At 65.8% G+C, this 57,671-nt stretch carries 48 protein-coding genes and 2 pseudogenes (1 of these 50 running past the window's edge); 28 read left to right on the top strand and 22 right to left on the bottom strand.

The features are described from left to right. The 6 genes from MC375_RS13325 to MC375_RS13300 form a co-directional block, all read left to right on the top strand. Positions 1-400, top strand: the final stretch of a protein-coding gene (locus MC375_RS13325) for a copper resistance protein B (protein ID WP_242103889.1). The gene continues 620 nt to the left of window position 1, outside the view; only the last 400 of its 1,020 coding nucleotides appear in the window; the start codon falls outside the window, past its left edge; it ends in the stop codon at positions 398-400. Between the two features lie 14 nt (positions 401-414). After that, on the top strand, positions 415-1,269 hold the full coding sequence (locus MC375_RS13320) for a cytochrome c (protein WP_242103888.1): 855 nt from the start codon (positions 415-417) through the stop codon (positions 1,267-1,269). Between the two features lie 16 nt (positions 1,270-1,285). Beyond that, positions 1,286-1,792, top strand: a complete 507-nt coding sequence (locus MC375_RS13315) for a nuclear transport factor 2 family protein (RefSeq protein ID WP_242103887.1) — start codon at positions 1,286-1,288, stop codon at positions 1,790-1,792. Between the two features lie 11 nt (positions 1,793-1,803). Continuing rightward, positions 1,804-2,334, top strand: coding sequence for a DUF411 domain-containing protein (locus MC375_RS13310; protein WP_242103886.1), 531 nt, complete (start codon positions 1,804-1,806; stop codon positions 2,332-2,334). Positions 2,335-2,428: 94 nt separating this feature from the next. Next, a complete protein-coding gene (locus MC375_RS13305; protein WP_242103885.1) occupies positions 2,429-2,827 on the top strand; it encodes a heavy metal-responsive transcriptional regulator in 399 nt (132 codons plus the stop codon). Continuing rightward, positions 2,824-5,235, top strand: coding sequence for a heavy metal translocating P-type ATPase (locus MC375_RS13300; protein ID WP_277929490.1), 2,412 nt, complete (start codon positions 2,824-2,826; stop codon positions 5,233-5,235). Before MC375_RS13305 ends, MC375_RS13300 begins: the two co-directional genes overlap by 4 nt. 134 nt (positions 5,236-5,369) lie before the next feature. Here the strand turns inward: MC375_RS13300 and MC375_RS13295 are convergent, their stop codons facing one another. Both MC375_RS13295 and MC375_RS13290 read right to left on the bottom strand, forming a co-directional pair. Next, entirely contained in the window at positions 5,370-5,942 is a 573-nt protein-coding gene (locus MC375_RS13295) for a GNAT family N-acetyltransferase (protein WP_242103884.1), read from the bottom strand. Between the two features lie 118 nt (positions 5,943-6,060). Beyond that, positions 6,061-7,035 (bottom strand): L,D-transpeptidase family protein, encoded by a 975-nt coding sequence (locus tag MC375_RS13290; protein WP_277929489.1) that lies wholly within the window; start codon positions 7,033-7,035, stop codon positions 6,061-6,063. Between the two features lie 316 nt (positions 7,036-7,351). Here MC375_RS13290 and MC375_RS13285 point away from each other — a divergent pair, with 316 nt between their 5' ends. Together MC375_RS13285 and MC375_RS13280 are read left to right on the top strand one after the other, a co-directional pair. Beyond that, entirely contained in the window at positions 7,352-8,191 is an 840-nt protein-coding gene (locus tag MC375_RS13285; RefSeq protein ID WP_242103883.1) for a universal stress protein, read from the top strand. Positions 8,192-8,198: 7 nt separating this feature from the next. Beyond that, complete coding sequence (locus tag MC375_RS13280; protein ID WP_242103882.1) at positions 8,199-8,579, top strand: hypothetical protein; 381 nt, start codon at positions 8,199-8,201, stop codon at positions 8,577-8,579. A gap of 142 nt (positions 8,580-8,721) precedes the next feature. On the opposite strand, the gene MC375_RS13275 is transcribed toward MC375_RS13280, so the two are convergent. After that, a complete protein-coding gene (locus MC375_RS13275; protein ID WP_242103881.1) occupies positions 8,722-9,276 on the bottom strand; it encodes a GNAT family N-acetyltransferase in 555 nt (184 codons plus the stop codon). Positions 9,277-9,440: 164 nt separating this feature from the next. Between MC375_RS13275 and MC375_RS17825 the strand changes: the two genes are divergently transcribed. Further along, positions 9,441-10,271, top strand: coding sequence for a universal stress protein (locus tag MC375_RS17825; protein ID WP_242103880.1), 831 nt, complete (start codon positions 9,441-9,443; stop codon positions 10,269-10,271). A 52-nt stretch (positions 10,272-10,323) separates the two neighbouring features. Here MC375_RS17825 and MC375_RS13265 read toward each other — a convergent pair whose 3' ends face one another. Further along, a complete protein-coding gene (locus tag MC375_RS13265; protein WP_242103879.1) occupies positions 10,324-11,097 on the bottom strand; it encodes a glucose 1-dehydrogenase in 774 nt (257 codons plus the stop codon). Between the two features lie 177 nt (positions 11,098-11,274). On the opposite strand from MC375_RS13265, the gene MC375_RS13260 reads away from it, so the two are divergent. Further along, the gene (locus tag MC375_RS13260) at positions 11,275-11,973 is read left to right on the top strand and encodes a cyclic nucleotide-binding domain-containing protein (RefSeq protein WP_242103878.1); all 699 of its coding nucleotides are present in this window, start codon (positions 11,275-11,277) and stop codon (positions 11,971-11,973) included. A 1-nt stretch (position 11,974) separates the two neighbouring features. On the opposite strand, the gene MC375_RS13255 is transcribed toward MC375_RS13260, so the two are convergent. Continuing rightward, positions 11,975-13,975, bottom strand: coding sequence for a PAS domain S-box protein (locus MC375_RS13255; RefSeq protein WP_242103877.1), 2,001 nt, complete (start codon positions 13,973-13,975; stop codon positions 11,975-11,977). 1 nt (position 13,976) lies between these two features. After that, positions 13,977-14,723, bottom strand: coding sequence for a response regulator transcription factor (locus MC375_RS13250; RefSeq protein ID WP_242103876.1), 747 nt, complete (start codon positions 14,721-14,723; stop codon positions 13,977-13,979). Between the two features lie 258 nt (positions 14,724-14,981). Here MC375_RS13250 and MC375_RS13245 point away from each other — a divergent pair, with 258 nt between their 5' ends. Then, positions 14,982-16,829, top strand: coding sequence for a sensor domain-containing diguanylate cyclase (locus tag MC375_RS13245; protein ID WP_242103875.1), 1,848 nt, complete (start codon positions 14,982-14,984; stop codon positions 16,827-16,829). Here MC375_RS13245 and MC375_RS13240 read toward each other — a convergent pair. From MC375_RS13240 to MC375_RS13230, 3 genes are read right to left on the bottom strand one after another with little or no spacing between them, the layout of a single operon-like run. After that, positions 16,826-17,782 carry a ribose-phosphate diphosphokinase gene (locus MC375_RS13240; protein ID WP_242103874.1) on the bottom strand — a complete coding sequence of 319 codons (957 nt, stop codon included), beginning with the start codon at positions 17,780-17,782 and terminating at the stop codon, positions 16,826-16,828. The genes MC375_RS13245 and MC375_RS13240 overlap by 4 nt on opposite strands. Next, the gene (locus MC375_RS13235; RefSeq protein WP_242103873.1) at positions 17,779-19,299 is read right to left on the bottom strand and encodes a thymidine phosphorylase family protein; all 1,521 of its coding nucleotides are present in this window, start codon (positions 19,297-19,299) and stop codon (positions 17,779-17,781) included. Before MC375_RS13235 ends, MC375_RS13240 begins: the two co-directional genes overlap by 4 nt. Further along, complete coding sequence (locus MC375_RS13230) at positions 19,296-20,714, bottom strand: MBL fold metallo-hydrolase (RefSeq protein WP_242103872.1); 1,419 nt, start codon at positions 20,712-20,714, stop codon at positions 19,296-19,298. Before MC375_RS13230 ends, MC375_RS13235 begins: the two co-directional genes overlap by 4 nt. A 274-nt stretch (positions 20,715-20,988) precedes the next feature. Here MC375_RS13230 and MC375_RS13225 point away from each other — a divergent pair, with 274 nt between their 5' ends. Next, positions 20,989-22,668: an AarF/UbiB family protein gene (locus MC375_RS13225; protein WP_242103871.1), complete on the top strand. Its 1,680-nt coding sequence runs from the start codon at positions 20,989-20,991 to the stop codon at positions 22,666-22,668. Positions 22,669-22,812: 144 nt separating this feature from the next. Continuing rightward, a complete protein-coding gene (locus MC375_RS13220; protein ID WP_242103870.1) occupies positions 22,813-23,331 on the top strand; it encodes a hypothetical protein in 519 nt (172 codons plus the stop codon). Positions 23,332-23,354: 23 nt separating this feature from the next. On the opposite strand, the gene MC375_RS13215 is transcribed toward MC375_RS13220, so the two are convergent. The 3 genes from MC375_RS13215 to MC375_RS13205 all read right to left on the bottom strand — a co-directional run bounded on the left by MC375_RS13215 (position 23,355) and on the right by MC375_RS13205 (position 27,619). Next, positions 23,355-24,398: a LacI family DNA-binding transcriptional regulator gene (locus tag MC375_RS13215; protein ID WP_242104050.1), complete on the bottom strand. Its 1,044-nt coding sequence runs from the start codon at positions 24,396-24,398 to the stop codon at positions 23,355-23,357. A gap of 299 nt (positions 24,399-24,697) precedes the next feature. Next, on the bottom strand, positions 24,698-27,280 hold the full coding sequence (locus MC375_RS13210) for a TonB-dependent receptor (RefSeq protein ID WP_242103869.1): 2,583 nt from the start codon (positions 27,278-27,280) through the stop codon (positions 24,698-24,700). 135 nt (positions 27,281-27,415) lie between these two features. Then, positions 27,416-27,619: a hypothetical protein gene (locus MC375_RS13205; protein WP_242103868.1), complete on the bottom strand. Its 204-nt coding sequence runs from the start codon at positions 27,617-27,619 to the stop codon at positions 27,416-27,418. Positions 27,620-29,139: 1,520 nt separating this feature from the next. Here MC375_RS13205 and MC375_RS13200 point away from each other — a divergent pair. The 9 genes and pseudogenes from MC375_RS13200 to MC375_RS13160 all read left to right on the top strand — a co-directional run bounded on the left by MC375_RS13200 (position 29,140) and on the right by MC375_RS13160 (position 41,404). Then, complete coding sequence (locus MC375_RS13200) at positions 29,140-31,860, top strand: TonB-dependent receptor (RefSeq protein ID WP_242103867.1); 2,721 nt, start codon at positions 29,140-29,142, stop codon at positions 31,858-31,860. Between the two features lie 77 nt (positions 31,861-31,937). Beyond that, the gene (locus tag MC375_RS13195; RefSeq protein ID WP_242103866.1) at positions 31,938-32,630 is read left to right on the top strand and encodes a PepSY domain-containing protein; all 693 of its coding nucleotides are present in this window, start codon (positions 31,938-31,940) and stop codon (positions 32,628-32,630) included. After that, positions 32,627-34,462: a 2Fe-2S iron-sulfur cluster-binding protein gene (locus MC375_RS13190; RefSeq protein ID WP_242103865.1), complete on the top strand. Its 1,836-nt coding sequence runs from the start codon at positions 32,627-32,629 to the stop codon at positions 34,460-34,462. Before MC375_RS13195 ends, MC375_RS13190 begins: the two co-directional genes overlap by 4 nt. 227 nt (positions 34,463-34,689) lie before the next feature. Beyond that, positions 34,690-34,965: a DUF5676 family membrane protein gene (locus MC375_RS13185; protein WP_242103864.1), complete on the top strand. Its 276-nt coding sequence runs from the start codon at positions 34,690-34,692 to the stop codon at positions 34,963-34,965. A 27-nt stretch (positions 34,966-34,992) separates the two neighbouring features. Continuing rightward, positions 34,993-35,373 carry a hypothetical protein gene (locus MC375_RS13180; protein ID WP_242103863.1) on the top strand — a complete coding sequence of 127 codons (381 nt, stop codon included), beginning with the start codon at positions 34,993-34,995 and terminating at the stop codon, positions 35,371-35,373. Between the two features lie 75 nt (positions 35,374-35,448). Next, positions 35,449-36,735, top strand: coding sequence for a TolC family protein (locus MC375_RS13175; RefSeq protein ID WP_242103862.1), 1,287 nt, complete (start codon positions 35,449-35,451; stop codon positions 36,733-36,735). Further along, positions 36,690-37,886: pseudogene (locus MC375_RS13170) on the top strand (efflux RND transporter periplasmic adaptor subunit); the annotation flags it as partial. The gene MC375_RS13175 and the pseudogene MC375_RS13170, both read left to right, overlap by 46 nt. A 129-nt stretch (positions 37,887-38,015) precedes the next feature. Then, positions 38,016-38,192: pseudogene (locus MC375_RS17820) on the top strand (heavy metal-binding domain-containing protein); the annotation flags it as partial. Between the two features lie 32 nt (positions 38,193-38,224). Beyond that, positions 38,225-41,404, top strand: a complete 3,180-nt coding sequence (locus tag MC375_RS13160) for an efflux RND transporter permease subunit (protein ID WP_242103861.1) — start codon at positions 38,225-38,227, stop codon at positions 41,402-41,404. Between the two features lie 193 nt (positions 41,405-41,597). On the opposite strand, the gene yjfF is transcribed toward MC375_RS13160, so the two are convergent. From yjfF to araD1, 5 genes are all read right to left on the bottom strand, one after another. Further along, positions 41,598-42,611: a galactofuranose ABC transporter, permease protein YjfF gene (gene yjfF, locus MC375_RS13155; RefSeq protein ID WP_277929487.1), complete on the bottom strand. Its 1,014-nt coding sequence runs from the start codon at positions 42,609-42,611 to the stop codon at positions 41,598-41,600. Then, positions 42,608-43,666, bottom strand: a complete 1,059-nt coding sequence (locus MC375_RS13150; protein WP_242103860.1) for an ABC transporter permease — start codon at positions 43,664-43,666, stop codon at positions 42,608-42,610. The genes yjfF and MC375_RS13150 overlap by 4 nt, the downstream gene beginning before the upstream one ends. Next, on the bottom strand, positions 43,663-45,180 hold the full coding sequence (locus tag MC375_RS13145; protein ID WP_242103859.1) for a sugar ABC transporter ATP-binding protein: 1,518 nt from the start codon (positions 45,178-45,180) through the stop codon (positions 43,663-43,665). Before MC375_RS13145 ends, MC375_RS13150 begins: the two co-directional genes overlap by 4 nt. Positions 45,181-45,184: 4 nt before the next feature. Next, the gene (locus tag MC375_RS13140; protein WP_242103858.1) at positions 45,185-46,153 is read right to left on the bottom strand and encodes an ABC transporter substrate-binding protein; all 969 of its coding nucleotides are present in this window, start codon (positions 46,151-46,153) and stop codon (positions 45,185-45,187) included. A gap of 270 nt (positions 46,154-46,423) precedes the next feature. After that, positions 46,424-47,431, bottom strand: coding sequence for an AraD1 family protein (gene araD1 / locus MC375_RS13135; RefSeq protein WP_242103857.1), 1,008 nt, complete (start codon positions 47,429-47,431; stop codon positions 46,424-46,426). Positions 47,432-47,582: 151 nt separating this feature from the next. Between araD1 and MC375_RS13130 the strand changes: the two genes are divergently transcribed. Further along, positions 47,583-48,554: a LysR family transcriptional regulator gene (locus MC375_RS13130; RefSeq protein ID WP_242103856.1), complete on the top strand. Its 972-nt coding sequence runs from the start codon at positions 47,583-47,585 to the stop codon at positions 48,552-48,554. Between the two features lie 39 nt (positions 48,555-48,593). Here the strand turns inward: MC375_RS13130 and MC375_RS13125 are convergent, their stop codons facing one another. Continuing rightward, positions 48,594-49,406 carry an SDR family oxidoreductase gene (locus MC375_RS13125; protein ID WP_242103855.1) on the bottom strand — a complete coding sequence of 271 codons (813 nt, stop codon included), beginning with the start codon at positions 49,404-49,406 and terminating at the stop codon, positions 48,594-48,596. A 183-nt stretch (positions 49,407-49,589) separates the two neighbouring features. Here MC375_RS13125 and MC375_RS13120 point away from each other — a divergent pair, with 183 nt between their 5' ends. The 3 genes from MC375_RS13120 (at position 49,590) to MC375_RS13110 (ending at position 53,672) form a co-directional block, all read left to right on the top strand. After that, positions 49,590-51,314 carry an IlvD/Edd family dehydratase gene (locus MC375_RS13120; RefSeq protein WP_242103854.1) on the top strand — a complete coding sequence of 575 codons (1,725 nt, stop codon included), beginning with the start codon at positions 49,590-49,592 and terminating at the stop codon, positions 51,312-51,314. 2 nt (positions 51,315-51,316) lie between these two features. Further along, the gene (locus MC375_RS13115) at positions 51,317-52,933 is read left to right on the top strand and encodes a family 43 glycosylhydrolase (RefSeq protein ID WP_242103853.1); all 1,617 of its coding nucleotides are present in this window, start codon (positions 51,317-51,319) and stop codon (positions 52,931-52,933) included. 214 nt (positions 52,934-53,147) lie between these two features. Continuing rightward, positions 53,148-53,672, top strand: a complete 525-nt coding sequence (locus MC375_RS13110) for a hypothetical protein (RefSeq protein WP_242103852.1) — start codon at positions 53,148-53,150, stop codon at positions 53,670-53,672. A 67-nt stretch (positions 53,673-53,739) separates the two neighbouring features. Here MC375_RS13110 and MC375_RS13105 read toward each other — a convergent pair whose 3' ends face one another. From MC375_RS13105 to MC375_RS13090, 4 genes are all read right to left on the bottom strand, one after another. Beyond that, entirely contained in the window at positions 53,740-54,054 is a 315-nt protein-coding gene (locus tag MC375_RS13105) for a hypothetical protein (RefSeq protein ID WP_242103851.1), read from the bottom strand. Between the two features lie 27 nt (positions 54,055-54,081). Continuing rightward, entirely contained in the window at positions 54,082-54,612 is a 531-nt protein-coding gene (locus MC375_RS13100; protein ID WP_242103850.1) for a hypothetical protein, read from the bottom strand. A gap of 62 nt (positions 54,613-54,674) precedes the next feature. Continuing rightward, entirely contained in the window at positions 54,675-55,118 is a 444-nt protein-coding gene (locus tag MC375_RS13095) for an Hsp20/alpha crystallin family protein (protein ID WP_242103849.1), read from the bottom strand. Positions 55,119-55,144: 26 nt separating this feature from the next. Beyond that, complete coding sequence (locus tag MC375_RS13090; protein WP_242103848.1) at positions 55,145-55,636, bottom strand: hypothetical protein; 492 nt, start codon at positions 55,634-55,636, stop codon at positions 55,145-55,147. A 74-nt stretch (positions 55,637-55,710) separates the two neighbouring features. On the opposite strand from MC375_RS13090, the gene MC375_RS13085 reads away from it, so the two are divergent. Together MC375_RS13085 and MC375_RS13080 are read left to right on the top strand one after the other, a co-directional pair. Beyond that, positions 55,711-56,466 (top strand): ABC transporter ATP-binding protein, encoded by a 756-nt coding sequence (locus MC375_RS13085; RefSeq protein WP_242103847.1) that lies wholly within the window; start codon positions 55,711-55,713, stop codon positions 56,464-56,466. Then, positions 56,463-57,671 (top strand): ABC transporter permease (locus MC375_RS13080; RefSeq protein ID WP_242103846.1); only part of this gene is annotated, 1,209 nt, incomplete at its 3' end. The genes MC375_RS13085 and MC375_RS13080, both read left to right, overlap by 4 nt.

The raw sequence follows: 57,671 nt of genomic DNA, 5'->3' as shown, positions 1-57,671 counted from the left end.
CTTCAAGCCGGGCGATTCCCAGGATTTTCTGGCGATCGGCGTGATGGGTCTTGCGCCGTACAAGTTCGAGGTGGAAGCCACCGCCTACCTGGGTGAACGCGGCCAGACTGCGGCGCGTTTCGAGGTCGAGTACGAAACCCTGCTGACGAACCGGTTGATCCTGCAACCGCAGATCGAGGTGAACCTTTACGGAAAAGACGATCTGCGGCGCGGAATCGGCTCGGGACTGAGTACGGCAGAAGCCGGGCTTCGCCTGCGCTACGAGTTCACCCGGCAGTTCGCGCCTTACATCGGCATCGTCCATGAACGTGCCTTCGGTCGGACGGCGGATTTCCGCCGCGACGAGGGCGAAGACGCCGACGACACACGCCTCGTCGCCGGCGTGCGCATCTGGTTCTGACAGGAAAATCGCCCATGCCTTTCGTGACACGCAAAACACTGCTCGCCCTGAGCGCCCTGGCTGGTCTCGGCGCGGTGGCCGCTGCCGGCTTCGTCTGGTCCGGGGTCTACAACGTCGCTGCCGATGACCCTCACACCCGGCCGGTCTACGCGCTGACCGAGGCCTTGCGAAAACGTTCGATCAAAGCCCGGGCGAGCAAGCTGCAGGTACCGGCGCTGAACGACCCTGCGCGCATCGCGCAGGGTGCAGGCAACTACGAAGCCATGTGCACCGGATGCCATCTCAAGCCGGGTACGGCCGGGACCGAACTGAGCAAGGGCCTGTATCCCGCGCCTCCCGACCTGACCCGGCAGACCGTGGATGCCGCCGAGGCCTTCTGGGTGATCAAGCATGGGATCAAGGCCTCGGGCATGCCGGCCTGGGGCAAGAGCATGGGCGACGAATACATCTGGAACATGGTCGCGTTCGTGCAGGAGTTGCCCAAGCTGGACGCCGCGCAATACCAGGCGCTGGTAGCCCGAAGCGGCGGGCACTCCCATGGCGGTGGCGAAACCGGTGACCATCCGCATGCGGAGGGCATGACCGATCACGATGAGGCTGCTGGTGCGGCTCATCCGCATCCGGCAGGCGAGGGCGACGACCACGACGCGCCCCCATCGACGGCCGCAAAGGCTGCGCCTGAAGCCTCGCCGGGGACAACGCATGTCCATGCCGATGGCAAGCGCCACGTCCATGCTCCGGAGCCTGCCGCGGCGAAAGCGGCACCGACCCTGGCAGCACCATCGCCTCAGTCCGCAAACGAGACCAAGCCGGCTGCCGACCCCGAGCCTGCCGAAGCGATGCAGCACGACCATGATCACCCGCACTGACCTTAGGGACCGCCCCATGAAACCTGCCATTCAGGCCCTTGCACTGGCCGGCTCGCTCCTGCTGTCCACTCCTGGCTGGGCGCACGATCCGAAGGACCACGCGCATGCCGTTCCTGCGACCGGAGTCGACGCACAGGCGCAACCTGCTGTCGCCGTGGTCGAACGGTTCTCCAAGGCCCTGCAGGCCGGCGACCTGGACGGAGTACGCACGCTGCTTGCCGATGACGTGCTGGTGCTGGAAAGCGGCGGCGCCGAACGCTCGCGCGAGGAGTATCTCGGCCACCATGCCCGCGCAGATGCCGCGTTCCTGCGTGAGGCACATGTGCAGGTGAAGCAGCGCGTGGCCAGGGCGGAAGGATCATTGGCCTGGGTCGGCACCGAGAGCGAGCTGCACACCACCAAGGATGACAAGCCACTGACCCTGCTCAGTACCGAAACCATGGTCCTCAGGAAAGTCGGCGCCGACTGGCGCATCGTGCACATCCACTGGTCGTCGCGGCCGAAGAAGCAGGTGTCGAAATGAACAGCAAATGCATGCTCGCGCTCCTCGCCACGCTGGCGCCATTGACGCTGGCAACCGCCTGCGCCAAGAGCCCGGAACCCGTGTCCAATCGATCCGTGGCGGCAATCACGGCTCACTCGCCTTCGCCCGCCGCTGCGGCGTTACCGGCTATTGCCGCACCGGCCAAAGTGCAGCAGATGGTCGTCCACAAGAGTCCGACCTGTGGCTGTTGCGGTGCCTGGGTCGACCATATGCGTGCCGCCGGCTTCCAGGTCGAGGTACGCGAGACCGACAATCTTCATCCCATCAAGGAGCGAGTCGGCGTGCCGCTCGGCAAGGGGTCCTGCCATACGGCCGAAATCGGCGGCTATTTCATCGAAGGACACGTCCCGGCGGAAGACGTGAAGCGGTTGCTGGCGCACAAACCCGACGCCAAGGGCCTGGTCGTGCCGGGCATGCCGGCAGGCTCGCCGGGCATGGAACTGCCGGATGGGCGCACGGAGCCGTACACGGTCGAACTGGTGCACCGGGATGGCTCGACCGGGGTCTTCGCCACGCATTGAACGCAGCCGATACCGGGTCAGGCGTACAAGGGGCTTGACTCTGGACCTTGGTCAAGGGTGCAGACTTGCTCCATCCCGCATCCGAGAGGTTTCGATGAAGATCGGTGAACTCGCGCAACAGACCGGCGTCCCCATCGACACCGTGCGCTACTACGAACGCCAGGGCCTGCTTCCGGCCCCGGCGCGCCGCCCATCGGGCTACCGCAGCTATGAGGCTGGCGACGTCACCAGGCTGCGTTTCGTGCGGCGCGCAAAAAGCCTCGGGTTCACCCTGGAGGAAATACGGGAACTGCTTGCACTGTCCGGGCGCAGGGAGGACGACATGGGCAGCCTGAAAGCGGCAGCGGAACACAAGCTGGCCGATGTCGAGGCCAAGCTGTCGGAACTCACCCGCATCCGCGACGGCTTGCGGACCCTTGTGGAGGCCTGCCCAGGGCATGGCGCACTGGAAGCGTGCCCGATCCTGCACGCGCTGGACGAGGACGCGTCATGAACACGCACGAACACCACAATCACGGCGCGCATGGGCAGGGCGGCGGCGCAGGCGCGGGAGCAGCGGCGGACAAGTCGGCCATCGATCCGGTCTGCGGCATGCGGGTCGATCCTGCCAGCACGGCGCACCACGCTACGCACGCAGGCCACGAATACCACTTCTGTTCGGCACGCTGCCTGGACAAGTTCGTTGCCGATCCTGCGCACTACCTCTCTCCGAAGACCGAGACTGCGCCTCCGGCGCCACCAGGCACGATCTATACCTGTCCCATGCATCCGCAGATCCGGCTGCAAGGGCCGGGCACGTGTCCGATCTGCGGGATGGCGCTCGAGCCGGAGATGCCCAGCCTGGAGGACGAGGACAACCCCGAACTGCGGGATTTCTCGCATCGCTTCTGGTGGACGTTACCGCTGACGGCGGTGGTGTTGCTGCTGGCGATGCTGGGCGACCGCCTGACGTTCGTGAGCACAGGTGCGCGCACCTGGCTGGAGCTGGTGCTGAGCGCGCCGGTGGTGCTGTGGGCTGGCTGGCCGTTCTTCGAACGTTGCGTGCAATCGATCCGCAACCGCAGCCCGAACATGTGGACGCTGATCGGAATCGGCGTGGCTGCCGCGTTTGGGTACAGCGTGGTCGCCACGGTCGCGCCGGGCCTGTTTCCGGCGTCGTTCCGCGAGCACGGGCGGGTTGGCGTCTATTTCGAGGCGGCCGCGGTCATCGTGTCGTTGACCCTGCTGGGCCAGCTGCTCGAGCTCCGGGCGCGGTCCAGGACCTCCGCCGCAATCAAGGCGCTGCTGGGTCTTGCGCCGAAGACGGCGAGGCGGATCGGCGACAACGGGATCGAAGAGGACATTCCGCTCGCGCACGTGCACGTCGGCGACCGGCTGCGGGTGCGACCGGGCGAAAAGGTGCCGGTCGACGGCACGGTACTGGACGGCCGTTCGAGCATCGACGAATCGATGCTCACCGGCGAGTCCATCCCGGTCGAGAAAGGGGAGGGCGCGAAGGTGATCGGCGCGACCCTCAATGGCACCGGCAGCCTGGTGATCCGCGCGGACCAGGTCGGGTCGGGAACGGTGCTGTCGCAGATCGTGCAATTGGTGGCGCAGGCGCAGCGTTCGCGCGCGCCCATGCAGCGCATGGCCGACAAGGTCGCGTTCTGGTTCGTGCTGGCCGTGTTCGGCGTCGCCGTGCTGACCTTCTTCGCGTGGGGCCTGTTCGGACCCGATCCGTCCTGGACCTACGCCGTACTCAATGCGGTATCGGTCCTGATCATCGCCTGTCCGTGCGCGCTTGGGCTGGCGACGCCCATGTCGATCATGGTCGCCACCGGCCGCGCCGCGCAGACCGGCGTACTGTTCCGCGATGCGGAGGCGATCGAGCGCCTGCGTGCCATCGACACGCTGGTGGTCGACAAGACGGGCACCCTCACGCAGGGGCGTCCTGCGTTCCGCGACGTGATTGCAGTCGAGGCGTTTTCCGAAAGCGAAGTGTTGCGCCTCGCGGCAAGCCTGGAGCAGGGCAGCGAGCATCCACTGGCCGAGGCGATCCTGGCCGAGGCCAAGCATCGCTCCCTGGCGATCGCGCAGGTGCAGGACTTCGATTCCCTGACCGGGCGCGGCGTTCGCGGCGTGCTGGACGGACGCGCCGTGGTCCTGGGCAATCGTGCGTTGATGGAAGAGGTCGGTGCGCGGATCGATGCCGTCGGCGCCGCAGCCGATGCCCTGCGGGCGGAAGGCGCGACGGTGATGTTCCTGGCCGTGGATGGCCAGCTCGCCGGCGCGGTGGCCGTGGCCGATCCGATCAAGCCAACGACCCGCGCCGCGCTCGACGCATTGCGCGCCGCCGGGCTGCGCATCGTGATGGCCTCCGGCGACGCCCAGGCGACGGCAGCCGCAGTCGGCAACTCCCTGGGAATCACGGAAGTGCGCGGCGAGGTCCGGCCCGCGGACAAGGTCCTGCTCATCCGGCAGCTGAAGGCCGAAGGCCGCAGCGTGGCGATGGCCGGCGACGGCGTCAACGATGCGCCCGCGCTGGCCGCGGCCGACGTCGGCATCGCGATGGGCACCGGAACCGACGTAGCCATGTCCAGCGCGCAGGTGACGCTGGTGAAGGGCGATCTCCGGCGAATCGTGGAGGCGCGCGCGATATCGAACCAGACCGTGGCGAACATGAAGCAGAACCTCGGCTTCGCCTTCCTCTACAACGCCCTCGGCGTGCCGATCGCGGCCGGGGTGCTGTATCCGGTGTTCGGCCTGCTGCTCAGCCCGATGATCGCGGCCCTGGCGATGAGCCTGAGTTCGGTCTCGGTCGTCACCAATGCGCTGCGTCTGGGGCGACGCCCGCATACAGACGAACCTGCGGCGATCCAGTCCCGCCACGAATCAGTGACGGGAGTGCCGTCTCCCTAGCCGCATCGGTACATCGGCGAGCGCGCTGCGCTTCGGCAGCGCGTGGGATGGACGCGTTGCGACGACGGTATCGCACGTTTCAAGCAACTGCCGGCGTTCACCCAGCCATCACGTCCGGATGACCGCCGGACGGCTCAGGACACGCGAGACGGGCCTGGCAAAGGCAATCCATAGATCACCTGGTGTGCGTCCTCGGGATCGACCCGGCAATGGAAGCCGAGGTCGCGTGCGAGTTCGCGCATCTCGCTGTTCTCGCTCATGTCGGTGGATTCGAGCAGGCGCAGCCCGCGGTCCTGCGCGATCCCGATCAGGTGACGCATCAGCGCAGTGCCCAGCCCCTTGTGTTGCCATTCGTCCGCGACCACCACCGCGCATTCGCCGCGTTCGCGCGTGCTATCGGCCGCATAGCGGCTGACGCCCACGATCCTTTCGCCGCCATCGTCCTGGACGACGGCAGCCAGGGCGACGTCGTTGGCGTAGTCGATGTCGGTCAGTTGCTCGATGAATTCGTCGCTGGGATGCGGAACCTGGCCGAGGAAGCGGTAGCGCCGGGATTGGTCCGAGAGGCCTTCGATGAAGCTGCGCTCTGCAGCGGCGTCGCGCCGGCTGAGCGGCCGGATCACTATCTGGCGGCCATCGGACAGAGTCTGGGTCCACCTCGGATAATCGGGGCCGACATAGGCCGGACCGGATGTGGGCTCATTCATCACGCGCTCCTGACGTACGGACGATGCAGCCAGAATTGCAGAAGCGCCGCGGCAGGTATTGATGCAGGTCAAACGAACGTCGAGCGTTGCCACTGCGTGCTTGCCCAGGCAAACGCGCTCATTCGGCTGGCCGCTCCGCGTCCAGTAAGGCTTCGGCAGAGACCGGGCGGGTCCCGACCGGCTCGTCGGTCACCAGCACGGTGGCGCCGGGAACGAGCACGTCGTAGATCCGGGCAGCGAAGCCCGGATCGAACCGCATCAGACCCGCGTCGATCGCCTGGGCCGGATCGGATGCAGTCTCGGACACCGGCCCGAGCGGGATCTCCAACCAGCGAAGCGCGGGTCGCCCGGGCACGACGCGGCTGGTTCCCGGGCCTGAGCCTTGCAACAGCAGATAGGCACGCGTGCCGTGCCAGGTGCCGGCGGCAATATTGACCGGCGCGCGACCGATCTCGACGGCGTTGCGCAACACCACGATTTCCTGCTCGACCGCGCCCACGACCACCGTGACCGGCCCGGTTTCCGAACGTTGCGGTTCCCAGTGGTAGCCACTTTCCTGTGCGGTGCGCGGCGCAGGGGTGTCCATGCGCGCCGCTAGCGGTTCCGACTGAACGATCGCGGCGACATCGCGCGAAGCGCTGACGATCACCGTCATTCCGGTCGTTGTCGCGTCGAACAGGTGTTCGGCAAAGGCATAGGGCAGGCGGATGCAGCCGTGCGATGCCGGATAGTCCGGCACCTGTCCGGCATGCAGCGCGACGCCGTCCCAGGTCAGGCGCTGCATCAGCGGCATCGGCGCGTCATCGTAGAGGTTGGAATAGTGCTCGCGATGCTTCTGGAGGATGGTGAATACGCCCGTTGGCGTTTCGTAGCCGGTTTTTCCCGTGCTGACCCTGGACACGCCGATTCGGATCCCGTTGCGGAACACATAGGCCCGTTGCAACGGCAGGCTGACGACGATCGTCATCGGCCCTGCGGGCGCCAGTTGTGGCAGCCAGAGGAAGCCGGAGTCTGGAAGCGTCCCCGATGTGGTAGTTGGCAACGTCTGTGGCCGGGACGGCAGCGCAACCAGCATCAGGCACGCGATGAGCATCCATTTGCTTGTGCGCGCAGCGGACAAAGTACGCACCTCGATATGGGACGACCGCGACAGGCGTGGGATTTCGAAGTCGCACTCCAGCATCGAGTCGACATTGAATCCGGGGAACCGTGGCGGGTACACCTTCCCGCAGCCCGGGCTCCGGCTCATTGATCGGGATCAACTTGGCCTGACATCGAGGCGACAGGCGCACGAGGATCCACACCGCCCGATGACGTCGCCGCCACGGCGTGCAGGAGAGTTGACCCAGATCAACGGCCGCGTCCGCGCGGGATGCAACCGTACGCCCATTCCAGACGAGTGAGCCGCCATGTTCCGGGATCTGATGTTTCCTGCCAGCGGCACCGCCGGGGACGAGAACGCCTTGGCGGCTGCGATTGAACTTGCCTCGCAACTGGACGCGCACCTTTCCCTCGTCCAGACCATCAACCTGCCATTGCCGCTTCCCAGTCCGTGGGGGATGCAGCCCGACGTGCTGATCGCGGACGCCGATCGTGATCTGCGTAAGGCCGGCGAGACCCGGGCCGCACGGCTCCGGGACCGCATGAAGGGCGAGACGATCCCGTGGGAGGTGCGCATCGCCGAATCGCGACTGGGCGACCCTGGGCGAATGCTGTCCCTGCATGCGCGCTATTCGGACCTGGTCATCATGGCCGGCCCCTCTTCGGCACCCGATGATGCGGTCGTCCGCGAACTGTTCGGCGATCTGCTGCTGGAATCGGGGCGGCCGCTGCTGGTGATTCCGTCCGGCCATCAGGCACGCCTGCCGGCGACGCACGTGGTCGTGGCGTGGCAACCCACGCGTGAAGCCACCCGCGCCCTGCATGACGCGCTTCCGTTCCTGCTGCTCGCGTCGTCGGTCGACGTGGTGACGGTCGATCCGGTCGTGAGCGAATCCGGGCATGGGCAGGATCCTGGCGTCGACATCGGCACCCATCTCGCCCGTCATGGGCTCGAGGTCAACGTGGTCGCTATCCCACGCCGCGGCGAGGGCGTCGCCCAGGCGTTGCTGCGCCACGCGACCGAGTCAGGCGCACAACTGCTCGTCGCCGGCGGCTATGGGCACAACCGGTTGCGGGCATGGATGCTCGGCGGCACCACGCGCGAGTTGTTGCAGGCCGCACACATCCCGGTTCTCTACTCACATTGAGCGGCAGATGCAGGTCACCGTCGATCTACTGAAGCACGCGAGAACCGCGCTGGAACGCTCGGCGAGCGTCCTGTCCGAGTTGTCGTTGATGTTGAAGAGAAGCGCGACCGGCACGGGCCGCGCGCATCGCATCATGGTGGAAGAAACCGTTGCCGAACTGGACAGATTGCACGCCGTGCTGGCGGGCTGTTACAGCGACATGGTCTTGGCGCCGAGGGAGGAGCTGCCGGCCCTGTGGCGGCGCTTCTACGTGTGCTACGACCAATATCTGGAGGCTGCGCGTCTGGCCAGAACCGGACTGGCCCGGGAAGATCGCCAGCACGGGCAAGCCGCCGCATCGATCGGCGCCGGGCCGCCAACGGAGAGCGTGGGTTCGAAGGAAGGGTGAGATCTGCCCGCCAATCTTCCGCATCACCGAACCCGAGATTGCAGGAGTGCCGCTGCTCAAATTCCGGTCGACCCGCAACCAAGTTCAGTTCGCCCAAGAGGCGGCCTTCCGCGACGTATAACACTCGCGCTCGCAGCCGCCTCTACAAGCTCAATGCATAAATCACCCGGCTGGGATCCTGCGGATCGACCCGCGCCTGGAATCCCAGGTGCTCCGCCAGATCATGCATCTGGACGTTCTCGGCCGAAGCAGTGGATGTCATCCTGCGGATGCCACGGATGCGGGCCACCTCGATCAGGTGCCTCATCAACACGGTTCCTAATCCCTTGCCCTGCCACTCCTCGTCGACCGTAACGGTGCACTCGCAGTGCTGGCTGGAATCGTCCGTGCTGTAGCGGGCAACCCCGACCATGCGCTCGCGGCTGTCATCCATGGTGAAGGCTGCGAAGGCGACATCGTGCCCACGGCCTTCTTCGACACATGTTTCGCCCGTCGGCTCCCCCGGCCCTTCTGCCTCGCCGAGGAATCCGAAACGCCGCGCCCGATCCGACAGGCCCTGCATGAACGCACGCTCGGCAGCTTCGTCTTTGGTGGTGATCGGGCGGATCAGGACGTGACTGCGATCGCGCAGCGATTGCGACCAGCGCGGGTATTCCGGGCCGATGGACGGGCGCTGGACGAGCGGCGTGCTGGTCACGGGGCGGACTCCCGGTCGAGGTGCCGCACCAGGCTAGCCGGTGAAAGGCGGATGGACCTTGATGCAGGTCAACGGTTCGCCCGGCTTGCCGGACTTGACATGGATCAATGCCGGCGCGCCCGACTAGAAGATGATTTGTCCGTGATCGTCACGGAGTCGCCGTCGTGTTCAAGGACATCCTGGTTCCAGTGGTACAGGGCGACATCAGTGATGCGGCGCTGCTGACGGCCAGCAAGCTCGCCGAGGCGAATCGCGGGCACGTAGTCGCCCTTGTTGGCGTCAGCATGATCACGCCGAACGCCGGTTGGGACTATTACCCGGAAGGCGTGTTCACGACCCTCAAGGAATCCGCGGACGCCGCGATTTCCGCCCTGACCGCGAAGCTGGAGGCGCGTCTGGTCGGCGGTACCGCTCCGTACGAGATCCGCCGCTGCGCCAGCCCCTGGCTGACGGCGACGGAAATGGCCCTGGTCGCGGCGCGCTATTCCGACCTGGTCGTGATGGAGCGTGGCGAGCGGGTCGACGATGCCGCCCGGCAACTGTTCGCAGGCCTGCTCACCGGCAGTGGGCGGCCACTGCTGCTGGTGCCGGAGGCAGCGCCGGTGCCCGATGCGTTCGAGCGCATCCTGATCGCCTGGAAGCCGACCCGTGAGGCGACTCGGGCGGTGCACGATGCCATGCCGCTGCTGCGGGCAGGGCGGGCCATCGACATGCTGATGGTCGACGACGACCAGGCTCGCTGGCCGAAGGACGAAGCGATAGGGCAGGCCTTGCTGCGTCACCTGCGGCGACACGAGGTCGCCATCCGTCTGCAGCTGCACGAATCCGGAGACCGTTCGAGTGGGCAGCGGATCCTGGACTATGCGGCGGAATCCAGTGCCCAGCTGATCGTCGCGGGCGGCTACAGCCGCTCGCGCGCGATGGAACAGGTGTTCGGCGGCGTGACCCGGACATTGTTCGAGCACGCACGGTTGCCGGTGCTGTTCTCGCACTGAGTGGTCAGAAGAAGTCGCGACGCCAGACCCGTAGCGGATCGGGGCTGCGCTCTCATCGTGCGGTATAGCCGCCGTCGATCACCAGTGCGGCGCCGGTCATGAACTTCGATTCGTCCGAGGCCAGGTACACCACGCCCCAGGCGATATCGTCCGGCTCCCCGACATGGCCGAGCGGGTGCAGCTGGCCCAGTTCCTCACGCGCCGCGGCCAGGTCGGTCGCGCCACCCGAGCTCACGTGGCCGATGACCATCGGCGTCCAGATGTATCCCGGGTGGACCGAGTTCACACGGATGCGGTCGGGCGCATAGAACATGGCATCGGTCCTGGTCATCAGCGACACCGCCCCCTTGGATGCATGATAGGGCGGCACGTCCGGAGCCCCGACCAGCCCGTAGATCGACGACAGGTTGACGATACTGCCGCCGCCTGCACGCCGCAGGTGCGCAATCGCATGCTTGGTGCAGAAGAACACGCCCTTGACGTTCACCGCCTGCACGCGATCCCACTCATCCTCGGTAACCTCGTGGGTGGGCTTGTCGACGCCCGCGATACCGGCGTTGTTGACCAGGACGTTGATCGATCCATAGTGATTCGCGACCCCGTCGATCGCCGCCTGCACGGATCGCTCGCTGGCGACGTCGACATGCCAGTAGCGTGCGGGCATGCCCTGGTCCTGCAGGGCGTCGGCCAGACCGCGTCCTTCATCGTCGATCACGTCGAACAGCGCCAGGTTTGCCCCTTCCTCCGCCAGTCTTTGCGCGCAGGCGCGGCCGATGCCCAGCGCAGCCCCGGTGACGATGCAGGTCTTGCCTTTGACGCGATTCATGGCGGGGACTCGCAAAGCGGGCTCGAGCCAAGTTGACCCCAGGGAGCCGGCCAGGGGCTTGATCGCGATCAACCCGGACGCCCCGCGTGACCGGCCGTTACCGTCCGTTACAGAAGCGACATCGTCCGATGACCGAGCCGGCCTAACGTGCCGGCTGTCCTTCAGGAGAGCTCCGCCATGCTGATCGAGAGCCATGTGATGTCCTGCGAGCCGACCCCTGTGACGTCTGCCGACCAGGAGACGACGCGACCTGGCCTTGAGGCGCTGCTACGGGGCATGCCCTTGCTGCGTCGCCGCCTGCAGCCCAAGCAAACGCTGTTTCGCGAAGGCCAGCCCTGCAAGGCGCTGTACCTGGTCCATGCCGGCTGCTTCAAGACCTGCGTCCTCAGCGAGGATGGACGCGAGAAGATCACCGGCTTCCATCTGCGCGGGGATCTGCTGGCGATCGATTCCTACGACACGCCCACGCACGCCTGCTCGGCGGTGGCCCTGGACACCTCCGAGGTCTGGGAATTGCCCCTGGACCTGCTGAAATCCCAGTTGCCCGAGGCGCTGCCCCTGGTGACCGCGATGCTCGCGAACGAGCTGCGGCGCGACTGGCGCTGGATGCTGACGGTCGGCACGCTCAACGCCGAGCAGCGCGTCGTGGCATTTCTGCTGGATCTGGCGACGCGGCTCGAGGCGCTGGGGTTCAGTGCCCGGCAGCTGTTCCTGCGCATGACCCGGGCCGAGCTGGGCAACTTCCTGTCGCTGCAGCTGGAAACGGTTACCCGGGCGCTGTCGCGCCTGGCGGCGGCGGGCATGATCCAGGTGGAAGGGCGCGAAATCCGCATCGAGAATGCACCCGCGCTGCGGGCCATGCTCGGCACGCATTGAGTCAGGGCTGCGGTGGCGCCTGAATATTGCGGCGTATCGCCGTGGCCAACGCCTCACGGCGATACGGCTTGCGCAGCAGTTCGAAGCGTTGGGGCGACTCGATCTGGATCGATGGATCGTCGTATCCGGATGTGAGCAGCACCCCGATGTGCGGCCGCAACGCCTGCGCGGCCTGCGCCAGCTCCATGCCGTTCATGCCTCCGCCGAGCATGACGTCGCTGAAGATCAACGCGAAATCCTCGCGCGAAGCCAGTCGTTCGAGTGCGTCGGCCGCACTGCCCACTTCCACGACGTCGTAGCCCAGCGACCGCAGGAAGGCTCCACCGATGGCGCGCACATCCGCTTCGTCCTCCACCAGCAGGATCGCTTCCGATCCACGTACGTTCACGTCCGGCGCGGGCGCTTCACGCATCGCTGCATCTGCGGAGGCCACCGGGAGGAACAGTTCGACCCGCGTGCCCTGACGTGGTTCGCTGTGGATATGCATGTAGCCGCCGCTCTGCGAAACGAAGCCGTACACCATGCTCAGTCCCAGCCCGCTGCCGCGGCCGATGGCCTTGGTGGTGAAGAACGGCTCGAACGCTCGCGCCACGACCGCCGGTGACATGCCGTGACCGGTATCGGCCACCGTGAAGGCGATGTAATGCCCGGGGCGCTGCCCGGGCGTCGAGGGCTCCGCGGTCACCCAGCGCTCCCGCGCCGTGATCGTGATTTCTCCCCCTCCGGGCATGGCGTCGCGGGCGTTGAGCGCCAGGTTGAGCAGCGCGCTGTCCAACTGCGAAGCATCGGCGTAGAGCGGCGAGAGGCCGGGTTCGCAGTCGATCCGCAATACGACCGTTTCGCCCAGCGTTCGGCGCAGCATCCGTTCCAGATCGGCCAGCAGCGCCCCGGCGTCGATGACGCGGGGAGACAGGTGTTGCCGCCGCGCGAAGGCGAGCAGCTTCGAAGTCAGCTCGGTTCCGCGCTCGACCGAACGCAACGCGCTGCTGATGATCTCGGATGCATCGTGTTGGCCCTCGCATTCGATTTCCAGCAGCTGCAGGCTCCCCGACAATACGGTCAACAGATTGTTGAAATCGTGGGCGACGCCGCCGGTGAGCTGGCCGACGGCTTCCAGTCGTTGGGCGTGGGCAAGCTGCTCTTCGGTGCGCCGGCGCTGCATGAGCGCGGACACCAGGTTTCCGGTCTGCTGCAGGAGCTGGAGCGCGTCGTGATCGAAGCGGGCCGGCTGGGGCGACAGCGCGACGAGGGCGCCCATCGGACGCGAGCGATCCAGCAGCGGAATCAGCGCCGCACTGGCCGTCTCGACCGGCCATGGAGGAGGCGGCCCAGGCAGCTCTGGGGACTGGACCAGCACGGGCTGTCCGCTCTGCAACACGCGCTGCAGAGGCCCCTGTTCGAGCGACAGCCATTGCGGGTCGACCAGGTCTGCGGCCTCCAGGCCAGTCTGCGCGCTGACCATGGCCTCTTCGCCGCGCACGACCACGACCGCGACGACCGGCACGTCCATTACCTCCGCCAGCAGGCCCGGCAGGCGCCCGATGACGCTTTCTTCGTCGGTGGACGCGAGCGCCAACTGGCCGATCCGGGCGAGCACCGTGTCGTAACGCGCCCGCGCCAGCGCCTGGCGGGCGCGCTGGGTCTCGGAGATATCGCGGATCGAGGCCAGATAACGCGGTGCCTCATCGCTGGCATCCAGCGGGCTGAGCGCGATTTCGACCGGGAATTGCTGGCCGTCGCGCCGCTGTCCCACCAGCGTCATGTTGGCCCCGCCCATCGGCCGCACGCGTGGCTGGTGCATGTAGCGTTCCCGGTGACCCCGATGCCGCTCGCGCGCGCCGGCCGGAACCAGCTCTTCGACGCTCAACCCACTGAGCTGGCCGGACGCGTAGCCGAACAGGCGCTCGGCGTTCTCGTTGGCCAGCTCGATCCGGCCGTCGCGGCCGACCACGAGCAGGGCATCCGGGACCGATTCGAACAGCTGGGAAAACACCGGGGTCATGTCAGTTGCGCACAACCGCGACAGCGAACAGGTAGCCTGCGCCGCGAACCGCCTTGATCAGCTGCGGGTTGGCCGGATCGGCTTCGATCTTTCGGCGCAACCGGCCGACCTGCATATCGATGGCCCGATCGAATGGGCCAGCCGTCCGTCCGTGCATGGCGCTCATGAGCTGGTCCCGGCTAAGCACCACGTTCGGCCGTTCGAGCAGGGTCCGCAAGAGCTCGAACTCGCCGCTGGTCAGGCTGATGGGTTCGCCGTCGCGCCCGATCAGGCGACGCGCATCGAGCTCGAGCCGCATCCCTTCGAAACAGAGCGCGCGCGTGTTCCCGGTCGACGGAGAAGGCGGTTGCGCGCGGCGCAAGACCGAGCGGATGCGCGCCAGCAGTTCGCGCAGGTCGAACGGCTTGGTGACGTAGTCGTCCGCGCCCAGTTCCAGGCCGACCACCCGTTCGACGGAGTCCCCGCGTCCGCTGACGATGATCACCGGGCCCTGCCAGTGCGTGCGGAGTTCGCGGATCAGGCCCAACCCTTCCTCATCCGGCAGGCCCAGATCCAGCAACACCACGTCGAACTCGGGCGAGCGCATCGCAGCACGAAACCGGGCACCGTCCATCACTACGGTCACGTGCAGGCCCTGGCCCCCCAGGTAGCGCGTCAGCAGGGCGCCAATCTCGGGTTCGTCGTCCACCACCAGCACGCGCGGTGCCTGCGCTCTGGATTCTGGCGAAGTTGGAGATGGGGCGCGCATGCCGCCGGTTCCAGGGAATTCCTGTCCATGGTAATGCGGGCGCGGCCACTTGTCCGGCGCAGGACGCGGAGCGATGGCTTGATTCAATGCCGATAGTGATTGACTTGCAGTCGCGATGACGTAGGCAATGCCCATGCGGAGCGCGCAGGACGGCTGGCGGCTGTGTCGCGGATGCTGCGGTGAAGCAAATGCAGGGCGCGGGCGCAACAATATTTGTGGGCTACTATCGGGCCAAGTCATCCAGGATCGGTTGCCGCCATGGACAGACCTTCAACGATGTCGCATCGCCAGTGGAAGGATCTCGCGGTCCTGATTCTGCTGATCGGTGCGACCGACTGGCTCTCGTTGATGCTGGCGCTCGGGCCGGGGGAGTTGACAGCGGTCTGGATCGGCAATGGGATCCTGGGTGGCTGGCTGTTGTCCAGGTCTACGTCCTTGTGGCCCGGCTACATCGCAGGTGGACTTGCCGCGGATTTCCTGGCGCACCTGCTGACGGGCTATTCGGTGGGGTACGGGTTGGCGCTCGCCGCCAGCAATATCGTCGAGGTCCTGATCGTTGCTGGCGGTATCCGGCGCATCGTCGGCGATGTCGGCGATCCCAAGCGATGGATCACCCTGGGCGTCGTCGCGACAGGCAGCACGTTGATCGCCTGCGCGGTGTCCGGCGTCCTTGCCGCAATGGCCATCACTGTCACATCAGGTGGTTCGTTCCTGACTCACCTGCTGACCTGGTACGCCGCGCACGTCGTCGGCATGGTGATCGTCGGAACCTTTACCCTGGTTGCCCTGCGCGAAGGGCTTGGCTTGGTGATCGCCTCGGGCAAGCGCGGGAGCTTCGTTGGCACGATGCTGTTGCTGGTGCTGGTGGCCCTGGCGGCGTTCTCTTCCCCCTATCCAGTCCTGTTCCTGCCCTATCTGCCCTTGCTTTTCGGCGCGTTCCGGCATGGTTTCGCAGGCGTGACCGTCGGCGTAGTCCTGCTGGCCCTGATCGGCAGCATCGCCACGGCGATGGGGCAGGGGCCGCTGGCGGCGATCGCGAACATCGCACCCTCGAGCCGCATCGCGCTGCTGCAGCTCTATATTGCGGCCGGTTGCCTGATGACCATACCGGTGGCGCTGGCCATGGCCGAGCACAAACGTTTGACGCAGCGCCTGCGCGACAGCCAGCAGCGGTACAAGATGCTCGCCGACTATTCGCACGATGTCGTGGTGCGGATGCGCGCGAACGGCGAGCGCCTCTACGTTTCGCCCTCGGCCAAGGACATGCTGGGCTGGGAGGCGGATGAAATGCTGGGCACGCGCTGGAGCCTGGTGCACCCCGAGGACCGCGACCGGCAAGCCGACTCCATGGCGCAGGTGATTGCCTCGGGCGAACCGAAGACGGAGGTCTACCGGGTCCGCCACAAGGACGGCCATTACGTCTGGGTCGAGGCGGTGACGCGACCGATTCCCAGCGCGGACAGGGAGGGCGAGTGGGACATCATCTACGCCGGCCGCAACGTCACCCGGCGCATCGCCACCGAGCACGCCCTGGAAGAGAGCAGGCGCGAACTCGAGCGTCTGGCCCGCACCGACACCCTGACCGGCCTGGCCAACCGGCGGCAGTTCGACGAACGCCTGTCGCTGGCGATATTGCGCCTGCGCCGGCATGAATTCCCGATCGCGCTGCTCTACCTGGATATCGATCATTTCAAGACCATCAACGACAAGCATGGCCACGCGATCGGTGACGGCATCCTGTGCGCATTCGCGCAGCGCCTGCTGGACAACGTGCGTGCCACGGATCTCGTCGCCCGCCTGGGCGGCGATGAATTCGTCGTGATCGTCGACGACGCCGCGCTGCCGGACGCGGCGGAAACGATTGCGCGCAAGCTCATCGAGACGATGACCCAGCCGATGCGCGTGGAGGGCAGAGAATTGAAGGTGACGACCAGCATCGGGATCGCATACACCCACGCGCCGGTCGACGCCAGGACATTGATGTCGTGCGCGGACGCGGCGCTGTACGCCGCCAAGGAGGCGGGTCGCAACACGTATTGCATGAAGTCGCTGCATGCCGGCGCAGCCAACCAGGACACGGCCGAAGCGGGTTCGCGGCCGGCCTAGATGACCGGGCTGCGGCCTTCGCTCGCCGGTTGAGCAGGTTTCCCGGGCGCGCCGCGCAACAGCTCCGCCGCCGCCTGGGCGAGCAGGGGTGCGAGTCCGATGGCATTGGATGGATGCGGAATGGTGTCCGTGCTGACAATGCGCCCGGCGCCTGCGGCGAGCAGATTTTCGTACGCGCCAGCGGCGAAGACGGCGTGGATCGTCACGCAGGTCGCCGGTCGCAGCCCTGCCGCGATCAGATGCCGCAGCGCCTCGACTATCGTCTGCCCGGTCGAAATGATGTCATCGACGATCACAGGTGTCCGATCCCGCAGCAGGCCGGGATCCGGCAAACTCACGATGACGTCACGATCGCCCCTGCGCCGCTTGCTCAGGATCTGGTACGGTAACGCCGCACGCTTGGCGATGTCGGCGACCCACTGTTCGCTTTCCCCGTCCGGGCCGATCAGGACCGCATCGGGCACCGTTGTGCGGATCCATTCGGCCACGGCCGGCGCCGCGGCGACGCAGCGCGTAGGCATGCGGAACACCGCGTCCAGCGTCGGAATGCGATGCAGATGCGGATCGACCGTGGCCAGCCAATCGAAGCTGTTTTCCAGGAAGCCTGCGAACAGCGGCGCCGTGATGGCTTCGCCGGGGTGGAAGCGCGCATCCTGGCGCATATAGGCGAGATAGGGCGCAACCAGGCCCATCGAGCGCGCGCCGAACTCGCGCGCCGTGGCGGCCGCGTAGCGGAGCGCCAATGCCATCGCGTCGGGGTCGCGCAGGCTCGCCACGACGACGACGTCGGCGCCGTCGACGGCTTCATCGATCGCGACCAGGGATTCGCCGTCCGGAAAGCGGCGCCAGTCGAGCCGGCCGACACGGGCGTCGAATCCGTGAGGCTCGAGCAGGACCCCGAGGTCTGAGGCCAGTGCTTCCTGTGCAGGGAAGGGCAGGATCACGACCGTCATGGCGCCTCCCGTGCCACGCTGATGATCTGCGGATGCGCGCGGGCATAGGCCAGGGCGTACTTGAGCTCGCCACGCGTCTGCGCATGCACCGTGTAGAGCAGGTCGCCGCGCCGGACCGCGTCACCGATCCTTATCGCGGTGGTGAGACCGGCGGCGGCGGCGGCAGGTGCGCCGGCCAGCTTCGCCACTTTGGCAAGATGCCGGTTGTCGATGGTGGCGACCCGCCCTGCGTGCAGCGCCAGGATCTCGGCGCGATGGCCGGCCAGCGTCGGCTCGGTGAATCCACCCTGCGCCTCACAGATCGCATAGAACTTGGCCAGCGCCCGTCCCGAGGCGAGCGTCTCGCGGGCCCGTTCGCGGCCCTGCCCGAGCACGCTTCCAGGCACCAGGTCGAGCAGTTCGCCGGTCAGGTCGAGGGCACGCTCGCGCAGGTCCGCCGGTGCATCCGCATCGCCGCGCAACACCTGCAGTACATCCCGTGCTTCCAGCGCCGGACCGATTCCGAAGCCCACCGGCTGACGGCCATCGGACCGATGCACCGCCAGGCGCAGCCCCAGTGCCGCCGCGGTGCTGCCGAGCCGGCCGGTCAGTGCTTCGGCCGCGGCGTTCGAGCGCACCTTGGCGGTGGGGCCGACGGGCATGTCGATCAGTACATGGCTGGAACCCGCCGCCGCCTTCTTCGACAGTACGCTCGCCACCAGCTGGCCATCGCTGTCGAAGTCCAGCGGTCGCTCCACCCGGATCAGCACGTCGTCCGCCGGGCTGAGCCGCACGTTGCCGCCCCAGACCACGCAACCGCCCTCACGCGCCACGACCCGGCGCATCGCGGCCAGGTTCAGCTCCACTGGAGTCATCACTTCCATCGTGTCTGCGGTGCCGGCGGGCGAGGTGATCGCGCGCGACGAGGTCTTGGGAATGCGATGGCCCAACGCCGCCACGATCGCGACCACGATCGGCGTGGTGCGATTGCCGGGCAGGCCGCCCACGCAATGCTTGTCCAGGGTCGGGCCTTCGCCCCAATCGAGGGTCTGGCCCACTGCGATCATCGCGCGGGTGAGCGAGGTGGTTTCCGCGTGGTCCAGGCGCTCGCCGGCACAGGCGGTGACGAACGCGGCAAGCTCGATGTCGGACAGGCGGCTGGCGACCGTATCCTGCATCAGTGCCAGGTAGTCGGCGTCCTCCAGTCGCTGCCCGAACACCTTGGCCCGCAAGGCCGCGGATGAGCGGGGCGGTTCGGCGTGGTGGAACAGCGCATAAGCGCCAGGCTCGGGCTGGATCGCCGTCCACGCCGCTTCCGACAACGCCACCACATCGGCGCCGAGATGATCGTCCACCACCACGTTCAACGTGGCGATCAACTCCTTGTCGCCCACGCTCATCTGCACCCGGGTGAGCGCCGCAAATCCTTCGGAGCGGCACACCTCGCAGTCCTTGTGCATGTAGACCACGGGCTGCTGATAGGTGTCGATGCCCGCACGTACGACCCGCAGGCTGACCGGATTGGGCCGACCGTTCACGTCTGCGCCCGCAGACCGCCTCGAATCGCGTGCAGGTCCACCGTGTCGCGGAAATCGGGCACGGTAACCTCCCACCCCAGCTGCCGCTCGATGCGCTGGCGCAGCGCATCGGCCGCCGCGGGTTCGCCATGGGTGATGAACACGCGTTTGGGCGGCACCGGGATTGCGCCCATCCAGGCGAGGAGTTCATCGGCATCGGCATGCGCCGAAGAGCCGGACAACTGCACGACTTCGGCACGGACCGGTATGTTCTCGCCGAAGATCCGGATGCTCGAGGCACCCGCCGCCAGGGATGCACCGCGGGTACCGCCGGCCTGGTATCCGGCCAGCACGATCGCATTGCGCGAGTCCGGGGCGAATGCCTTGAGGTGATGGACCACCCGCCCGCCGGTGGCCATGCCGCTGGCGGAAATGATCACCATCGGTCCCCCGCGGCGATTGAGCGCCTTCGATTCTTCAGCCGTGTTGATCACGGTGGTGGAGGTATGCAGCGCATCGCACTCGGCCGTGCTCAGGCGATGATCGCCGCGAAACTGGTGATAGAGCGCCGTTGCATCGGTCGCCATCGGACTGTTGAGATAGACGGGAAGCGCCTTGGGGATCGCGCCGTTGGCTTTGAGCTGGGCAACCAGGTGGATCAGGGCCTGCGCGCGGCCCACGGCAAAAGCCGGGATCACCACCACGCCACCGCGCGCGGCCACGCGGCTGAGGATCGGCCCGAGTTCTTCCTGCGGGTCCGTTGTCGGGTGCAGGCGATCGCCATAGGTCGATTCGATCACCAGGATATCGGTTGCCGCCAGCGGAGCAGGCGCGCGCATCACCGGATCGTGGGGCCGACCCACATCGCCGCTGAAGGTGATGCGGGTACCGTCGCATTCCAGCGTCACCGACGCCGCACCGAGGATGTGGCCGGCATGGCGGAAGGCGGCGGTGACCGACGTTCCCCCCAGCGCGAACGGCGCGTCGAACGGGTGCGGGGCGAACTGCCGCAAGCAGGCCTGCGCGTCCTCCTGGGTGTACAGCGGCAGGGCAGGGTGATGCTTGGACGAGCCCTTCTTGTTGGCGTAACGCGCCTCCTCCTCCAGCAGATGGCCGCTGTCGGGCAGCAGGATCCGGCTCAGCGCGGCGGTTGCGGGCGTGCAGTGCACCGGGCCGCGATAGCCGTTGCGTGCAAGCAATGGCAGGTAGCCGGCATGGTCCAGGTGCGCATGGGTGAGAAGGACGGCATCGAGGCTGGCAGGGGCCACAGGAAACGGTGCCCAATTGCGCAGGCGCAGCTGCTTGTAGCCCTGGAACAGCCCGCAGTCCACCAGCACCTGCTTGCCATCGGCCTCCACCAGATACCGGGAGCCGGTCACCGTTCCGGTGGCGCCGAGGAAACTCAGGCGGAAGTCGTTGCGCTTGGCTGCGGCCATCGAACTGCTCCATGCGGATTGTCTGGGACGAAGCGCCTGGCGATGGCGTCGCTGCGCTCGGGGAGGGCGGCCGCGTTCGAGCATGGAATCACGACCCGACAGATCGCCACGGATGCCCGCACCTCAGGCTCCAGCATCATCCGGATGGGCGGAGATGCCCTTGATCTCGATCAATGCCGCTGACCGGGCCGATGCGCATGCTGCGCAGATCGAGCGCTGCGGGTGTCGGGGTGCGCGACGCCCGATCCACCTTGCGCTGTGAGGGCTGATCGTCATGTGGGACACGCTGATCGCGACTCATGATGCAGGCCGGGTCCAGGCCATCGCGGCCATCCTCGTGCGTCATGGCTTTGGCGACCTGGTACAGCGGCTCGGCCTGACCCGCGCGCTGGCGCGGGCGGGCACCTTTCTGCCGCTGGAGCGCATCGAGGAGCTGGCCGCCCTGCCGAGCCGCGTGCGCGTGCGCCGTGCGCTGGAGGAAATGGGTCCGTGCTTCGTCAAACTGGGCCAGGTGCTGGCCACGCGGGTCGACCTGTTCCCGCCGGACTGGATCGCCGAGTTCAGCCGCCTCCAGAATGCGGTTCCGCCGGTGCCGTTCGATGCCATCTGCTCCGAAATGTGCGCAGCACTGGGCGTCGCTCCCGAAGCCGCATTCGGTTCCATCGACCCGGTCCCCCTGGCGGCCGCGTCGATCGCACAGGTGCACCGCGCCCGCCTGCACGATGGGCGTGAAGTCGTAGCCAAGGTGCGCCGTCCTGGCATCCGCCCGGTCATCGAAGCCGACCTGCGCCTGCTGCAGTACGTGGCCAGGAAGATCGAGTCCCGCCTTCCCGATCTGCGCCGGTTCCATCCGGTCGGCATCGTGAGCCAGTTCAGGACCTCGCTGATGCGCGAGCTGGACCTCGCCGCCGAATGCCGTCACGCCGAGCGAATCGCCGCCAGCTTCGTCGGCGAGCCCCGCCTCGTCGTTCCGGCCGTCTACTGGCCGTACACGAGCGAACGCATGAACGTGCAGGACTTCGTCGACGGCATTCCCGTCGCCGATCTCCAGGCGCTGGCGGCCGCCGGCATCGACCGGGTGCAGGTCGCGCGCTCAGGGGCGCAGCTGGTCCTGAAGATGGTGCTTTCGGATGGCTTCTTTCATGCCGATCCGCATCCCGGCAACGTGTTCGTGCTTGGCGACGGGCGCATCGCCCTGATCGACTACGGAATGATCGGCCGGCTGTCGCCGACGCGCCGCGCCGAAGTGGTGAATCTGATGTTCGGACTGGTCGAACGCGACCCGGGCCGCGTCACCGAGATCCTGCTCGACTGGACCGAGCGACCGGATGTCGACGAAACCCAGCTGGCAGTCGATATCGATGCGTTCGTCGACCGCTACCACGGGATACCGCTCGGCGAACTGGATCTGGCTGGGATGCTGCTGGAGGTCACGACACTGCTGCGCTCCCATCGGCTTGCCCTTCCGGCCGACCTTGCGTTGCTGATCAAGACCTGCCTCACGCTCGATGGCCTGGGCCGCAGCCTCGATCCGGGCTTCGACATGGCGCGGCAGGCCCGGCCATTCCTGCGCCGCGCCATCGCGGCCCAGTACAGTCCGCGCGCGGTGGCCATGCGGAGTGCGCGCGCCATGACCGATACCGTGCGCCTGATGGCGGCGTTGCCGGGCGAACTGCGGCGGTTGCTGCGGGCGGTGCGGGGTGGAGGAGCGCGCCTGCACGTGCAGGTGGAGGAACTGGACGATTTCAGCCGCCAGGTCAGCCACTCCGCGAACCGGCTGGCGGGCAGCATGGTGATCGCGGCGCTGATCGTGGGCTCGTCGATCGTGATCACGGTGTCGGGTGGACCGACCCTGCTGGGCTTGCCGTTCTTCGGGCTGCTGGGCTTCGTCGGGGCTTCATTACTCGGGCTCTGGCTGCTGTGGTCGATATTCCGCAGCGGCGGTGGACGTTAACGAACGCGCCTTCCACAGGACTGGTCGACCCGACACTCCCGGACCGTGGGCGCCGGCGCGATGCCATGCCCTTGATCCTGGTCAATATGCCCAGCCGACTCGATGCATAGGCTGTGCCGGCCTTCCCTCGAAGAGGAGCCTCGCATGTCCAGCGTCCATATCATCGTGGCCGCGGCAATGCTTGCCGCGAGCCTGGCGGCGGCTGCACATCAGCAGCAGCCCGCGGTCACCGCGGAACCCGAACCCGCCTCCGAAGCCGAACAGCGCGCCGAGATGCGCCGGGAAGTCGACGAAGCCGTACGCGCCATCGAAGCCTATTCCACGGCCCGGCGCGACCAGGCGGTGCGGCGCGCACGCTCGGCAACCGATCGCATGGACCAGCGCATTCGCCGCTACCGCGCGGAATGGCTGGCGGAAGCCGAAGCCGTGAAAACAAAAAGGCAGATCGAGCGTGATCGCTCGATGGCAAGGGTGACCGAACGTCGCGCAGCGCTCGAAGAGCGCTACCGGGAACTGCAGAAGGCCAACGCGCAGGCCTGGGAGCGCGCCCGGGACCGGTTCGTAAACGCATATCGCGCGTTGGCAGATGCACTGCGCGATGCCTCGGACGAACCAGAGGCCGAGGAAGAAGCGAAGAAGGATTCCTCCCGCGAGGAAGACTGACTGCAGTACCCGGTCAAGCCAGATCACGCATGCGGGGTGCTATCCCGTTCGGTCAGCAGCACGGGCACGATCACCGATCGCCGCGGCATCGACGGCGCGGCTGCACGCTGCAAAATGAGCTCGGCCACCTGACGCCCGCGCGCACGCGGGTCGGCATCCAACGTGGTCAGTGGGGGCATGCCGACCGCGGCTTCGGGAATGTTGTCGAAACCGGTGACGGCGAAGTCGACGCCCGGGCGGCGACCTAGGCGGGTTAGTCCCAGCATCAGACCCAACGCCACCGCGTCGTTGTAGCAGACGGCCGCGGTCGGTGCCGGATCCATGGCGAACAATGCATCGGCGTGCGCGTTGGCCTCGAGGAGGGTCGGCGCGGTTTCGATCATCAGGCGCTGATCGACCGCGATGCCGGCTCCGCTCAGCGCATCCTGGTATCCCAGCCGGCGCTCGCGGCAGGAACTGGAATCGGCGTGGCCACCATAAAAGGCGATACGACGGTGTCCCAGTTCCAGCAGCCGCGTGGTCGCCGCACGCGCGCCAGCGCGATTGTCGAGGCCAAGGAAGTCGTACTCGAAACCCGGAACCGGCGGCCCGGTCAGCTCGCGGTTGAAGACCAGCAGCGGCGCATGGCGGCCGATCGCCAGTTCCACGTCGGCGACATCGCTGTTCTCGGCCGGCGACAGGATGATCCCGGCCGGATGGTGCTCCATCATCGAAGCAAGCACCTGGCGCTGCCGCTCGGGCGACTCGTTGCTGCTCCCAAGCAGGGTGACATAGCCCTTCGCGCCGAGCGCCTCATCGACGCCGGCGGCAAACTCCGCGAAGAACGGATTCGACAGATCGTTGATGACCAGTGCCACCGTGGTGGACACACGCTGGCGCAGGTTGGCGGCAGCGCGGTTGTAGACGTAGCTCTGACGCCGCATTTCCGCCTCGACCCGGCGGCGCGTTTCCGCATGCACCAGCGGACTACGGCGCAGCACCAGCGACACGGTCGCGCGCGAGACTCCACAAGCCCGTGCGATGTCGGTCAGGGTGACCCTGCGCTGTTTTTCCAAGGCGTCACCAATCCGACTTAGATCGATAAAACCTTGATATCGTGCGACAAACCCGACGGGCCTGCAAGTTCGTGCCGTGTGTTCGCTGCATGGCGCACTGGCGTCCTGTGTGATGCAAACCAGCGATCCTGGCGACTGCGTTCGCTGAGCGCGCCACCGTTGCAAATCGCCAGGCCGGCGGCGTTGCGAATGGCCATGCCCAGGTCCGGATCATCGGCTGGACCGTGCCGGCCGTCGTCGATCCAATGCGCTGTTGCGTTGAAAAAAGAGGCGGGCCATCGGGGAGGGAGCGATGGCCCGCCAATACCACATCAGAACTTGAAGGTGAGCGCCACCTGGTAGTTGCGTCCGCTCTTGTACAGGCCGAGCGGGGTGCGCTTCTGGGTGTCGTACCAGTAGTAGGTTTCGTCGAGCAGGTTGGTGGCGCTGAAGGTAACCCCAAGCAGATCGTTGATCTGGTAGCCGGCGATCAGGTCGAGCTGCTTGTATGCATCAGCGAACACGGTGGATTGCTGGCGTCCGATCTGGTTGAAGTACTCCGAACGATAGCTGTAGTTAAGCCGCACGTTGAATGGACCTTTTTCGAAGTACGGCGTCAGCGTATAGGCGTTCTTCGAGACGTAAGGCAGGAACAGATCGGTGCTGGTGCTGGTATCGGTATACGTGTAGTTGGCATTGATGCCAAAACCGTTGTCGAACGCTTGTTGGTAGATCAGCGCAACGCCGGTGGCAGTGGCATCGGCGACGTTGATCGGACGGCTGATGGAATAGACGCCCGACACGCCGGAGATCGGATTGGTCAACTGCTGTTCCGTGGTGTTGGTCACGACGTAGTTGGTGATGTCGCGACGGAACACCTCCGCGGCGAGCATGCTGCTCGGGGCGAAGTACCACTCGAACGCCAGGTCGTAGTTGGTGGCCTCGTAGGGTTTCAGGTCGACGTTGCCGCCGCCGCCGGTGAAGTTCTGGTCGTTGAGGTCCAGAGTCCCGGCCAATTGGCCGTAGCGCGGGCGGGCCATCACCTTGGCGGCGGAGAAGCGCGCCACCATGTCGTCGTTCAGCTCGTAAGCCAGATTGAAGCTGGGCAGCGGCTTGTAGTAGCTGCGATTGGCCAGCGCCTGATCGTAGCCGCCCGAGCCGTTACTGACCCAGTACAACGACTTGTCCGACGTGTCGACATAGCGTACGCCCAGGTTGCCGCGCCACTTGCCCGACTCGAAGTTCGCCTGGGCATACAGCGCGGTGGTGATTTCCTTGACCGAGAACGAAGGGCCGTAGTTGTAGTTGAAAGCACCTTCCGGGAGCGAATTGAAGTAGGCGATTGCCTTGGCCAGATCGGCCGTCGTCCAATCCGTCAAGTCTCCGCTGGCTCCCAGGCCGTCGTAGAGCCCGCCCGGCGACATACCGCCGGCAATCTCGGTGAGGTTGAGGGGTGAGGTCACAAACACCGCGTTACCGCGCGAAGACACGCTGTTGTCGTGGTTGGTGTACTTGTAGCCCATCTGGATCTTGTTGATGGGACCCCATGCCACGTCTTTCGCGGCATCGAACTGGAAGTAGCGTTCCTTGTCGCGGCTGGTCTCGTAATACTTGCCGCCGTACTGCTCGTTTGTTACACCCGGGATCAGCCCCCAGTTGGAAGCATCGTTGTTGTCGTAGTTGACGATGGTGTGCTTGGCGTCGTACTCGAAGTCGAATCCGCCGCCGAGCAGCAGCGTCTTCATCAGGTACTCGGGATCCTTGCCGCCCTTGGCGCTGGTCGTGCCCGCCTGGGTGGTGAACACCCAGTTGTCGCCGTAGAAGTCGTGGCGCAGGTTCAGGCTCTTGGTCTCGACTTCGCTCTTGCGCAGGTTGAAATCGTGCTGTGCATAGGCGTCGCCGTCGACATCGGCGGCGATCACGTAGCCGTCTTCGATGGTGGCACTGGTGATCTGGCTCAGGCTGCAGGCCGGGCAGACGTAGCGCGCCTGGCTGAAGTTGTCGTACTTGCCCTTGACATAGATGCCGGTCAGGTTGAACTCGTTGCGATCATTGGGCTTCCACTGCAACGCGGTCTGCAGGCCGTCGCGTTCGCGATCCTGCTGGAAGTAGGAACTGCTGATGCCGACCGGCAGCTTGGCTGCTGCGGGATCGCCTTCGCCGGTGATCGTGGCGGTTGCAGGCAATCCGGTGACGTAGCCCCAATACTCGATGCCGGCGCGAGAAATGCTCTGCTTGTCGTGGGTCGCGGACACCAGGAAGCCGAAGTCCTCGGCGTCGTTCTTCCAGCTCCACAGCACCGATCCACGCGGATTGCCGTCTTCCGAGCGGTCGTTGTAGTTGTAGCCGACCGAACCGCGGACGGTGTTCTTGGGCAGCTCCAGCGGCTTGCGGGTGTGCACGATCACGGTGCCACCGATCGAGCCTTCATCGATGCGGGCTTCGGGCGTCTTGTACACCTCCATCAGGCCGATGATTTCCGGCGAGAGCAGGGTGTAGTTGAAGGTACGGCCGCTGGTATCGGTGGGATTGCCGCCCCAGTCGCCGGAGGCGATGGTTTGTCCGTTGACCAGCACCCGGTTGAGCGCCGGGTCGGTACCGTTGATGCTGACTTTCTCGCCTTCGCCGAACTGGCGGTCGACCGTAACGCCAGGCAGGTGCGACAGCGATTCGGCAGCATTGGTGTCAGGGAACTTGCCGATGTCTTCGGCGCTGATCGCGTCGACGATGGCATTGGCCGTGCGCTTGACCGCCTGGCTCTTTTCCAGGGAAACGCGATACCCGGTAACGGTGACGGTATCCAACTGGGTGGCCTGATCGTCTGAGCTGGGCTCCTGGCCGGCATCCTGTGCGTGGGCGCTGAACGAGATGCAGGCGACGATGGCCACCGATAATGCGGACTTGCGGTACTTCATGCCACTCTCCCGATCGATCTGTTGGTTGCTGCGGTGGTTGTGTTGTTGCCGAGCCGTTGTTGCTCCATGAGTTCCACCCCCAGCGCCGGACGCGCCCCTCCGTGTCCATGTATTGCAGTCGCAAAAACTCTTTCCCTAGTCCGGATACCCGTGTGCTGCGCCGGCCCTAGGCAATCCGTGTTCGAGCAGAGGCGCGGGAATGCGCTCCAGCGGCGCACGCACCGGTTGCGTGTCGAGGTGGAGCGCGACGAAGTCGCGGTTCTGCGGCTGGATGTCGCTCCGCGGGATATGGGGCGGCGTCATGTCGCCGGCCACGCTGTTGAGCAAGCCGCGGGACATTCCGGGTGGTTGCGCGTTCAAGCGTGTCGCCGCCGACCCGCGTTCGTCGCGGCGGTTCGAGCGGGCCTTGTCGAGGGGGAGGGCAGCCGCTGTGGCCACGGCTTCGAAATCATTGATCAGGCGCGGGTCGGCAAACCCGCAGTGGTCGCGGGGCTCAGGAATTGCCGCCCGCGGCAGGTTGGTGGGGGGGGGGGGGGCGGCGCCGGGCACCCCCCCCCAAACCGGGGGTTCTTTTTCTTGCCCCCCGGGGGTGTGGGGTGGGATTCGCGGGTCGGGCCATTCCCCACACCGCCTACTCCCCGCGGGAGGGGAGTGCCGTTCACCCGCAAACCCGTTGCGGCTGGACCGACCATTGCGAACACACTTTTTCCATGCTCCGCATCCGCCGTGGCGACCGAAATGCACCACCTGGATCGAGTTTGGATCGATCTAAACTAGCGTGTCAATGGTCTGACCAATAATCGTGGTAAACGGGGCCGAATTATCACCATTGATGCCCATTCATATTTCGTAACTGCCATATTATGGCGTTCAATGCGCTCTTTAATGCGTCTTGTATCGTTCCAATGGAACAAAGGTCTGATGTTTTAGCGCCAAAGTGTCATAGGGGAGGGACGAAGAGGAGGGGCCGGAGGGGTCAGAAATCAGAGCCACGAATCCTCGTAGCCCACGGCGGCAGAGCAGAGCAACTGCCGAATCCCTGGCGATGCTGGAATTTGCATAGCTAACTCACCGGCCGCCGCTTGCATCGCAATTGGCGGCGCCCGCTTTAGCCGAGCTGAGAGGCCAAGGCCAAGCTCCGCTAGAACTTGCTGGCTCTGGAAGGGCGCATGACGCTTCCAAGCGGAGGAGAGGCACGCGAAACCCTGGCGGCTCGTCGCGGCTCCTCGCCGCAAATGACGAGAACAACCGACATCGCCGGCGATCAGCGGCATCATCGCGAGTTGACACCATCTTCACGCGCGTGTTAACTCGGCTGGTCCCCTGAAGGACCGCTCCCCCAAGCGATGATGAAGCGCAAACCCCGGTTTCTGTGGCGGTGGTGTCTGGTGTTGGCCGTACTGGTCAACACCGTGGCGCCCGTCTGGGCCGGTGCCGCGATGGCTGCCGAGCTGCTTCAGGACATAAGCCAGCAGGCAACGTCCGCGGGGGATGACCCGGCGTCTGGTGGAAAAGCAGGGTGTGCATCCGACGCGCAGCCGCCTGGGAGCGAAAGTCGTTCCGGACATGACGGCTGCGATTGCGGGTCGACCGGCGCCTGCACATGCCCATGCGCCTTCTCGGTCAAGTTGATCGATGTCAGGGTGGAGTTTGCCGCCCGCCATCTGCTCTCGACGGTCCCCGCCCGGGCCGCCTGGGAATCTGCCGACCCCGGCCCTCGAACTTCGGTCTTCCGACCTCCGATCGCGTGATCTGACGCGCGGACGCGCTACTGCGTCCTTTCTTGCCGTCTGCCCGGGCCTGGCTCACTCCGCCCCGGCGGCCGCCGTCATCGATTTCACGCTCTCCGGGGTATTCGCATGTCCACTACACGCCATCCGCTTGCGTCCGCCATCAGCGCCTTGTTGCTGGTCGGGCTGAACTCGGGCGCCAACGCCCAAACCACACCGGAGTCGCCGGCCCCGTCCGAACCAACCGAACTGGGGACGATCACCGTCACCGGCAGCCATATCAAACGCGCCGCGATTTCCGGCGTCGGCCCGGTCACGGTCATCGACAGGGAAACCATCGAACGGTCCGGAGCGACCTCGGTCGAGACGCTGCTGCAGCGGATCCCGGCCTCGGCCGGCTTCGCGGGCAACCAGACGAATGCCTACTGGGCCGAAAACGGTTATGGCACGACCCAGGTCAACCTGCGCGGCCTGGGCATCAACCGCACCCTGGTCCTGCTCAACGGGCGCCGCGTGGTCAATGGCGGCACCGGGGCCAACAGTTCAGTCGACCTCAACATCATCCCGATCGCCATGGTCGAGCGCATCGAGGTCCTGAAGGACGGTGCCTCCGCCATCTACGGCGCCGATGCGGTCGCCGGCGTGGTCAACCTCATCACCAAGCGCAACTTCGACGGGGTCGAAGCTTCGGTGCGCTACGGCCAAACGTTCGAAGGCGATGGCGAGGAGAAGTCCGCCGACCTGACCTGGGGCACGACCGGGGAGGCCGGATCCCTGATGGCCGGCATCAGCTATTCGGAAACCGGCACCGTCAACATGGCCGACCGGGCGGCATGCGGGCTCGGTGAGAGTGAGGGCGAGCTGGTTTGTTTCGGCAGCTCCTCCACGATCGGCGGACGTGCCGTGCTGCCCGATGGCACCTCCATCAATTTCAACCAGGACCCCAATGGGGATGGCGATTTCTACGAGCCGTACTCATCGGCCAGGCACAACTTCAACTCCAATCCGTACCTCAATGCGGTCAATCCGATCAAGCGGGTGAGCTTCAACGCGTTCGGCAACCTCAACGTGAGCGAGAACGTGTCGGCGTTCGCCGAGCTGATGTACACGCACCGCGAATCCGACCAGATCGCGACGCCGGGGACACTGGGCATCTATCGCCCGATCCTGATCTCGGCCGATCACCCGACCAATCCCACGGGCGAGGACTTGCTGCTGCAACGCCGCCGGCTGCTGGAGGGCGGCGTGCGCGAGTTCTACCAGGAAACGGATACCTCGCGTCTGGTGCTGGGGCTCAACGGCCGGCTCGGCATGAACTGGGACTGGAACGTCGCCTTCAACGTGGGTCGCAACACGGGCATCGACGGTTCCACTAACGTGGCCAACCTAGACCGGGTCGAACAGACGTTGGACACGTCGGTCTGCAGCAACGCGTCGGGCGCGGCGATTCCGTGCGCCGACTATCTCGGTTACGGCGATGTCAGTCAGGCAGTCCTGGACTACATCATGTTCACCAGTCGCGACACGGGCGGCAACTCGCAGGAAAGCTTCACCGCGAACCTGAGCGGAGACCTGTTCGAACTGCCGGCCGGCCCGGTGGGCATGGCCACCGGGATCGAGGTGCGCAAGGAGGAGGGCTGGCGCGATCCGGACCCCCTGACGGTCGCGAGCATCGCCAATACCAATCAGCAGGACCCGATCGCGGGTGAGTACCTGGCCAAGGAAGCCTTTGTCGAGTTCGCGGTACCGCTGCTCGCCGACACCTTCCTGGCCCAGTCGCTCACTTTGAACGCCGCGGGGCGCTATTCGGATTACGACCTGTTCGGCAGCGACACCAACTACAAGATCGGCCTGGACTGGCAGGTCGTGCCTTCGTTGAAGATCCGCGCCAACTACGCCACTGCCTTTCGCATCCCGAACATCCCGGAGCTCTTCGGTGGGGTCGCCGAGGGCAACCTGACGACGACCGACCCGTGCAGCGGCTGGAGCAGCCAGCCTTCCACCTCGGTGATTTACCAGAACTGCCAGGCCTCCGGGGTGCCGGTCGGCTATGTCCAGCTCGGCAACACGATCCTGACCACGGTCGGCGGCAATCCCGACCTCGAGCCGGAGGACGCAAGGACGCTGACCATCGGTGCGGTCTGGACGCCCGAGTTCGTGTCCGGCCTGACGCTTACGCTGGACTACTTCAAGATCGACATCGACAACGCCATCCAGCGCATCGACGGCTCGACCAAGCTGTCGGTGTGCTACGACACGCCGGGGCTGGCGCACGAGTTCTGCAGCAGCGAGACGTTTACCCGCAATCCTCTGACCGGCGAAGTCGATTTCCTGTCCTCGCAGCCGGTCAATGCGGCAACCGAGCGCGTCTCGGGCGTGGATCTGGGCGTGTTGTACGAGTTCGGCCTGGCCGACTGGAGAAACACGCTGGCCTGGGATGTGTCCTATCTCAACAACTACGACGTGCGTCCGTTCGACGGCGCCGACGAGATCCAATACGCCGGCAAGATCACCGGCGGGCGGGGCAGCTATGCGCAGTGGCGATCTTTCGCGTCGTTGACCACCGAACGTGGCCCGTGGTCGGGCACCTACAGCGTCCAGTACATCGGCCGCGCCGACGACATCAATGCGGCCGAGGGCGACATCGGCGACCATGCGCCCAGCCTGACTTATCACAATGCGCAGGCGAAGTACGCCTTCGGCGAACAGGCTGAAATCGCGGTCGGTGTCGACAATCTGTGGGACAAACAAGCGCCGTTCATCCAGAGCTGGACCGATGCCAACACCGACACGATGACCTACGACCTGCTGGGTCGCCGCTGGAACGTCAAGCTCACCTATCGCTGGTAGGGCATGAGCAAGCAACGTCCCGGCGATGTGCCGGGACGTCTTCCGGCAGTGGTGATCCCTCGCAGGAGTATCCGGCAATGAAACCCGCGTTCTGGGCGCGCAAGGCCCACAAATGGATCGGACTGGTGATTGGCGTGCAGGCGCTGCTGTGGATGTGCAGCGGTCTGTACATGACCAGCATCTCGATCGACGTGATCCATGGCGATCACCTGGCGCATGTCGAAGAGGAGCCGCTCGCACCAGGCCAGATCCGCGTCACGCCCGGCGAACTCAAGGAACGCTTTGACGGGGTCCGGCATTTCCGTCTCAAGCGATTCCTGTCGCAGCCGGTCTATGAGGTTCATCACCGGGGCGGCATTGCCCTGGTCGATGCCGTGAGCGGAAAACCGCTCAACCCACTACCGGAAGCCAGCATCCGGCAGGCAGCGCTGGCGCTGTACCAGGGCAAGGCACCGGTGCAATCGATGTCGCTGCTCAGGCAGGCGCCGCAGGAGGTCGCGACTCGCCCGGTGCCGCTGTGGCAGGTCCGGTTCGCGGACCGGGGCGAGACCACGCTGTATCTCTCCCCTGAGACCGGTGAGTTGTTGGCCAAACGCCACAGCCTGTGGCGCTGGTTCGACTTCCTGTGGATGTTCCACATCATGGATTACGAAGCACGCACCGATGTCAACAACACGCTGTTGCGTGTATCGGCCGCGGTCGGCTTGCTGTTCGCGCTCAGCGGCGTCTGGTTGCTGTTCTACAGCTTCAGCAAACGGAGGCCTGCATGACGCCGTGGCTGCGCAAGCTGCACAAGTGGGTCGGGTTGCTGATCGCCCTGCAGTTCGTGATCTGGGTCGGCAGCGGCCTGGTCATGAGCCTGCTCGATCACGAGACGGTGCAGGGCGATACCTTCCGGAACGGCGATGCTGCACCACCGCCGGCATGGCCTGCCGACGCGGTGTCCACGGCCAGCGTGCTTGCCTCGGCATCGGCGCCCGTGCACAACATCGAAAGCGCATGGCTGGACCGACGACCGGTCTACCGTCTGCAGGGCGAAACCGCCATCTGGCTGGTCGACGCCCTGACCGGGCGCCCGGTGTCGGTATCGGCACCTGTGTCGCTGGCGATCGCGGCGCGGGACTACGTCGGTCCGGGACGCCCTGGACAACCGGAACTGATGCCCGAGCCGGATCTGGAAACCCGGGAACATGCCGGGCCGGCGTGGCGGGTGCCGTTTGCCGACGAGCAGGCGACCACGTTGTATATCTCGGCGCAGGACGGTCGCATCCTGGAACGCCGTAACGACGCATGGCGGCTGTTCGATGTGGTCTGGATGCTGCACATCATGGATTACACCGGCCGAAAGAACTTCAACAATCCGCTGGTGATCACGATGGCAGTAGGCGGCGTCTGGATGGCGCTGACCGGATTATGGTTGCTGTTCGCCAGCTTCCACTGGAACGAATTCGTGCCCGCCCCTTGGCGACCGATGCGCGAAGTCGGCGTGTATGCACCCGACGGTACCCGCTTGCGCTCGGTGTCGGCTGCGGCGGGCGACAGTGTTTTCGTTGCGCTGGGGCGCCACGGATTGCATCTGCCGTCCAATTGCGGAGGGGGACAGAGTTGTGGGCTGTGCCAGGTGCGGTTCCGTGGACATGCGCCGGCACCGACCAGCGCGGATCGCGCCCATGTGGATGCCTCGAGACTCAAACAGGGCTATCGCCTGGCCTGCAATCTGCAGGTCCGCGAGGACATGCAGATCGATGTACCGGGCGGCGCGGCACTGTGGGCGGAGCAATCGGGTACGGTGGAGCGGGTGACCGCGCTCACTCCCTTTCTGCGCGAGTTCGTCATCAAGCCGGATGCGGCGCCTGTCGAAGGTTTCCGGCCGGGTTGCTATGTCCAGGTGCATGTCCCGTCCTTCGACCTGAGCCGGCAAGACCTGGACCATCCGGAGCATCATCGGAAGGACTGGCAGGCGCTCGATCTTCCGCAACGTTTCGGTTCCAAGGAGGCTGTCCGGCGGTCGTACTCGCTGGCGATGCCGATGGAGCAGGCGGATGGGCGGATCACGCTGCTCACCCGTTTCAGTCCGGGGCGCCAGCACAGCAAGCGGCAGCCGCCTGGCAAGGGATCGTCCTACCTGTACTCGCGAAAGACTGGCGATCGGATCCGCTTCAGTGGCCCCTTTGGCGAGTTCGCATTGAAGCCGGGCGACGCGGAGAAGGTTTTCATCGGCGGCGGCGCTGGCATGGCGCCGCTCCGAGCGATGATCCACGCATTGCTCGACACAGGCGCGCACGAGCGCATTCACTACTGGTATGGCGCACGCAATCTGCGCGAAGCCCCGTACCTGGTCGAGATGGAGCACCTCGCCCAACGCCACACCAACTTCAGCTGGCACCTGGTCCTGTCGGAAGAAGCAGAGCGGGGTGGGGCGCTGATGCGTGGTCTGGTGCATGAGGCCGCGCACGACACGCTGCTGCGCTCACATCCGGATCTGCAGGCCTGCGAGTTCTATGTCTGCGGACCACCGGGCATGCTGGCCGCGACCCGGAAGATGCTCGCGGCCCTGGGAGTTGCGAATGACCGGATCGCTTTCGACGACTTCAAGATTTGAAGCCTGGGAAGAACTCCGGAGTCGGGCGTTGCTTGTTCTCCGGACGATCTGGGCTTGTGGAGGAGTGGACGCATGACGGCGTGCCCCGGCGGGGCCAGCGACGAATTCCCCGGTTTGTGCCGCCTGTTTGATCCTGATCAAAGCAGTAAGTGGATCAGCTGTTACACAGTATGCCGCGGTACTAGGTTTACGGACGCACTCCGGGCTTCGTGCGCAGGAGGATCGACATGCCACAGCTCACACCCCTTCGCACCGGCGCGGCGTTCGCGCTGACCGTTGCGGTCCTCTATCTCGCCTGCTTCCTGCTGATGCTGCTGGCACCAGGCGTGGTGCTCGCGGTCTTTTCGACATGGGTACACGGCCTCAATCTCGAACCGCTGACCACCAATCCGCCGCCACTCGACATCGGCCGGGCCCTGCTGGGACTGCTGCTGATCTCCGGATATGCCTTCATTGCGGGCCTGGTCTATGGGTTCGCGCGCCGCTGGCTTGCACCCCGCTGAGCTCTGACCAGGAGTAGCATCGCCTTCATGAACCGGCGTGCCCGCCAGCGCTTCAAGGTCGCCTTGGCGATGGTCTTCTGCCTGCTGTTCCAGCAGGCGGCGCTGGCTGCGTATCTGTGCCCGCTGCAGCAGATGCCCGCCGAAACCTCCGCCATGGCCCAGCATTGCGCGGAAATGGGCATGGCGCAGGCCCAGGACAATCCGGCGCTGTGCCAGAAGCATTGCGCGCCCGACGTTTTGGTCCCAGCCGACCACGCTTCGCCTGTCGTGCCGGCCTTGGCGCTGGCGCCGCTGACGCACGCGCTTGTTCTGGCGCAGCCGATCTCGCATGTCACCGTACAGGCCGAGGTGCCCCATGCGCCCTCGGATCCACCACCGCGGCTGCGATTCTGCAGCCTGTTGATCTAGACCTCCGAACGACATTTTCCAGGACCGCGCCGGCGATACGCCGCGCGCGTTCGCTACCGTCATTCGGAGTTCGTCATGAGTTTCCGTTCTCAAAGCCGGTCGCGGTCGAGCGTGGTCGCTCGCCTGGCGATGGCATGCGTATCAGCTGGTTTGATCGCCGCGCCGCCGCTCACATCGGCAGCCATTCCTTTGACTTTGCAGGAAGCGACGCAGCTCGCGATCGAGCGCGCCCCGATGCTCGAAGCGCGTCGTGCCGGCATCGTCTCGGCGCAGGAGGAAAACGCCAGCGCCGGCGCCTTGCCGGATCCGATGCTGACCGTCGGCATCGATAACTGGCCGGCGACCGGCCCGGACGCGTTCGATTTCAGCGCCGAGGACATGACGATGAAAAGGATCGGCCTGCGCCAGGAACTCCCGGCGCGGGCCAGGCGTCAGGCCGAGCGCGTGCTAGCTGATCGCAGCGTCGACGAGGCACGAGCCCAGGATTCTGCCGAACAGCTGGCTGTGCGACGGACGGCGGCGGAGGCGTGGATCGACCTGTGGACCGCGCAGCGCGAACTCGACGCTCTGCAACGGTTGCGTGACCAGGCCGCGCTGGCAGCCAAGGTTTCCAGGGCGCGGGTTGCCGGTGGCGGCGAGTCGGTCAGCGATTCCTTGGCAACCGAAGCGGCGATGTTGGAGCTCGACAACCGCCTCGAAGCCGCCCGCGCCACTCACTCGGTGGCGCAGGCGGCATTGGCGCGTTGGTTGGGAGAAGCGGAGGTGGAAGCCGTTGATCCACCCGATTTTGCGTCCCTGCCCATTGCAGCGACGCAATTGCTGGCATCGGTCGATCGGACCGGCGCGCTCTTGCCCCTGACGGCGCAAGTGGAAACGACCGCGGCCGCAATCGATGCCGCCAGGGCAGAGAAGCGTCCGGACTGGAGCATCGCGGCTTCCTACGGCCAACGTACGGGCGGGCGCAGCGACATGATCATGCTGGAGGTCGGCGTCGGGCTACCGCTGTTCCCGCGAAACCGGCAGGATCGCGGCATTGCTGCACGCGAAGCCGACTACCAGGCCGCATTGGCCAGGCGCGAAGATATGCGCCGCCAGGAGACCGCGCGCATTCGTGCTGGCATCGCCCGTTGGCAGGGACTGAAGCGTCAAGTCGGGTTGTACGAAGGTTCGCTGCTGCCATTGGCCAGCGATCGCAGTACCACAGCGCTTGCAGCCTACCGCGGCGGCGGCGAGCTGCAGCCGTGGCTCTACGCACGGCGCGATGAACTCGACGCACACCTGTCGCATGTCGGATATCTCGGCCAACTCGGTCGGGCATGGGCAGCTTTGGCCTTTCTTCTGCCCGCGGAGAACCAGCCATGACCGCGCGCACGCGGCTTGTCGCGATTGCTGCCGCATCCATTGCAATCGTCGTTTCCGTCGCTGCGGGGTACTGGTGGGGACATTCGCCAGACGATCTGTCGGCCACGGCCACAGCGAGCGGTGGAGCCACCGATCGTGAAGTGCTGTACTGGTACGACCCGATGAAGCCGGAGCAGCGCTTCGACAAACCGGGCAAGTCGCCCTACATGGACATGCAGCTGCTGCCCAAGTATGCGGATGACGCGAGCGAAAGCGGCATCTCGATCGCTCCTGGAGTGCGCCAGAACCTCGGCATGCGCACGATCGTGGTGAAACGCGGACGCCTCGGGACCACCGTGCGCGTAACCGGAACCATCGGCTGGGACCTGCGCCAGGAACGCATCGTCAGTGCGCGGGTCGATTCCATCGTCGAACGCCTGCACGTTCGGGCACCGTTCGAGCAGGTGCGAGCCGGACAACCCCTGGCGAGCGTGATCGCGCCGGCCTGGGGCACGGCCATCGCAGAAACGCATGCGTTGGGTCAGGCACGCTCGTCCTCGGCGCGGGCATTGCAGTCCGCTTCCCGCCAGCGACTGCGCGCACTGGGATTGCCTGCGGGCGCCAGTGCGGGAAGCGGCGGACATATCACGTTGGCTTCTCCGATCTCCGGCGTAGTCAGCGAGATCGGCGTGCGCGAAGGCCAGTCCGCGCCGATGGGAACGCTGATGTTCCGCGTCAACGGCATCAGTACCGTGTGGCTCGAGGCAGCGATCCCGCAGGCGAGCATCACCGGCATCGCAGCCGGCACGCGGGTGGAAGCCGTCGTCGATGCGGTGCCCGGGGAAGTCTTCCATGGCCGCGTGGAGACCTTGCTCCCGCTGGTGGACCCGGAAAGCCGCACCCAACGCGCGCGCATCGTGCTGGACAACCCGGAAGGAATGCTTGTCCCGGGAATGTTCGCGCAGATCACGCTTCAGCCCAATGCAGGCATCGAGCATCCGCTGGTGCCGTCGGATGCGCTGATCGGTGGTGCTGGGCCGGTGCGCGTGATCGTGCTCGGCGACGATGACCGATTCCGCCCCGTGGTCGTGCGGACCGGTCGCAGCAGCGGTGGCATGACCGAGATACTCGACGGGCTGACGGGGGGTGAACGGGTCGTGGCGTCGGGCCAGTTCCTGATCGATTCGGAAGCGAATCTCTCGGGTGCGCTGGAGCGCCTGGGCGCAGACGCCGCTGGATTCTCGGGCGCTGCCCATGAGGAAGCTGCAGACCCGGGCGACGGCATGCCGGCGGGCATGGACATGGGCCAGCAGTCGCAAGCCACAACGCCCCGGGACCACGCATCGCACGCCGCACCGCCGAAGCCGGGCGATCGCAAGGTGCTGTACTGGTACGACCCGATGAAACCGGAAAAGCATTTCGACAAGCCGGGCAAATCGCCGTACATGGACATGCAGCTGGTGCCCAGGTACGCCGATGACGTCGAAGCCAGCGCGCCGGACCCGCAGCCATGATCGCCCGCATCATCCGGGCGTCCATCGCCAATCGGCTGTTCGTGCTGGTCGCGGCGGTCGCGCTGACAGTCGCGGGCATCTGGTCTGTGTCCAGCGTCCCACTCGACGCCTTGCCCGATCTGTCCGACACCCAGGTCATCGTGCGCACCGAGTGGCCCGGGCAGACGCCTCGCATCGTCGAGGACCAGGTCACTTATCCGTTGACCACGACGATGCTGTCGGTGCCCGGCGTGAAGGCGGTGCGCGGCTTTTCGTTCTTCGGTGATTCGTTCGTCTACGTGTTGTTCGATGACGACACCGACCTGTACTGGGCGCGCTCGCGCGTGCTCGAGTACCTCAGCCAGGTGCGCGATCGTCTGCCGGCGCAGGTGAGTCCGTCGCTCGGACCCGATGCGACCGGCTTGGGCTGGATCTACGAGTACGCGATCGTCGATCGCAGCGGTCGCCACGACCTGGGCCAGCTGCGTGCCTTGCAGGACTGGTTCCTGCGCTACGACCTCAAGACCGTGCCCGACGTCGCCGAAGTGGCCAGCGTCGGCGGCATGGTGCAGGCCTGGCAGATCACGCCCGACCCGCAGGCGCTGGCCGCCCGCGGGATCACGATTTCCCGGCTCACGGATGCCATCCAGGCCGCCAACGGAGCCACCGGAGGCTCCGTGATCGAGCAGGGCGAAGCTGAAGTCATGGTGCGCAGCGAAGGTTACCTGCGCACTCGCGAGGATTTCGAGCGCGTGCCGGTGACGACCGGCGCCGATGGTGTGCCGGTGCTGCTGCAGGACGTGGCGACGGTACAACGCGGACCGACGTTGCGCCGCGGCATTGCCGAGCTCGATGGGGAAGGGGAGGTCGCCGGAGGGGTGATCATCCTGCGCTCGGGCAAGAACGCACTGGCTGCGATCGAAGCCGTCAAGGCAAAGCTCCAGGTATTGAAGGCGAGCTTGCCGGCTGGTGTCGAGATCGTCACGACCTACGACCGCTCCGAACTGATTCTCGAAGCCGTGCGCAACCTCACGCGCAAACTCGGCGAGGAGTTCCTCGTGGTCGCGCTGGTGTGTGCGCTGTTCCTGTGGCACGTACGCTCCGCACTGGTGGCGGTGATCACCCTGCCGCTAGGCATGCTCGCTGCGTTTACTCTGATGCGTTACCAGGGCATTTCCGCGAATCTGTTGTCGCTGGGCGGCATCGCGATTGCCATCGGCGCCATGGTCGACGCCGCGGTGGTGATGATCGAGAACGCGCACAAGCACCTCGAGCGCTTCCGCGAGGAGCACGGCCGCGATTCGGAGGGCGCGGAGCGCTGGCGGTTGATCGCCGAGTCCGCCAGCGAGGTCGGTCCGGCGCTGTTCGTCAGCCTGCTGGTGATCACGCTTTCGTTCGTGCCGGTGTTCGCGCTGCAGGCGCAGGAAGGGCGGCTGTTCTCGCCGCTGGCGTACACCAAGACCTATGCCATGGCCGCGGCGGCAGGCCTGTCCATCACCCTGATTCCGGTGCTGATGGGGTACCTGATCCGCGGTCCTATCCGTTCGGAGAACGACAACCCACTCAATCGCACCCTGATCGCCCTGTATAGACCGGCGCTGGAGGCGGTGCTTCGATTCCCGAAGACGACACTGGCACTGGCAGGCATGGTGTTGTTGCTGAGCCTGATTCCGTTCCTGCGCCTGGGAAGCGAGTTCATGCCGCCGCTGGAGGAGGGCACGTTGCTGTACATGCCCACCGCGCTGCCGGGGCTCTCGGCCGGCAAGGCTTCGCAGCTACTCCAGCAGACCGACCGCATGATCAAGACGGTGCCCGAAGTCGCGCACGTGTTCGGCAAGGCAGGGCGCGCTGAGACGGCCACCGATCCGGCACCGCTGGAAATGTTCGAGACCACGGTGACGTTCAAACCGCGCAGCCAGTGGCGGGACGGCATGACTCCGGAAAAGCTCAGACAGGAACTCGATCGAGCTGTGCAGGTGCCGGGACTGACCAACCTGTGGGTTCCGCCGATCCGTAATCGCATCGATATGCTCGCCACCGGCATCAAGAGCCCGATCGGAATCAAGGTGTCGGGACCGGACGCGGCAGTACTGGCGCAATTGGGCGACCGCATCGAGCAGGTGGCGCGCACCGTGCCCGGGGTGAGTTCGGCGCTGGCCGAACGCATCACCGGTGGCCGCTACCTCGATGTAAAGGTACGCCCCGATGTTGCCGCGCGATACGGCTTGAGCCAGGCCGACGTACAGCGTCTGATCGCCACCGTGGTCGGTGGTGTACCAGTCGCGGAGACCATTCAAGGCCGCGAGCGGTATCCGGTGGTGGTGCGTTATCCGCGCGCGCTTCGCGAATCGCCGGCTGCGTTGGCGCAACTGCCGTTGGTTGCTCCCGGTGGTGCGCAACTGACCTTGGGGCAGGTCGCCGATCTCAGCTTCAGCGAAGGCCCGCCCATGCTGCGCAGCGACAATGCCCGTTTGAGCAGCTACGTGTACGTCGATGTGGCGGGACGCGATCTCGGCTCGGTGGTCGCCGACCTGCAACACGCCGTCGCCAGCGAAGTGCCGATGCCGGCAGGATATGCCGTGGGTTGGTCAGGACAGTTCGAATACCTCAAGCGTGCGAGCGAACGTCTACGCATCGTTGTCCCCGCGACACTGGCGATCATCTTTGGATTGATCTATCTCGTATTCCGGCGCGCCTCGGAGGCCGCAATCATCATGCTCAGCCTGCCGTTGGCGCTGGTCGGCGGCCTGTGGTTGATCTGGGCGATGGGTCACGCCGTCTCGGTAGCCACGCTGATCGGTTTTATTGCCCTTGCTGGCGTCGCTGCGGAGTTCGGCATCATCATGCAGCTGTACCTGCGCCACGCCTGGGAACGGCAACTCGCCATCAATCCGGATGCCGGCGAATACGAGCTGGACGTGGCCATCCGTGAAGGTGCGGTACAACGGGTCCGCCCTAAAGCGATGACCGTCGCCGTGATCCTGGCTGGCCTGTTTCCGATCCTGATCGACGGCGGCGCCGGCTCGGAAGTCATGCAACGCATTGCGGCCCCGATGGTTGGCGGGATGCTCAGCGCGCCGTTGCTGTCGATGGTGGTCATTCCAGCGGCGTATCGGCTGCTGCAGCGGCACCGGCTGAGGCGATCACGTCAGTTGCGCGACCGCGCGCCAGCCGCTTCAACCGATTTGCCGACATGAGACAGGCACGGTGATCGCCACGCTTGGCGCACACCGTGCCTCCCGCGAAGCAGGGTACGAAGTTAACAAGGTCGGCTGCGAGCGCGCTTAGCCTAAAGGTACGATGAAGTAACATAATGTACATTATGCGAAATTAAGAAACGACCTCGCCCTGCAAGAAGCGGCTCTTAACGCACCCTCCACCGGCGTCCGCTCAACGCTCAATCCGGCGCCTGCGCAGGTCAAACAGGCGCTGCAGCACGCAGAACACGAACAGCAGCAGACCAATGGCGATACGCGTCCACCACGAGCTGAGCGTGCCGTCGAACACGATCATGGTCTGGATCAGTCCCAGGATCAGCACGCCGATCAGGGTGCCAGCCACGTAGCCGGTGCCACCGGCGAGTACGGTGCCGCCGATCACCACCGCGGCGATGGCGTCCAGTTCGAGACCCAGCGCGTGCTGGCTGTAACCGGACAGCATGTAGAAGGTATAGATCACTCCAGCCAGCGCCGAACAGAAGCCGCTCAGCGCATAGACTCCGACCAGGGTCGAATCGACCGGCAGCCCCATCAGCCGCGCCGAGGTTTCACTGCCGCCGATGGCATAGACGGTACGGCCGAAGCGGGTGGCGTGGGCGATCCAGATGCCGGCAGCCACCACCAACAAGGCGAGCACCGCGCCGATGGAAAGACCACCGAAGCCCAGCGGAATGCGCACATACGACATGGTGGTATAGAACGGATGGTCGATGCCGATCGAATCCACGCTCAGCAGCGTCGCCGCGCCGCGCGCCAGGAACATGCCAGCGAGGGTGACCACGAACGGTTGTAGCCGGTAACGCTGGATCAACAAGCCCATCGCCGCGCCGAAAGCGCAGCCCAGTGCAAGCACCACGGGAATGGCCGCCAGAGGATGCCACCCGGATCCCTGCACCAGCATCGCCAGCAGCACCGTGGTGAACGCGATCACCGCGCCTACCGACAGGTCGATGCCGCCGGTCAGGATGACGAAGGTGGCGCCAACCGCAGCCACGCACAGGAAGGCGTTGTCGATCAGAAGATTGAGGAACACCTGCGGGGTCAGAAAACCGGGGTAGAGAAGGCCCCCGGTCACGGCCATGGCTAGGAACAACGCCAAGGTCACCAGTAACGGCAGATGACGCGGATCCAGCCGACGCGACGACGCTGGACTAGCGGAGTTGCCGGTGCGAGCCGTACCGGTCATGCACTGCCCTCCCCGGCTTCGTTCCGCCTCAGCAACCGGCGCACATGGCTGCGGAACTCGCCCGATTGCAGCAGCATCACGATGAATACCAGCGCGGCCTTGACCACCAGATTCACCTGCGGCGGTACACCGATCGAATAAATGGTCGAGGTCAGGGTCTGGATGATCAGCGCACCGATCACGCTGCCCGCCAGGCTGAAACGGCCACCACTGAGTGCGGTGCCGCCCAGGGTGACCGCCAGGATCGCGTCCAGTTCCAGCAGCTGCCCGGCGTTATTGGCGTCGGCACTGCTGACGTTGGAACTGACCAGGATCCCAGCCATGCCCGCGCAGAACGCGGAGAACACGTACAACCCAACCGTGATCCACCGTGCCGGTACGCCTGCCACGCGCGCGGCCACAGGATTGCCGCCGATGGCGCGGATGAACAATCCCAGCGCGGTGCGGCCAAGGGCCAGCCACAGAAGCAGGCATAAGGCGGCAATCACATACAGCGAAAACGGGAGGCCGAACAGGAAGCCGTTGCCGAAGTAGGCGTACGGCTTGTAGTACACCGTCAGGATCTGTCCGTCGGCCAGCAACTGGGCGACGCCGCGTCCGGCCACCATCAGGATCAGGGTGGCGACGATGGGCTGCATGCCCAGCTTGACCACCAGCAAACCGTTCCAAAGTCCGCACAGTGCTGCCGCGATCAGTGCGGCGGTGATTGCCACGGCCATGGGAAAGCGCGTGGCATCGGTCTCGCCGCCGATCATCCAGGCCGCCACCGTGGCCGCGATCGCCAGCACCGCGCCCACGGAAATATCCAGTCCGCGAACGGCGATCACCAGGGTCACGCCCAGCGAAACCAGGATCAGCGGCGCGGCGCGGTTGGCGATATCCACCAGGTTTCCGTACAGGTGGCCATCGCGCCAATGCAGGGAAAGGAAGGCGGGGTTCACCAGGCCGTTGCCCAGCACCAGCAGGATCAGGGTCAGCAGCGGCCAGAACAGCGGATGCGCGACAAAACGCCGGAATCGCGGCACCACTGCGGCCGGAGAATAAATCTCGGTCATGCGTCGGCGCCTGCAATCAGGTCATACACCGCGGCTTCGCCGCAGCCTCCGGTAAGTTCGCCCACCTTGCGCCGGTCGCGCATCACCGCGATCCGGTCCGAGATGCGCACGAGTTCGTCCATTTCCGCTGAGATGAAAAGCACTGCCATGCCCTTGCGCGCCAGGCGCAGGATATGTCCCATGATTTCCTGCTTGGCGGCAACGTCGATGCCGCGGGTCGGCTCATCCAGAATCAGCACGGCCGGTTCGGTGGCCAGCCAACGCGCCAGCACGACTTTCTGCTGGTTGCCGCCCGAAAGCAGCGCCAGGGGAGTCTCGATGCTGGCGGTCTTGATCTCCAGCAGCTGGACATAGCGGCGCGCCAGTGCTTCCTGCTCGCTGCGGCCAAGAAAACGGCGCAATCCCAGCTTGGCCTGCAGGGCCAGGGCGATGTTCTCGCGCACCGACAGGTCGGCCACGATGCCTTCCGTCTTGCGCTCCTCCGGGCACAGGGCCAGGCCCTGGGCAATCGCGTCGGCCGGACTTTTCAGGGTCACGTCGCGCTGCCGTATCCGCAGCGTGCCGGCGTCGGCGCGGTCCAGGCCGAACATCAGCCGGACCAGTTCGGTGCGGCCCGAACCGAGCAGCCCACCCAGGCCCAGCACTTCACCGGCGCGCAGGCTCAGGTCGGTCGGGGCGATCTGGCCACGGCGTTCCAGCGCATGCGCCTCCAGCACGGTTGCCCCCTCCCCCACCGCGGCAGGCTGCACAGCGTCGCGTCCGCCCACTGCGATCTCGCGGCCGACCATGGCCGCCACCAGCGGCCCATGCGGTAACGCCGTCGCCGAGTACTCGCCTACCCGGCGGCCATTGCGCAGGACGGTGACGCGGTCGGACACTGCATACATCTGATCCAGGAAATGAGTGACGAACAGGATCGCCATGCCTTGCTCGCGCAGACGGCGTATCACCGCGAACAGCTCCTGCACCTCACGCTCGTCCAGGCTCGAGGTCGGTTCGTCCAGGATCAACAACTTGGCCGATACGCTCAACGCGCGTGCGATGGCGACCATCTGCTGTACCGCCACAGGGAAGTCGGACAGCGGTCGTTTCGGGTCGATGTCCAGATGCAGCCCGGCCAGCACATCGCGGGCGTGGGCATTGACTGCGTTCCAGTCGATCGCTCCCGTCCAGCGTCGACGCGGATAACGGCCGCCCACGATGTTCTCGGCGACCGACAGGTTCGGGCACAGGTTCACTTCCTGGTAGACCGTGCTGATGCCCAGGTGCTGCGCCTGGGCCGGACTGGACGGCGACACCGCCTGCCCGCCCACCCACATCTCACCGCTGTCCGGGCGCATCACTCCGGTCAGCAGTTTGATCAGGGTCGATTTGCCGGCGCCGTTCTGACCCATCAACGCATGCACTTCGCCGGCGCGCAGGATCAGATCGACATCTTCCAGCGCCGCTATGCCGGCGAAGCTTTTGCACAGGCCGCGTGCCTGCAGGACGATGTCGGCGTCGCCGCTGGCCATAGGCTCAGTACTTGCGGCCTGGCAGCGCCGCAGCGGCCTGGTCCTGGGTGAACACACCCTCCTCCACCAGGATCCGTTTGGGCAACGGGCGTTTCTCGAGCACGGCCTTGACCGCATCGGCCAGCTGGTCGCCGATCAGCGGATTGCATTCGATCGTGGCGTTGAGCTTGCCCGCTTCCATGGCCTTGAACGCGCCGCGTACGCCATCGATGGAAACGATCCTGATGTCCTTGCCAGGCTTCAGCCCGGCCTCCTCGATGGCCTGGATCGCACCGATCGCCATATCGTCGTTGTGCGCGAACAACACGTCGATCTTCGACCCCTCGGCTTTGAGGAACGCCTCCATCACTTCCTTGCCCTTGGCCCGGGTGAAATCGCCGCTCTGCGAGCGCACCACCTTGAAGCGCGGATCCTTGTCGATGACCTCATGGAATCCTTCCATACGGTCGATCGCCGGCGCCGAACCCACCGTGCCCTGCAGCTCGACGATGCGCACTTCTCCGCTTCCGGCGGGCGTGTCCTGCAGCAGCCAGCGGCCGGCCTTGCGGCCCTCCTCGACGAAATCCGAGCCGATCAGGGTCACGTAGAGCGAGTCATCGGAAACGTCCACCGCGCGGTCGGTGAGGATCACCGGGATATTGGCCGCCTTGGCCTCGCGCAGCACGGTTTCCCAACCCGATTCGACCACCGGCGAGAACGAGATCACGTCCACGCGCTGCGCGATGAACGAGCGCAACGCCTTGATCTGGTTTTCCTGCTTCTGCTGCGCATCGGAGAAACGCAGCTGGATACCGGCCTCGGCCAGCGACGACTTGATCGACGCGGTATTGGCGGTGCGCCACTCGCTCTCGGCACCGATCTGGCTGAAGCCCACGACCGGCGCTGCATCGCGCTCGCTGCCCGCGTCGCGCGAACACCCGCCGATGATCGCCGCGCATGACAGTGCGGCGGCCAGCATGAATCCTCGTTGCATCCCTCTCCTCCCGTTCTGGTTGTTCGACCCATCCGCTCCGGGCGCTGCCCGTCGTATCGGCCAGGAAGGTTTCCAACCCATCCTGGTGTGTCTACCCGGCCCAGGCCGGAATACAGGCTGTCTTGAACTTTGTTAGCAATCTCACAGCATAGCGACCATGCGCTCGCGGCCTGGGACTTGAGACCTTGCGGCCAGCGGACGCCGCGTGCGGACCCGCGCGCATGCCGAACTCGCAACACTGAAAACGCTGCGTCATACGGGCGCCCATGCTCAGAGGGGCCGTACGCCACCGAGCATGAAACCGGCCGCTACGGTCCGCAGCGGATTGACCAGGGGCGCACCCAGCGCCGGCAAGTCGATCTCGAAGCAGTCGCCGGGCTGTACGGCGATGCCGTCGGCGAAGCTCAGGGTCGAGGTGCCGAAGAAATGCAGGTGCACGTCGCCCGGACGGCGATGCGCGGCGTACTTGAAATGGTGGTATTCCAGATTCTCCAGCGAGTGGCACATGTTGTCCTCGCCGGTGAGGAAGGGCTTCTCCCATACCACCGTGTCACCGCGGCGGATGCGGCTGGTGCCGCGCAGGTCGCGCGGCAGCGGTCCGGTACGCAGCTCGGGACCGATCGCGCAGGCGCGCAGCTTGGAATGGGCCAGATACAGATAGTTCTGGCGCTCGGTGATGTGGTCGGAGAACTCGTTGCCGACCGCGAACCCCAGGCGATGCGGGGTGGCGTCCGGGCCGATCAGATACAGCCCGACCAACTCCGGCTCCTCGCCGCCATCCAGGGCGAAATCAGGCGACGGCAGGGCCTGGCCCGGGGCCACCACCATGCTGCCATCGCCCTTGTAGAACCATTCCGGCTGCACGCCCGGGCGGCCCTGGCGTGGAATCCCGTCCCGCATGCCCCACTGGAACATCCTCATCGAATCGGTGAGGGTGCCGGCGTTGGCATGGTCGGCCAGGCTCTGGTGCATGGCATCGCGGGCGGCGGCGCTGCCCAGGTGGGTCAGGCCGGTGCCGGTGACGCGTACATGGGCCGGATCGGGATGGGCCAGCGGGGTCAGCACCCGGCCCTCGCGCAGCAGCCCCGCATAATCCAGCGATTCGTCGCCCTGCTCCTGGGCAGCCTGCTGTTCGAGGTTGCGATTGGCCGAAATGGCTGCGGTGGCCAGCGCATAAGTCGTCCGGGAGCTCTCGAGCAGGCGCACGCGGGCTCCGTCCTGGTCGATCACACCGACCCGGGACTCCCCGGCATCGTCAATTAGCTGGATCAGTCGCATTGCTCCGCCTGCAGTCGTGATCACGGTGCGGTACGCACTTCCTCGCGGGGAAGTCCGGCGCCAGCCCGTACTCTGCCGGCACTATCCATATACAACAACTCTGTTTCTGTGATTAATATATATATACATTTGTATAGGTGAGGGAAACCTCGTGGCCCAAAGCGCCCCCTGGTTCGTGCGCGCCCGCCTCAAGGCCCGGCAGCTGATGCTGCTGATCGCGATCGACGAAGAAGGCAGCACCCAACGCGCAGCGGATGCGCTGAACATGTCCCAGCCGGCGGCGTCGAAGTTGCTCAAGGACCTGGAGGACACGATGGGCGTGTCGCTGTTCGAGCGATTGCCGCGCGGCATGCAGCCGACCTGGTATGGCGAGACCATGATCCGCCACGCGCGCATCGCCCTGTCCAGCCTGCGCGAAGCCGGCTCCGAGATCGAGGCGCTCAAGGCCGGCTATTACGGCAGCGTCAGCGTCGGCGCGATTACCGGACCGGCCATGAACCTGCTGCCGGCGGCAATGGTGCAAATGGCCCGCGACCATCCGCTGCTGCGCGTCACCCTGCTGGTGGACAGCAGCGATGTGCTGCTGGAGATGCTGTCGCAGAACAAGCTCGACATCCTCGTCGCGCGTCTTTTCGCCCGCCACGACAAACGCAACCTGCACTACGAAGCGCTGGCCGAGGAACATGTTTCGGCCATCGTCCGTCCCCGCCATCCGATCCTGGAAATCGAACAACCCTCGCTGGCCGAACTGGCAGCTGCCGGCTGGATCGTGCCGCCTGCCGGCAGCGTGCTGCGCCATCGCTTCGAGCTGATGTTCCAGAGCGCCGGACTGGAGCCGCCCAAGCGGATCATCGAGAGTTCGGCGCTTGCGTTCCTGCCGCGCATGCTGGAGGAAAGCGACTACATCGCGGTGGTGCCCACCGATGTCGCTAGCTACTACGCCAAGCACAATATCGTCGCCACCGTACCGGTGGAACTCTCGTGCCGGATGGACTACTTCGGCATCATCACCCGTAACGACTGGCTGCTCTCGCCCGGTGCCAAGATCATGTTGCAGGCGCTCAAGGCCGCGGCTGTGCCGGTGTACGGCGTCGATCTGTCCTCGCGCAGGCTCGAGGAATGAGATCGCGGCCGCAGCCACGGCATCGCCGGGACCGCACGCTCAGGTCCAGCCCGCGTCGACCACGAACTCCTGCGCAGTGATGGCGCGGGCCTGATCCGAGGCCAGGAACAGCGCCATGGCGGTGATGTCTCCGGGCATGACCTTGTCCGGCAGACATTGGTTGCGCAGCAGGTCGCGTTCGCCGGCCGCATCCAGCCACAGGGTCACCTGGCGCTCGGTCATGACCCAGCCGGGAGTCAGCACGTTGATGCGGATGCGGTCGGCACCGAGCTCACGGGCCAGGCCGCGGGTGAGCCCATTCACCGACGACTTGGCCGTGGCGTACACCGGATAGCCTCCGGTCTTGCTCTGCCAACCGGTCGAGCCGAGATTGATGATCGTACCGCCGCCGCGTCGACGCATGCCCGGCACGGCGGCCTGGATGGCGAAGAACGCCGCGCGCTGGTTGATCGCCACCCGCTGGTTCCAGTAGTCGGGCGTCACTTCTTCCAGGCGGTGACGATCATCGCTGCCCACGTTGTTGACCAGGATATGGAAATCGCCCAATGCGGTCGCGGCATCCAGCACTGCATGACGTAACGCATCGACATCGGTCACGTCGACGCGACGCCACCAGGGCGACGCCAGGCCTTGTGCCTGCAGCCGCTCGGCCAATGCACGACTGGCAGCCTCGTCGATATCGACGAACGCTACCGGCGCCCTCTGCCGGGCAAAGCCCTCGACCAACGATTCCCCGATCCCCGTTGCGCCGCCGGTGATGAAAACCGGCCGGCCGGCCAGATCCGGATAGATCGCACCCTCCCCTACTCCGCTGCCCTGCGCAGCGAGGGATGGAGTTGTTTCTGTACTCATGTTTCGCCTCGTCGTGGGGTACTGGATCCGGATGACATATATGTAAACAGATATCGATTGGCTTTGATTTGGCATTTTTACAGCATGAATATGCCCGGTAGCATCGCAGCCGCAAAGCGCCGCCTGATCGGCCAAAGGGTTGGCCTGGTCAATTCACGGTCCAGCTCGAGGAATGCCGCCTGCATGGGTTCTCCCAAAAAGCCGCAGTTGCGTAGCCAGTCCTGGTTCGGGCGCGAAGGCAAGCAAGGTTTCTACTACCGCAGCTGGCTCAAGAGCGCCGGCAACCCGCATGACATGTTCGATGGCCGCCCGGTCATCGGCATCTGCAACACATGGTCGGAACTGACCCCCTGCAACGGCCATTTCCGCGAACTCGCCGAGTTCGTCAAACGCGGGGTGTATGAGGCCGGCGGTTTTCCGCTGGAATTTCCGGTGATGTCGCTGGGCGAAACCCAGGTCCGGCCCACCGCCATGCTGTTCCGCAACCTGGTCAGCATGGACGTGGAAGAGTCGATCCGCGCCAACCCGATCGATGGCGTCGTGCTGCTGATGGGCTGCGACAAGACCACGCCTGCATTGCTGATGGGCGCCGCCAGCGTCGATCTGCCCTCCATCGGCTTGTCCGGTGGTCCCTCCCTGTCGGGCAACTGGCGCGGCAAACCGATCGGCTCGGGCACCGGGGTGATCCACATGTCGGAGATGGTCCGCGCCGGCACCCTGACCCAGGAGGAGTTCATCGAGGCAGAGGCCTGCATGCAGCGCTCCACAGGCAGCTGCATGACCATGGGTACGGCTTCGACCATGGCCAGCATGGTGGAGGCGCTGGGCATGTCGTTGCCCGAGAACGCCGCTATCCCGGCAGTGGATTCGCGCCGCTCGCGCCTGGCCCAGCTCACCGGCCGCCGCATCGTGGAGATGGTTCACGAAGATCTACGCATGTCCAAGGTGCTGACCCGCAGCGCCTTCGAGAACGCGATCAAGACCAATGCCGCTATCGGCGGATCGACCAATGCGGTGATCCACCTGCTCGCCCTGGCCGGTCGCATCGGCGTACCCCTCGACCTCGACGACTGGGACCAACTCGGCTCCAAGCTGCCGTGCCTGCTTAACCTCAAGCCATCGGGCCAGTTCCTGATGGAGGACTTCTTCTATGCCGGTGGCCTGCCCGCGCTGCTGCGCGAAATCGCCGGTCACCTGCACCTGGATTGCCTGACCGTCAACGGCCGGACCCTGGGCGATAACATCGCCGATGCGCCGTGCTGGGACCACGATGTGATCCGGCCCTTGGCCGATCCGATCCGGGTCGAAGCCGGCATCGCGGTATTGCGCGGAAACCTGTCGCCGGACGGCGCGGTGATCAAACCTTCGGCCGCGTCCCCGGCACTGCTGCGCCATCGTGGTCCAGCGGTGGTGTTCGAGAACATCGAGGACTTCAAGGCGCGCATCGACGACGAGGCGCTGGAAATCGATGAAAACAGCATCATGGTGTTGAAGAACTGCGGACCGCGCGGTTATCCGGGCATGGCCGAGGTCGGCAACATGCCGCTGCCTCCCAAGCTGCTGCGCAAAGGCATCACCGACATGGTGCGCATTTCCGATGCGCGCATGAGCGGCACCGCCTACGGCACCGTGGTGCTGCACACCTCGCCCGAGGCGGCCGCCGGCGGCAACCTGGCCCTGGTCCGCGACGGCGACATCATCGAACTCGACGTACCGGGGCGCCGCCTACACCTGGAGGTATCGGACGACGAACTTGCCGTGCGTCGTGCGCAGTGGACGCCGCCTCCAGCGCCCGAGCGCGGCTGGGCCAAGCTCTATATCGATCACGTGCAACAGGCGCACCTGGGCGCGGACCTGGACATCCTGGTCGGTGGCAGCGGCGCCGACGTGCCGCGCGATTCGCACTGAAGGTGGCGACCACCACCCGTCGCGCTGCCTTCAAGGCGCTATTGGCGGGCGCCGTATCCGCGCCCTTCGCCCGGGGAGCGGACCGCGTCCGCAACGGGGCGGACAGTCACCCGGCTCCGCATTGGGGAACCGGCATCGAAGATCAGCGCAAGGCCGACCGCGGCGACGGAACCTTCCTGAACCCGATCGTTGCCGGCGACCATCCCGATCCCACCGTGCTGAAGGACGGTGGCGATTACTACATGACGTTCTCGTCCTTTTACTCGTATCCGGGCCTGGTGATCTGGCATTCCACGGATCTGGTGAACTGGGCACCGATTGCGGCGGCCCTCTCCAAATCGCTCGGCGTGGTCTGGGCGGTCGACCTGTGCAAGCATGGCGATCGCTACTTCATCTACATCCCCGCCGACCCTGACGAAAAGGGCTGGTCGATCTATGCGATCTGGGCCGACGACATCCGCGGGCCGTGGAGCGATCCGGTCGATCTGAAGATCCACGGCTGCATCGACCCCGGCCATGTCGTGGGCGAGGACGGCAAGCGCTATCTGTTCGTCAACGGCATCCGCAAGATCCGCCTGACCGACGATGGCCTGGCAACCGACGGCGCGCTTGAACCGGCCTACAGCCCATGGCGGTATCCCGACGATTGGATCGTGGAGAACTTCGCGCCCGAAGGCCCGAAGCTGCTGCGCCACGGGGAATGGTTTTATCTGGTGACTGCCGTGGGCGGCACTGCTGGCCCTCCGACCGGACACATGGTGATCGCGGCGCGCTCCCGATCGATCCACGGCCCCTGGGAACACTGCCCGCACAATCCGCTGGTCCGTACGCAGTCCGCCGATGAACCGTGGTGGTCGCGCGGACATGCGTCGCTGGTGGAAGGACCGGCGGGCGACTGGTGGATGATCTACCACGGGTACGAGAACGGCTTCCGCACGCTCGGACGGCAGACCCTGCTCGAGCCCATCGAATGGACCGGGGACGGCTGGTTCCGGGCGCTGGGTGGCGATCTTTCCCGGCCCTTGCCCAAGCCGAAGGGCGGCCGCGCCGGCGCCTCTGGCTTCGCCCTGTCGGACGATTTCAGCGCCGACCGCTTCGGGGTGCAGTGGAGCTTCCATGATCCCGCGCCTGATGAGAGGCAGCGGGTTCGCTACGAGTCCAAAGGTTTGCGCATCGCCGCCAAGGGTCGCTCTCCGGTGGACAGCCCGCCGCTTACGTGCATCGTCGGCGACCGCGCCTACGTCGCCGAGGCGACGCTCGAACTCGACGACGGGGTCGAAGGCGGGCTGCTGCTGTTCTATAACCACAAGGCATTCGTCGGAGTGGGCTTCACGCCCACCGAAATGAGGACCTACCAGTTCGCCGAAGAACAGCCGTGGATGCGGCAATCGCTGCCGACGCACAACGTGCGTATCCGGCTGACCAACGACCGGCACATCGTGACCTGTCACTACTCGCACGATGCAGGCAAGACCTGGGTCCAGCATGGCCATCGCATGGAGGTCTCGGGAATCCACCACAACGTCTTCGGTGGCTTCCTCAGCCTCAAGGTGGGCATTTACGCCGCCAACCGTGGAAGCGTACTGCTCCGGCGTTTTTCGTATCGCGCATTGGTCTGAACGCCACTGACAAATACGCAACTTGGCGGCGTCCTTGTCTGGTTCTTCCGGATACCGGGGCGGTTCGTCGGATGTCCGCCTGCCCTGCAGTGGATGGCCAGGCCGACGCAAGGGCGCTCGGATTTGGCTCCATTCGATTCACCTGCATCGGACCTTGCCAGGTCCAGTTTTTGGCGGTGGGATGGGGCCAATCCCGTCCCTTGTGGTGAAAACGATGCGCAGCGCGACGATCCCGCATTCTCATCCCCGAGCCGCCATTCCACTGGCCCTGCCCCTGCCCCTGGCTGCCGCCGCGGTCGCCTGCCTGGACCTGTGGGCGTGCGGCATTTACTGGAGTTTTCTGGGGGTATCCCTGGAAGCAGTCGCACGCGCTCCGGCGGCCTGGGTCGTGGGAGTCGACTCCGCGCGCGCGCTTGGTGGCTGGGGCGTCCTGCTTGGAATAGGTGTCCTTTACGCGACAGCCGTTGTCGAGATTGCGACCTACCGCTGGCTCGGCCGGCACTTCGGCACGATCGCAAGCCATCCCCTGCGCTGGGCCCTGCCCTACGGCGCGCTCGCTTTCGCCTTTCTGAACTGGATCGTCATCCCCTTGAGCGCAGCGCCGGAGCAGCAGGCCAGCGGTGAATGGCTGGTGGCTTTGCTGATGATCCATGTCCTCGTCATAGGCCCGGCATGCGCGCTGTTGCTGTGGGCTCCGCCGAGGCCGTTTCTCGCCTCCCGCAGGCAGCATCGGAGCTAGTCGGCTGCATTCATTCCATCGGAAAGCGTGGCCTGACCAGTTGCCCGGCGCTGGAGGATAAGCGGGGTCAGCCCCGACGTCGCCGAACCAGCAGGCCGATGGCGATAACAGCGACGGCCGCCAGAGCGACATTGCCCGTCGCCCACGGATGGCTGCGGGCATAGGTACGCGCATGCCTGCCGGCGCGTCGCGCCCGTACCACCGCGCTTTCTCCCATGTCGATCAGGCGATCGCGCATCTGGTCTGCGCCATTGCGAAGCTGCCTGGCGGTCGCATCGGCCCGTTCCTCGCCGCTCTGCGAAATCTCGCCGACGATCCGTTCGAAGTCCTCGAACACCCTCTGCGCATCCCGTTTCAGTCGCGTTGCGTCTCTATGCATCATGGCGTCGCTTCCTCAAGTGTCATCGCCCTAAGGGGAAGGGCTGGATTCTTCTGCAGGTTTCTCTTCCGCGGGCTCCTGCGTGTCGGATTCGGCGCCCGCCTGGCGCACGGCCTCGGCGATGCGCCGATAGGCGCTGACGAACTCGTCCCTGATCCGGCTCCAGGCGTCAGCCGAGCTGTCCTGCATCGTGCGATACCGGGCGGAGAGCTCCGTACTCTGGGCGCGCAGATCCGCCATCGCCCGCTCGCGGTTGGCGCGCGCGGCGGCGCTCATACGCTCCGTGCCGCGATCCAGATCGGCCTGCAGCTGCTGGATCTGCCGATCCATGGCATCGATCGCGGCCCTGGCGCGCTGTTGCGCCTCGTCGCGACGCGCGAGCGAATAGGCTTCGATCGCGCGTGCCGCCTCCTCGACTTCCCTGCGCATCTCCTCGCGCTCGCCCGCAGTGGACGAAACTTTTTCCTGCGGCGCCGGCTCCGCCGGCTCCTGCGCTGCGACAGGGCCGAGAATTGCGAACAATACGGCAAAGGCGCCGCAACGGTTCATGATGGCATGCATGTCGGGCTCCTCGTGATTTTGCCGATGGTGCTCCGGAGGCGGCGTTGGCGGGCGGCCTGATGTCAGTTGATCGCCACGCGGGTGCTGTGCCCGTTCGACTTCTTGGGCAGTTTCAGCGTCAGCACGCCGTTGTCGTATTTCGCCTCGCACGCGCTGCTGTCGATCTCCTGCGGTAGCGTGAACGCGCGGTAGGACTTGCCGATGAAGCGCTCGCTGTGGATTTCCTTGGCGCTTTCCCGGGTTTCGTCGCGCTTGACCTCGGCCTGGATGGTGACCTGGTTGCCTTCCACGGAGATCTCGATGTCTTCCTTCTTGACGCCCGGGATCTCCGCCGAGACGAGATAGGCTTTCTCGTCCTCGCTCACGTTCATGCGGATCTCCGGCGACGCCTCGAAGTCGCGCAGCGTCGGCCGGAACGACAGGCTGCGGAACAGATCGTCGACATCGCTCACCAGATCGAAGCGCTGCTGGGAGCGGAACGGGTTCCAACGGGTCAGACTGGTCATGGCAAAACTCCTCTGGATGCGGGGGGTCAGGAGTTCCGGCACGGATTGCTACGGAACATGGCCAAGCTAGCCCCGCCCGCGGCGCGCACCTTGATCAGGATCAAATGATCCGCACGCGCCGGCGCCGCGGGCCGCGGCTCAGGCCTGATCTGGATCAAAGTCCCGATGGCTGGCGCCTTTAGGCTGGAATCCCGATCAGCGAGGACGTATTCATGTCCATCGAAACCACGGTCGCCTTCCAAGGCATGTCGCCCTCGCCCGCATTGCGCGAAGACATCCAGCGCCACGCCGCAAGGCTTGCGCGGTTCGCACCGCGGCTCCAGGCTTGCGACGTGACCGTCCGGCGCAACGAAAACCGCCACCGCCAGGGCAATCACTATCTCGTCCGCATCCGCCTGACCATGCCGGGTCGCGTTTTCGAGGCCGGTGACGTCGCACTCCCGGACCGACGGCACGAAGATCCTTACCTGGCGGCGCACGATGCGTTCGAAGCAATGCGCCGGCAGCTCGAAGATCATGTCCGGATCGAGCGCGACCGGGCAAGGGTTCAACCTCCCGCCAGCGGCAGCCTGCCCGAAACCTGACGCCGGCGATGGAGCAGCGGACGCCCGATCGCGATACGCGGGATCCGCGGGATAGCGCGGCCGCTCCGGTATTCCATGCGAGCGGCCTGACCAAGATCTACCGCATGGGCGAAGTGGACGTGCCGGCGCTGCGTGGCGTCGACCTCGACCTGTACCGTGGCGAGTTCGTGGTGATGCTGGGTCCCTCCGGCAGCGGCAAGTCGACCCTGCTCAATATCCTCGGCGGGCTGGACGTGCCCACTTCTGGAGAAGTCTGGTACTGCGATCATCGCCTCGACGGCGCCGACGAGGACGCGCTCACCCTGTTCCGGCGCGAGCACGTCGGCTTCGTGTTCCAGTTCTACAACCTGATCCCGAGTCTGACCGCGCTGGAGAACGTCGCCCTAGTCACCGAGATCGCGCGCGCGCCGATGGCGCCGGAAGACGCCCTGGCGCAGGTCGGCCTGGGCGAGCGCCTGCATCACTTCCCGACCCAGCTGTCGGGCGGCGAGCAGCAGCGCGTTGCGATCGCGCGCGCCATCGCCAAGCGTCCGGACGTGCTGCTCTGCGACGAGCCCACCGGGGCCCTGGATTCGATCACCGGCGTGCGCGTGCTGCAGGCGCTGGAAACGGTGAATCGCGAGCTCGGAACCACCACCGTGGTCATCACCCACAACGCCGACATCGCGCGCATGGCCGATCGCGTGCTGCATCTCGCCGACGGACGGATCGCGCGCGAGCAGCGCAACGAAACACGCGTGAGCGCGGGGGAACTGTCGTGGTGAGCGCGCTGGGACGCAAGCGCCTGCGCGACCTGTGGCACCTGCGTGGCCAGGTGCTGGCGATCGTGCTGGTCAATGCCGTGGGCGTGGCCATGCTGATCATGTCCATGGCCACGCTGCATTCGCTGCAGCGCAGCCGCGACCGCTACTACCGTGAGCAGGCCTTTGCCGACGTCTTCGCCGGGCTCAAGCGCGCGCCTGAAGCGATGGCCGCGCGGCTGCGCGGGATCGAAGGCGTCGCCGCGGTCGACACGCGCGTGGTCGCGTTCGGCCGTGGCGAGGTGGAGGGCTTCGCCGATCCCGTCCAGATCCAGGCGGTGAGCATTCCGGAATACGGGCAGTCCAGGCTCGACCGCCTGCATGTGATCGACGGCCGTGCCCCCAGGGGCGACGAGCGCGACACCCTTGCGATCAGCGATGCTTTCGCCGAGGCGCACGGCCTGCGCCCGGGCGATGAGATCGTGCTGACCCTGCATGGGCACCGGGGGGCGTTCCGTATCGTCGGCATTGCCGGGTCGCCCGAGTTCGTCGCACAGCTGGCACCGCAGTCTTCGTTCCCCGACCCCCTGCGCTACGCGATCGTGTGGGTGCCGCGTCCGGCGCTGGAAACCGCGATCGACCTGCGCGATGCCTTCAACAACGTCGCCCTGCGGCTGCAGCCGGGTGCGAGCGGCGCGGCGGTCCTGGTCGCCGTCGATCGCATCCTGGCACGCTACGGCGGTACCGGCGCGATCCTGCGGAAGGACCAGCTTTCGCACCGCTATCTGGAGGAAGAATTCCGCCAGCTCACGGTGATGGCGCAACTGTTCCCGGGGGTGTTTCTCGGGGTCGCCGCGTTCGTGCTGTACGTGGTGCTGGCCCGTGTGATTGCGGGCCAGCGCGAGCAGATCGGCACGCTCAAGGCATTCGGCTACAGCCAGCGCGAGATCGCAGGCCATTACGCCGGCTACGCCGCGCTGATCGGCCTGTTGGGCGCGCTGCTTGGCATCGCGCTCGGCGCCTGGCTCGGATCGCTGCTCGCCGACGTGTACCGCGACTTCTACCGCCTGCCCTATCTCGACTTCACGATTCCCGTCCCGACCTTGTGGCTGGCGTTCGCGGTCAGTCTGGGCAGCGCGCTGGCCGGCGCGCTGCTGCCGGTTCGGCGCGCCTCGCACCTGCCCCCCCCCCAGGCGCTGCGCGCCCCACCCCCCGCGCCCGGCGACGCG

The organism is Lysobacter sp. M2-1, from assembly GCF_022662495.1.
Lineage (GTDB): Bacteria > Pseudomonadota > Gammaproteobacteria > Xanthomonadales > Xanthomonadaceae > JAKPBU01.
Note: the sequence above shows the minus strand (reverse complement) of the source record. Positions and strands in the feature narration are given on the sequence as shown.

Bases quoted from the DNA above. Each gene is read 5' to 3' on its own strand.
- MC375_RS13320 (WP_242103888.1), top strand. From the start codon at position 415: ATGCCTTTCGTGACACGCAAAACACTGCTCGCCCTGAGCGCCCTGGCT.
- MC375_RS13315 (WP_242103887.1), top strand. From the start codon at position 1,286: ATGAAACCTGCCATTCAGGCCCTTGCACTGGCCGGCTCGCTCCTGCTG.
- MC375_RS13310 (WP_242103886.1), top strand. From the start codon at position 1,804: ATGCTCGCGCTCCTCGCCACGCTGGCGCCATTGACGCTGGCAACCGCC.
- MC375_RS13305 (WP_242103885.1), top strand. From the start codon at position 2,429: ATGAAGATCGGTGAACTCGCGCAACAGACCGGCGTCCCCATCGACACC.
- MC375_RS13300 (WP_277929490.1), top strand. From the start codon at position 2,824: ATGAACACGCACGAACACCACAATCACGGCGCGCATGGGCAGGGCGGC.
- MC375_RS13295 (WP_242103884.1), bottom strand. From the start codon at position 5,942: ATGAATGAGCCCACATCCGGTCCGGCCTATGTCGGCCCCGATTATCCG.
- MC375_RS13290 (WP_277929489.1), bottom strand. From the start codon at position 7,035: ATGCTCATCGCGTGCCTGATGCTGGTTGCGCTGCCGTCCCGGCCACAG.
- MC375_RS13285 (WP_242103883.1), top strand. From the start codon at position 7,352: ATGTTCCGGGATCTGATGTTTCCTGCCAGCGGCACCGCCGGGGACGAG.
- MC375_RS13280 (WP_242103882.1), top strand. From the start codon at position 8,199: ATGCAGGTCACCGTCGATCTACTGAAGCACGCGAGAACCGCGCTGGAA.
- MC375_RS13265 (WP_242103879.1), bottom strand. From the start codon at position 11,097: ATGAATCGCGTCAAAGGCAAGACCTGCATCGTCACCGGGGCTGCGCTG.
- MC375_RS13260 (WP_242103878.1), top strand. From the start codon at position 11,275: ATGCTGATCGAGAGCCATGTGATGTCCTGCGAGCCGACCCCTGTGACG.
- MC375_RS13255 (WP_242103877.1), bottom strand. From the start codon at position 13,975: ATGACCCCGGTGTTTTCCCAGCTGTTCGAATCGGTCCCGGATGCCCTG.
- MC375_RS13250 (WP_242103876.1), bottom strand. From the start codon at position 14,723: ATGCGCGCCCCATCTCCAACTTCGCCAGAATCCAGAGCGCAGGCACCG.
- MC375_RS13245 (WP_242103875.1), top strand. From the start codon at position 14,982: ATGGACAGACCTTCAACGATGTCGCATCGCCAGTGGAAGGATCTCGCG.
- MC375_RS13240 (WP_242103874.1), bottom strand. From the start codon at position 17,782: ATGACGGTCGTGATCCTGCCCTTCCCTGCACAGGAAGCACTGGCCTCA.
- MC375_RS13230 (WP_242103872.1), bottom strand. From the start codon at position 20,714: ATGGCCGCAGCCAAGCGCAACGACTTCCGCCTGAGTTTCCTCGGCGCC.
- MC375_RS13225 (WP_242103871.1), top strand. From the start codon at position 20,989: ATGTGGGACACGCTGATCGCGACTCATGATGCAGGCCGGGTCCAGGCC.
- MC375_RS13220 (WP_242103870.1), top strand. From the start codon at position 22,813: ATGTCCAGCGTCCATATCATCGTGGCCGCGGCAATGCTTGCCGCGAGC.
- MC375_RS13210 (WP_242103869.1), bottom strand. From the start codon at position 27,280: ATGAAGTACCGCAAGTCCGCATTATCGGTGGCCATCGTCGCCTGCATC.
- MC375_RS13205 (WP_242103868.1), bottom strand. From the start codon at position 27,619: ATGTCCCGCGGCTTGCTCAACAGCGTGGCCGGCGACATGACGCCGCCC.
- MC375_RS13200 (WP_242103867.1), top strand. From the start codon at position 29,140: ATGTCCACTACACGCCATCCGCTTGCGTCCGCCATCAGCGCCTTGTTG.
- MC375_RS13195 (WP_242103866.1), top strand. From the start codon at position 31,938: ATGAAACCCGCGTTCTGGGCGCGCAAGGCCCACAAATGGATCGGACTG.
- MC375_RS13190 (WP_242103865.1), top strand. From the start codon at position 32,627: ATGACGCCGTGGCTGCGCAAGCTGCACAAGTGGGTCGGGTTGCTGATC.
- MC375_RS13185 (WP_242103864.1), top strand. From the start codon at position 34,690: ATGCCACAGCTCACACCCCTTCGCACCGGCGCGGCGTTCGCGCTGACC.
- MC375_RS13180 (WP_242103863.1), top strand. From the start codon at position 34,993: ATGAACCGGCGTGCCCGCCAGCGCTTCAAGGTCGCCTTGGCGATGGTC.
- MC375_RS13175 (WP_242103862.1), top strand. From the start codon at position 35,449: ATGAGTTTCCGTTCTCAAAGCCGGTCGCGGTCGAGCGTGGTCGCTCGC.
- MC375_RS13160 (WP_242103861.1), top strand. From the start codon at position 38,225: ATGATCGCCCGCATCATCCGGGCGTCCATCGCCAATCGGCTGTTCGTG.
- yjfF (WP_277929487.1), bottom strand. From the start codon at position 42,611: ATGACCGGTACGGCTCGCACCGGCAACTCCGCTAGTCCAGCGTCGTCG.
- MC375_RS13150 (WP_242103860.1), bottom strand. From the start codon at position 43,666: ATGACCGAGATTTATTCTCCGGCCGCAGTGGTGCCGCGATTCCGGCGT.
- MC375_RS13145 (WP_242103859.1), bottom strand. From the start codon at position 45,180: ATGGCCAGCGGCGACGCCGACATCGTCCTGCAGGCACGCGGCCTGTGC.
- MC375_RS13140 (WP_242103858.1), bottom strand. From the start codon at position 46,153: ATGCAACGAGGATTCATGCTGGCCGCCGCACTGTCATGCGCGGCGATC.
- araD1 (WP_242103857.1), bottom strand. From the start codon at position 47,431: ATGCGACTGATCCAGCTAATTGACGATGCCGGGGAGTCCCGGGTCGGT.
- MC375_RS13125 (WP_242103855.1), bottom strand. From the start codon at position 49,406: ATGAGTACAGAAACAACTCCATCCCTCGCTGCGCAGGGCAGCGGAGTA.
- MC375_RS13120 (WP_242103854.1), top strand. From the start codon at position 49,590: ATGGGTTCTCCCAAAAAGCCGCAGTTGCGTAGCCAGTCCTGGTTCGGG.
- MC375_RS13110 (WP_242103852.1), top strand. From the start codon at position 53,148: ATGCGCAGCGCGACGATCCCGCATTCTCATCCCCGAGCCGCCATTCCA.
- MC375_RS13105 (WP_242103851.1), bottom strand. From the start codon at position 54,054: ATGATGCATAGAGACGCAACGCGACTGAAACGGGATGCGCAGAGGGTG.
- MC375_RS13100 (WP_242103850.1), bottom strand. From the start codon at position 54,612: ATGCATGCCATCATGAACCGTTGCGGCGCCTTTGCCGTATTGTTCGCA.
- MC375_RS13095 (WP_242103849.1), bottom strand. From the start codon at position 55,118: ATGACCAGTCTGACCCGTTGGAACCCGTTCCGCTCCCAGCAGCGCTTC.
- MC375_RS13090 (WP_242103848.1), bottom strand. From the start codon at position 55,636: ATGATCTTCGAGCTGCCGGCGCATTGCTTCGAACGCATCGTGCGCCGC.
- MC375_RS13085 (WP_242103847.1), top strand. From the start codon at position 55,711: ATGGAGCAGCGGACGCCCGATCGCGATACGCGGGATCCGCGGGATAGC.